The sequence below is a fragment of the Pseudomonadota bacterium genome (genome assembly GCA_036339585.1).
Taxonomy (GTDB): Bacteria; Pseudomonadota; Alphaproteobacteria; order UBA8366; family UBA8366; genus UBA8366.
This window is the reverse complement of sequence record JAYZAS010000012.1, coordinates 1-57671: the sequence shown is the minus strand read 5'-3', so window position 1 is coordinate 57671 and position 57671 is coordinate 1. Positions and strand designations below refer to the sequence as shown.

General features: G+C 45.4%; 45 protein-coding genes and 1 pseudogene (1 of these 46 running past the window's edge). 30 read left to right on the top strand and 16 right to left on the bottom strand.

Going from position 1 to position 57671, the window contains the following annotated elements; genetic code table 11:
- The 4 genes from VX941_08865 to VX941_08850 form a co-directional block, all read left to right on the top strand.
- Positions 1-446: the 3' portion of a thiamine pyrophosphate-dependent enzyme gene (locus VX941_08865; protein MEE2933519.1), read on the top strand. 139 nt of this gene lie to the left of the window's left edge; only the last 446 of its 585 coding nucleotides appear in the window; its start codon lies beyond the left edge, outside the window; it ends in the stop codon at positions 444-446.
- 64 nt (positions 447-510) lie between these two features.
- Complete coding sequence (locus VX941_08860; protein ID MEE2933518.1) at positions 511-1719, top strand: alpha-hydroxy acid oxidase; 1209 nt, start codon at positions 511-513, stop codon at positions 1717-1719.
- A gap of 155 nt (positions 1720-1874) precedes the next feature.
- The gene (locus VX941_08855) at positions 1875-3086 is read left to right on the top strand and encodes an alpha-hydroxy acid oxidase (protein ID MEE2933517.1); all 1212 of its coding nucleotides are present in this window, start codon (positions 1875-1877) and stop codon (positions 3084-3086) included.
- Between the two features lie 117 nt (positions 3087-3203).
- The gene (locus tag VX941_08850; GenBank protein ID MEE2933516.1) at positions 3204-4391 is read left to right on the top strand and encodes an alpha-hydroxy acid oxidase; all 1188 of its coding nucleotides are present in this window, start codon (positions 3204-3206) and stop codon (positions 4389-4391) included.
- A gap of 96 nt (positions 4392-4487) precedes the next feature.
- On the opposite strand, the gene VX941_08845 is transcribed toward VX941_08850, so the two are convergent.
- Positions 4488-5459, bottom strand: a complete 972-nt coding sequence (locus VX941_08845) for a D-2-hydroxyacid dehydrogenase (protein MEE2933515.1) — start codon at positions 5457-5459, stop codon at positions 4488-4490.
- Positions 5456-6715 (bottom strand): MFS transporter, encoded by a 1260-nt coding sequence (locus tag VX941_08840; protein MEE2933514.1) that lies wholly within the window; start codon positions 6713-6715, stop codon positions 5456-5458. Before VX941_08840 ends, VX941_08845 begins: the two co-directional genes overlap by 4 nt.
- Before the next feature lie 250 nt (positions 6716-6965).
- Here VX941_08840 and VX941_08835 point away from each other — a divergent pair, with 250 nt between their 5' ends.
- Positions 6966-7388 (top strand): hypothetical protein, encoded by a 423-nt coding sequence (locus VX941_08835; GenBank protein ID MEE2933513.1) that lies wholly within the window; start codon positions 6966-6968, stop codon positions 7386-7388.
- A gap of 17 nt (positions 7389-7405) precedes the next feature.
- Here VX941_08835 and VX941_08830 read toward each other — a convergent pair whose 3' ends face one another.
- Positions 7406-8743, bottom strand: a complete 1338-nt coding sequence (locus VX941_08830; protein MEE2933512.1) for an MmgE/PrpD family protein — start codon at positions 8741-8743, stop codon at positions 7406-7408.
- Positions 8744-9225: 482 nt separating this feature from the next.
- On the opposite strand from VX941_08830, the gene VX941_08825 reads away from it, so the two are divergent.
- Positions 9226-10746, top strand: a complete 1521-nt coding sequence (locus VX941_08825; protein MEE2933511.1) for a M81 family metallopeptidase — start codon at positions 9226-9228, stop codon at positions 10744-10746.
- Positions 10747-10784: 38 nt separating this feature from the next.
- Here VX941_08825 and VX941_08820 read toward each other — a convergent pair whose 3' ends face one another.
- On the bottom strand, positions 10785-11591 hold the full coding sequence (locus VX941_08820; GenBank protein ID MEE2933510.1) for an HpcH/HpaI aldolase/citrate lyase family protein: 807 nt from the start codon (positions 11589-11591) through the stop codon (positions 10785-10787).
- A gap of 19 nt (positions 11592-11610) precedes the next feature.
- Positions 11611-13344: an L-arabinonate dehydratase gene (araD, locus tag VX941_08815; GenBank protein ID MEE2933509.1), complete on the bottom strand. Its 1734-nt coding sequence runs from the start codon at positions 13342-13344 to the stop codon at positions 11611-11613.
- 137 nt (positions 13345-13481) lie between these two features.
- On the opposite strand from araD, the gene VX941_08810 reads away from it, so the two are divergent.
- The 3 genes from VX941_08810 (at position 13482) to VX941_08800 (ending at position 16071) form a co-directional block, all read left to right on the top strand.
- Positions 13482-14402 (top strand): SDR family oxidoreductase, encoded by a 921-nt coding sequence (locus VX941_08810; GenBank protein MEE2933508.1) that lies wholly within the window; start codon positions 13482-13484, stop codon positions 14400-14402.
- Positions 14403-14575: 173 nt separating this feature from the next.
- The gene (locus tag VX941_08805; protein ID MEE2933507.1) at positions 14576-14875 is read left to right on the top strand and encodes a UxaA family hydrolase; all 300 of its coding nucleotides are present in this window, start codon (positions 14576-14578) and stop codon (positions 14873-14875) included.
- Between the two features lie 23 nt (positions 14876-14898).
- Positions 14899-16071, top strand: coding sequence for a UxaA family hydrolase (locus VX941_08800; protein ID MEE2933506.1), 1173 nt, complete (start codon positions 14899-14901; stop codon positions 16069-16071).
- A gap of 199 nt (positions 16072-16270) precedes the next feature.
- Here the strand turns inward: VX941_08800 and VX941_08795 are convergent, their stop codons facing one another.
- Positions 16271-17161 (bottom strand): TauD/TfdA family dioxygenase, encoded by an 891-nt coding sequence (locus tag VX941_08795; protein MEE2933505.1) that lies wholly within the window; start codon positions 17159-17161, stop codon positions 16271-16273.
- A 138-nt stretch (positions 17162-17299) separates the two neighbouring features.
- On the opposite strand from VX941_08795, the gene VX941_08790 reads away from it, so the two are divergent.
- The 8 genes and pseudogenes from VX941_08790 to phoB all read left to right on the top strand — a co-directional run bounded on the left by VX941_08790 (position 17300) and on the right by phoB (position 26462).
- On the top strand, positions 17300-18889 hold the full coding sequence (locus VX941_08790; GenBank protein MEE2933504.1) for a rhodanese-like domain-containing protein: 1590 nt from the start codon (positions 17300-17302) through the stop codon (positions 18887-18889).
- Positions 18890-19034: 145 nt separating this feature from the next.
- The gene (locus VX941_08785) at positions 19035-20216 is read left to right on the top strand and encodes an enolase C-terminal domain-like protein (GenBank protein ID MEE2933503.1); all 1182 of its coding nucleotides are present in this window, start codon (positions 19035-19037) and stop codon (positions 20214-20216) included.
- A gap of 99 nt (positions 20217-20315) precedes the next feature.
- Positions 20316-21395, top strand: coding sequence for an ATP-binding protein (locus VX941_08780; GenBank protein MEE2933502.1), 1080 nt, complete (start codon positions 20316-20318; stop codon positions 21393-21395).
- A gap of 150 nt (positions 21396-21545) precedes the next feature.
- Positions 21546-22622: a PstS family phosphate ABC transporter substrate-binding protein gene (locus VX941_08775; GenBank protein MEE2933501.1), complete on the top strand. Its 1077-nt coding sequence runs from the start codon at positions 21546-21548 to the stop codon at positions 22620-22622.
- A gap of 70 nt (positions 22623-22692) precedes the next feature.
- Positions 22693-23583: pseudogene (pstC, locus tag VX941_08770) on the top strand (phosphate ABC transporter permease subunit PstC).
- The gene (gene pstA / locus VX941_08765) at positions 23576-24883 is read left to right on the top strand and encodes a phosphate ABC transporter permease PstA (protein ID MEE2933500.1); all 1308 of its coding nucleotides are present in this window, start codon (positions 23576-23578) and stop codon (positions 24881-24883) included. The pseudogene pstC and the gene pstA overlap by 8 nt, the downstream one beginning before the upstream one ends.
- Before the next feature lie 20 nt (positions 24884-24903).
- The gene (pstB, locus tag VX941_08760; protein ID MEE2933499.1) at positions 24904-25752 is read left to right on the top strand and encodes a phosphate ABC transporter ATP-binding protein PstB; all 849 of its coding nucleotides are present in this window, start codon (positions 24904-24906) and stop codon (positions 25750-25752) included.
- Between the two features lie 14 nt (positions 25753-25766).
- A complete protein-coding gene (phoB, locus tag VX941_08755) occupies positions 25767-26462 on the top strand; it encodes a phosphate regulon transcriptional regulator PhoB (protein MEE2933498.1) in 696 nt (231 codons plus the stop codon).
- A gap of 118 nt (positions 26463-26580) precedes the next feature.
- Here the strand turns inward: phoB and VX941_08750 are convergent, their stop codons facing one another.
- The 4 genes from VX941_08750 to VX941_08735 form a co-directional block, all read right to left on the bottom strand.
- Positions 26581-27219, bottom strand: coding sequence for an MSMEG_1061 family FMN-dependent PPOX-type flavoprotein (locus VX941_08750; protein MEE2933497.1), 639 nt, complete (start codon positions 27217-27219; stop codon positions 26581-26583).
- A gap of 95 nt (positions 27220-27314) precedes the next feature.
- Complete coding sequence (locus tag VX941_08745; GenBank protein ID MEE2933496.1) at positions 27315-27785, bottom strand: hypothetical protein; 471 nt, start codon at positions 27783-27785, stop codon at positions 27315-27317.
- A gap of 93 nt (positions 27786-27878) precedes the next feature.
- Positions 27879-29987, bottom strand: a complete 2109-nt coding sequence (locus VX941_08740; protein MEE2933495.1) for an acetate--CoA ligase family protein — start codon at positions 29985-29987, stop codon at positions 27879-27881.
- A complete protein-coding gene (locus VX941_08735) occupies positions 29984-30658 on the bottom strand; it encodes a flavin reductase family protein (GenBank protein MEE2933494.1) in 675 nt (224 codons plus the stop codon). Before VX941_08735 ends, VX941_08740 begins: the two co-directional genes overlap by 4 nt.
- 148 nt (positions 30659-30806) lie before the next feature.
- On the opposite strand from VX941_08735, the gene VX941_08730 reads away from it, so the two are divergent.
- From VX941_08730 to VX941_08715, 4 genes are all read left to right on the top strand, one after another.
- A complete protein-coding gene (locus tag VX941_08730) occupies positions 30807-31523 on the top strand; it encodes a CerR family C-terminal domain-containing protein (protein MEE2933493.1) in 717 nt (238 codons plus the stop codon).
- Positions 31517-32800 (top strand): efflux RND transporter periplasmic adaptor subunit, encoded by a 1284-nt coding sequence (locus VX941_08725; protein ID MEE2933492.1) that lies wholly within the window; start codon positions 31517-31519, stop codon positions 32798-32800. The genes VX941_08730 and VX941_08725 overlap by 7 nt, the downstream gene beginning before the upstream one ends.
- Positions 32800-35925, top strand: a complete 3126-nt coding sequence (locus tag VX941_08720; GenBank protein ID MEE2933491.1) for an efflux RND transporter permease subunit — start codon at positions 32800-32802, stop codon at positions 35923-35925. Before VX941_08725 ends, VX941_08720 begins: the two co-directional genes overlap by 1 nt.
- Before the next feature lie 161 nt (positions 35926-36086).
- On the top strand, positions 36087-37292 hold the full coding sequence (locus VX941_08715) for an MFS transporter (protein ID MEE2933490.1): 1206 nt from the start codon (positions 36087-36089) through the stop codon (positions 37290-37292).
- Positions 37293-37415: 123 nt separating this feature from the next.
- Here VX941_08715 and VX941_08710 read toward each other — a convergent pair whose 3' ends face one another.
- The 3 genes from VX941_08710 to VX941_08700 all read right to left on the bottom strand — a co-directional run bounded on the left by VX941_08710 (position 37416) and on the right by VX941_08700 (position 39578).
- Entirely contained in the window at positions 37416-38207 is a 792-nt protein-coding gene (locus VX941_08710) for an enoyl-CoA hydratase-related protein (protein ID MEE2933489.1), read from the bottom strand.
- A gap of 12 nt (positions 38208-38219) precedes the next feature.
- On the bottom strand, positions 38220-39065 hold the full coding sequence (locus tag VX941_08705; GenBank protein MEE2933488.1) for a C40 family peptidase: 846 nt from the start codon (positions 39063-39065) through the stop codon (positions 38220-38222).
- A gap of 294 nt (positions 39066-39359) precedes the next feature.
- Entirely contained in the window at positions 39360-39578 is a 219-nt protein-coding gene (locus tag VX941_08700) for a SlyX family protein (GenBank protein ID MEE2933487.1), read from the bottom strand.
- Between the two features lie 92 nt (positions 39579-39670).
- Here VX941_08700 and VX941_08695 point away from each other — a divergent pair, with 92 nt between their 5' ends.
- Together VX941_08695 and VX941_08690 are read left to right on the top strand one after the other, a co-directional pair.
- Positions 39671-41386, top strand: coding sequence for a thiamine pyrophosphate-binding protein (locus tag VX941_08695; GenBank protein MEE2933486.1), 1716 nt, complete (start codon positions 39671-39673; stop codon positions 41384-41386).
- Positions 41387-41500: 114 nt separating this feature from the next.
- Positions 41501-42886 (top strand): MATE family efflux transporter, encoded by a 1386-nt coding sequence (locus VX941_08690; protein ID MEE2933485.1) that lies wholly within the window; start codon positions 41501-41503, stop codon positions 42884-42886.
- A gap of 17 nt (positions 42887-42903) precedes the next feature.
- Here the strand turns inward: VX941_08690 and VX941_08685 are convergent, their stop codons facing one another.
- Entirely contained in the window at positions 42904-44484 is a 1581-nt protein-coding gene (locus tag VX941_08685) for a carboxylesterase family protein (GenBank protein MEE2933484.1), read from the bottom strand.
- Positions 44485-44705: 221 nt separating this feature from the next.
- Between VX941_08685 and VX941_08680 the strand changes: the two genes are divergently transcribed.
- Complete coding sequence (locus tag VX941_08680) at positions 44706-45173, top strand: flavodoxin family protein (protein MEE2933483.1); 468 nt, start codon at positions 44706-44708, stop codon at positions 45171-45173.
- A 21-nt stretch (positions 45174-45194) separates the two neighbouring features.
- Here VX941_08680 and VX941_08675 read toward each other — a convergent pair whose 3' ends face one another.
- Complete coding sequence (locus tag VX941_08675; GenBank protein MEE2933482.1) at positions 45195-45629, bottom strand: hypothetical protein; 435 nt, start codon at positions 45627-45629, stop codon at positions 45195-45197.
- Between the two features lie 105 nt (positions 45630-45734).
- Between VX941_08675 and VX941_08670 the strand changes: the two genes are divergently transcribed.
- From VX941_08670 to VX941_08660, 3 genes are read left to right on the top strand one after another with little or no spacing between them, the layout of a single operon-like run.
- Positions 45735-46565, top strand: coding sequence for a CoA synthetase (locus tag VX941_08670; GenBank protein MEE2933481.1), 831 nt, complete (start codon positions 45735-45737; stop codon positions 46563-46565).
- Between the two features lie 5 nt (positions 46566-46570).
- Entirely contained in the window at positions 46571-47290 is a 720-nt protein-coding gene (locus VX941_08665) for a CoA-transferase (protein ID MEE2933480.1), read from the top strand.
- A gap of 37 nt (positions 47291-47327) precedes the next feature.
- Positions 47328-48527, top strand: coding sequence for a CoA transferase (locus tag VX941_08660; protein ID MEE2933479.1), 1200 nt, complete (start codon positions 47328-47330; stop codon positions 48525-48527).
- A 7-nt stretch (positions 48528-48534) separates the two neighbouring features.
- On the opposite strand, the gene VX941_08655 is transcribed toward VX941_08660, so the two are convergent.
- On the bottom strand, positions 48535-49950 hold the full coding sequence (locus tag VX941_08655) for a DEAD/DEAH box helicase (GenBank protein MEE2933478.1): 1416 nt from the start codon (positions 49948-49950) through the stop codon (positions 48535-48537).
- Positions 49951-50188: 238 nt separating this feature from the next.
- Between VX941_08655 and VX941_08650 the strand changes: the two genes are divergently transcribed.
- From VX941_08650 to VX941_08640, 3 genes are all read left to right on the top strand, one after another.
- Positions 50189-50890 carry an alpha/beta fold hydrolase gene (locus VX941_08650; protein ID MEE2933477.1) on the top strand — a complete coding sequence of 234 codons (702 nt, stop codon included), beginning with the start codon at positions 50189-50191 and terminating at the stop codon, positions 50888-50890.
- A gap of 150 nt (positions 50891-51040) precedes the next feature.
- Positions 51041-51622 carry a toxin-activating lysine-acyltransferase gene (locus VX941_08645; protein MEE2933476.1) on the top strand — a complete coding sequence of 194 codons (582 nt, stop codon included), beginning with the start codon at positions 51041-51043 and terminating at the stop codon, positions 51620-51622.
- A gap of 3 nt (positions 51623-51625) precedes the next feature.
- On the top strand, positions 51626-57671 hold a 6046-nt coding region (locus tag VX941_08640), incomplete at its 3' end, for a tandem-95 repeat protein (GenBank protein MEE2933475.1).

Below are 57671 nucleotides of genomic sequence, written 5' to 3'. Positions count from 1 at the left end.
TGGGTGGACACGCGAGCTATGCTTTGGGTATTGCTCTCGCACAGCCGAAGAAAAAAGTTGTCTTATTTGACTCAGATGGAGACATTCATATGTCGATGGGCATGCTTGCTACAATTGCGGAACAAGCCCCTACAAATTTTTATCATTTCATGCTCGATAATGAGATTTATGCCACCACGGGGGGTCAACCTGTACCTAACGCTAAAGTGGTCGATTATTCTGCAATAGCGACAGCTTGCGGCTACCCAAAAGCCCATTCTTATTCCGAACTCTCGGATTTAGAGGTCGGAATGCCAGAAATACTTGCGAAGGAGGGGCCCGTATTCATTCATCTCAAGGTAGCACCAACAATTGAAAATACTCCAATCGGTCAGCGCAAACCATGGAACAACAGGGATAGGGTAAAAGTAGTTCAAGATGTTAGAGGAGAGTTAGTTGGTATCTAATTCGTTGATTTGGATTACAAATCCAATCTACTACAAATATTAAAAATAAATAGAGGAATATGCGATGTCTTCTGATCATATGGGTTTTTATAATATTGAAGATTTGCGCCAGGGTGCAAAACGGCGTCTACCACACGGCATATTTGAATTTATAGACGGTGGTGCGGAGGACGGCATCGGCGTGCAAAACAACCGTGATGCGTATACATCTCTTAAGGTCAAAAACCGAGTATTGATTGATGTCTCACAACGATCTGCTGAAACCGAAATTTTTGGTAAAAAAATCAAAATGCCGTACGGCATTTCGCCTACAGGTGCAGGGGGGCTTGTGTATTATGGTGGCGAGATAGGGCTTGCTAAGGCAGCCGCTAGAATGGGTGTTCCCTGTACTGTTGCAACGAATGCATTATTGCCAATGGAAGAAATTGCTGAGGGGGCCGGCGGAAACCTCTGGTTCCAGCTTTACATGTGGGCGGACAAAGAGATGAGTATGAAATTTCTCGAGCGCGTAAAAGCGACGGGGTTCGAAACGCTCATAGTTACGGTCGATGGGCCAGTTGGCCCCAACCGTGAGTATAATAAGAAGAATGGATTCCACACACCGCTGAAATACACTCCAAAGCTAATTTCTCAGATTCTTGCAAGGCCTGGATGGTGTTATCGAGTTCTTTTGAAACAGTATCTTAAACGTGGTGCATTTAGAAAGGAAAACTATCCGGAAGAAATTGAGAGGAGAGTGACTGTAGCATCCGAGGAGATGAGTGTAGTAAAAACCGACCGTCAGTCCTGGGAAGACATCAGAAAGATCCGAGATATGTGGAAGGGCAATCTTTTAATTAAGGGGCTGCAGAGTGCTGAAGATGCTGTTCTAGCGGCAGATGAAGGGCTCGAGGGTGTAATATTATCCAATCATGGTGGACGCTATGTAGATTGTGCGGCGGCACCATTGCAGGTTCTTCCAGAGACGAAAGCAGCAGTTGGTGATCGAATAAAAATAATCATTGATTCTGGAGCTCGCCGTGGATCAGACCTTGTAAAGGCTATAGCACTTGGGGCTGATATGGTGATGTCCGGTCGACCTACGTTATTCGGGGCTGCTGCAGCTAATGAGGCTGGTGCTTACCGTGCTCTCGAAATTTTTTATGATGAGATGGATCGGGTGATGGCCCAATTGGGTCTCAACACCATTGAAGAGATTGGTCCACAGATTTTCTGGAACCCACCTGAATGGGTACCTAGACCCCAGCTTGGCTTTAGAGCTGCCGCCGAATAAGTAAGTCACTCTCATTAAGAGGCACCCAGAATGCGCAAAGTTTTAGCTTATTGACTGGCTGGCTGAGTAATTGGCACGATTTAGTGCTATGATAGAATTGTTATTACTGAAACGGTGCTGTTACCAAATGGTGCTGATTACTAGGGGATGCTTTTATGACCAACGCTAATTTTGGTGCCTATAATATCGAAGACTTGCGGCAGAGGGCTAAGACGCGCGTTCCGAAAGGTGTGTTTGATTATGTCGATGGTGGAGCTGAAGACGGTATAGCGCTGAAAAATAATCGTGATGCATACAAACAGCTTAAGATTAAAAATCGTGTTTTAGTTGATGTTTCAAAACGCTCAATCGAAACAACAATTTTCGGGAAAAAGGCCGCTATGCCATACGGTATTTCCCCTACTGGCACCGCTGGTCTTATGTCCTTTGGTGGTGAAGCGGGTGTTGCCATTGCAGCTACAAAGATGGGAGTTCCATGTACTGTCGCCTTAAATGCTCAGACGGCGATGGAGGAAATATGGGATGTGGCTGGTGATGGAAATCTCTGGTTTCAGGTTTATATGTGGCCGGATAATGATCTGAGTATGAAGCAAATAAATCGTATAAAATCGGTAGGCTTTGAGACCTTAATAATTACTGTTGATGGGCCAGTGGGTTCTAACCGTGAATATAATAAGAGAAATGGTTTCTCGATGCCGCTTAAATATTCTCCAACATTATTTGCCCAACTTCTCGCCCGACCCGGATGGCTCATCCGGGTATTGGGCCAGCACTATCTTAAGCGGGGTGCTCCAACTATGGTTAATTACCCTGAAGAACTTATCAGTCGTATCACCGATCCGATGCTCAAGCATATGCATACAAAAACTGATAACCTCACTTGGGAGCATGTTAAGAGAATTCGTGACAACTGGCCGGGCAATCTTTTGATCAAGGGGCTTCACAGCGCTGAAGATGCATTAATAGCGAAAGAAAGGGGGCTCGATGGTGTAATTCTTTCTAATCATGGTGGTCGCTATGTGGACTGTGCGCCGGCACCTCTTCAACTTTTACCGGAGACGAGGGCTGCGGTGGGTAATGACTTTACTGTGATTATAGATAGCGGTGCTCGTCGTGGCTCAGATCTTGTTAAGGCGGTGGCTTTGGGAGCCGACCTTGTAATGTCTGGCCGACCAACGCTATGGGGCGCTGCAGTTGCCGGAGCAGAAGGCTCCTTTCGAGCGCTTGAAATATTCTACGACGAAATGGACCGTGTTATGGCGCAGTTAGGGCTTAATTCCATATCCGAGATTGGCCCTGAGATTTTCTGGAACCCGCCAGATTGGGTGCCGCAGCGGCGGCAGATGCTTCGGGCAGCAGCAGAATAGCGTTGAAGGAAAATATCAACGATCTGATTGGTTTCCGCAAACCATAATTTGGCATCTATCACAGGCTATATTTTGGCAATTATACGCCTATCTTTTTAAATAAGAGCGCAATTGTTAATGACTAATTTCGTTGCATATAATATCGAAGATCTGCGTCAAATAGCGAAACGGAAACTTCCTCGAGGTCTGTTCGAGTATATTGATTTAGGCGCAGAAGATTATATTGCATTGATGAATAATCGTACGGTTTACGAGGAACTTAAACTTAAAAACCGTGTTTTGATTGATGTATCAGAGCGTTCGTGTGGCACTAAAATTTTTGGTACTGACCTAAAACTGCCATTTGGCATTTCACCAACCGCTTCAGCTGGGATTACATGGTTTGGTGGCGAGATTCTACTTGCAAAAGCAGCACAACGAATGGGCGTTATATGTACTGCGGCCACCAGCGCCGTAACGCCGCTTGATGAGATTTATGAGGCTGCTGGGGGCGAGCACCTTTGGTTTCAACTCTACATGTGGAATGACAAAGAACTTCGATCAAGGTTTGTCGAGCGTATCAGGGACGTTGGCTATAAAACTTTGGTAGTTACTGTAGACGGGCCGGTTGGGGCTAATCGGGAGCATAATAACCGGAATGGATATTCGATGCCACTCCGATACAGCTCTCGTATGGCAGGTGACGTCTTAGCGAAGCCTGGATGGATCTTCAGAGTGTTGTTGAGGCAGTATTTGCGGAGGGGGGCATTTAAAAAGGAGAATTATCCGCCTGAATTAGGAAAAAAACTATCGGATATAAGTGTTAAGCAGGGTCAGAGCCATACCAAGCCTGATAGTCAGTGTTGGGACGATATAAAACGCATTCAAGATATATGGCCGGGAAATTTGCTGATTAAGGGTCTCTATAGTGCAGAGGATGCGGTGCGTGCAGCTGAACACGGGCTCCATGGCGTCATCCTCTCCAATCATGGTGGCCGTTACGTAGATAATGCGGCATCTCCTTTACAGATCACGGCTGCAACCCGAGCAGCGGTTGGGAAGAATTTCATGATTGCCATTGATTCTGGGCCGAGGCGCGGTTCTGACATAATAAAAGCTATTGCTTGTGGAGCAGATTTAGTGATGTCAGGACGTCCAACTCTCTATGGTTGCGCAGTAGCAGGCGAGGATGGTGCCTATAGAGCGCTAGAAATTTTTTATGAGGAAATGGACCGCACAATGGCGCAACTAGGCTTGAACGGTATTCCGGATATTGGTCCTCAAATATTTTGGAATCCCCCAAATTGGGCATTACCGCCAAATTAGGGAGCCTAAAGGCGGGGAGACTGCACTCATTTAAAGAAAGTTCTACACGACCTCAGTATCATGGCCTCTGGTTTATTGTTGGCAGGTCGTGATAGGTCAGTAACCACGAGATGGATCAACAATGTTCTGGAGTTTCTCATTATTGGTCCACCGCCGCAGATTATCACAGAATAATTCGGTTATCGCGTCTTCCCAATTTACGGCGTCACCAGCGGTGTGAGGAGTGATTATTACATTTTTGGTAGTCCAAAGGGGATTGTTAGACGGCAACGGTTCATCAGCGAAGACATCAAGAGTTGCCCCAGACAGCTTCCCACTTTTAAGCGCCTCTAATAGTGCACATTCGTCTATAACATGACCTCTACCCGTATTAATAAGATAGGCGCCATTTTTTATGGAACAAAAAATATTGTTGTTAAAAAACCCCCGTGTTTCTTCAGTTAGTGGCAGCACATTCAAAATAAAATCTGCCTGACCCAAGGCGTTTTGCAGCTTGCAGTTGCTAATTACCTCCTCAGCATAGGGGCATGGAGACGGACGTTTGCGTACCCCAATAACCTTCAGCCCAATAGCTTGTGCTACACGGCCCACCTCTCTTCCAATTCGTCCATATCCTACGATGACCAGAGTTTGTCCGACGACCGACTGGAGTAATTTTTTATCCCATTTTTTTTGTGACTGACGCTCTGCCATTCGGGGAAAACCTAGTTTCTGATTTAGAATTGACCAGATCGTATATTGGGCCATTATTTCAGCATGGATACCAGATGCATTGGTGACTGTTACGATGGTTGGATCCCATGGCGTCCAATGGTCAACGCCTGCTCCAGATGCCTGTATCCATTTTACGCTCTCACAATTGAGCACTGCTGAACGGGGAAATTGACCTTCCTCTCCTGTTTTAAACGCGAAGAAGACTTCTGGTTTTTCCGTCTTAAGTGATTGGGGAACATCAAAATAATTATCAATTAATGTGAGAGGCAAGTTTGGAAAGTGTGTTTTGATATTTTGAGCAAGTGATTCAGGATTTTTATGCAAAAGTAGGGTTTTAGGTAGTTCCTTTTTCATATGGAGGGTGCCTTCTTTATTTTTAAATTACGAAGCTTGTGGCGTAAGGCGAGAGTGCTCGCAAGTCCTGCTACCGCCATGACAGAAAGCAAGCCAAAGAAATAACGAAACCCATCGATTCCTTTAAAATAATCCAGAAAAAGGCCTGCGATAATATGGGAAAAAATGTCTGGGGTGTAGGCTAGCGTTGACACAATACCCACAGTAATACCGGTAAGAATCACCGGTATTTTACATTCCTCCATTAACGCGAAATAGATCGCTCTGAGAGCAAAAACCATTATCGAGATGACTGCCACTTGTGAAAAAAGAAATTGATATGTGCTAGTGTTTGAAGGTGCGAACAACAACGTGCCGTAAAGCACAATTAACACAAGAAATCCGATTGCTATTCCACGACTTATTCCGATCCGATCGGCTACTATCCCGGCTGCTATTGCTGCCGCCGGGCGCAACCAGTCGCGAAATACTCCTAGTTGAGCTCCAAATAGTTTCGTTTCCCCTAAGCCTCTTTCGACGTATGCCGGAAAATAATATGAACCCGTATAGATGAAGTAGGCAAAAAAAATAATAACGGCTAGCAACCATACTTCTGGAATTCTAGCAGTTTTTTTAATTAAATTTGCTGTATCTCTGGTTCTGTCGTTAGTTCTTGTTGTATTTGTTTCATCTCTTGCGAATATGAGCCAGACTGCAAGCCCTGCCAAGATTGGTGTAATCGAATAAACCCATACGACGGAGTTTAGTCCTGCATGTGGGTCCGCATTGCCATCTGAAAATGCGAATGCTGCAGTGGCTGCCGTTACTATCAAAGCGGCGACAATGCCACGACCACCCTCAAGCAGTCCAAAACTTGTGCCTTGTGTCTCCGGTGTTCCCCATATGCGTGTTGCCTTCAGTAAAGCGGCCCAAAATGTCAGGATAGAGGTTATACCCCAAAAAGCATGTAATATGAGCAATTGTGTGAAACTAGGAATGGTAAGGATAAAAAAACCACCTAACCCAGTAGCGATAAGAGATGTGCTCAATAGAGTTCGAATTGAAAAACGGTCAGCGAGCCAGCCACCTGGGAAATAGCAGGCGAGCGCCAGTATGCCGAACATAGAGCTGAGGAATCCGAGCTCAGTACTCGATATTGTGAAAACTTCTTCAATTGAAGTTTGAAATGTTTTTCGCATGTAGGGCAATAAGAATATGGACTCACCTGCAAGCATCAAGCAGCCCATCGTCAGCCATCTGCGGATTGAGTTAGTCATGTAGGGAGTTTATTCTTCGATGTTTCTACTTGGTCGTCGGTCAAGAAACGTGTGTTAAGAGTCTTTAGCATTAGGATCCGGAGACAATAGTAACTGGCATGAAAAATCGACAACAATATACGCAGAAATCGAAAAGTTTTTTACCATGAAGATTAAATAGAGGATATTATGAAACGGTAATTTAATCAATTCGTCATGGAACCTACTAAGTAAGTTGTCTAACGGAATGTAAGGAGGTTGGATGCATCCTATGGCTAGTGACTCAGTTGTGCGTATGCTTTTATTTGTAACTCTTATGCTTTTGCCCGTCTCTGTGGGCGCTGAGACTTGGAGAAGCGATTGGGGACCTGTTACCGTCAAAGCTGACGGTTCGACTTTCGTAGGTAGGTACAATAATCCTGTGGGAGGTATCGTAGTTATGCAACATAGGGGTAGTGGAAATTACTCTGGATATTGGGCAAGAGCTTGCACCAGCAAAAAACGTTATCAGATTCCTGCGCCGCTTTTTTCAGCTGAAGGCAGCTGCCGTGAACGGCGGAAAAATGCCTATGGAAAAATGACGAACTGTTGGGGGTTAATATCCGGAGCAGTAAATAGTAGTAACACGAGATTTCAGGGGACTTTTATGACCTGTAATGGTAAGCGGCTCGGGCAATGGCGAGGTTGGCGATAAATCCAATATTTTAATTGTTATAGCGTTGCCGTTCTGACAACTTTTGAGGAATCCTGCAAAAAAGCCATATTTCGGCAGATTTCTATTAAGGCTTCTGTTTTTTCTTTACCCAAAATTGGCTGGCAGAGATCCCTAGTTTTGTTATCTAGTGCACTATCTCCAAGTGGATTTTCCAGACTGCCCAATACTTTTTTTATCTCTTTAGATAGTGAGCGCCCATCTTTGGTTGTAATGTGAATTACCATTGCGCTTGCAGCGATGGATGTATCAACCTTAGCATGCACCTTGTCTCTTAGTGCCCGCGTCAATGGATCGTTAACAGCGCTGTTGGAAAATTCTTTCTCGCCACCCTTGCCGTGTTGGAGCGCAACTGCACAAGCATGATGGATGCTGAATTTGCCCTCTAAGCCTGTTTTTGGACTCTTCTTTCCAGTAAGTTCAAGAACTAATGGATTTACTCTTAGATCAACCCGTTCGATCTCATTTGGTAAGAGATTGTGCTCATTCCTTAATTGTACACAACCGTCTATACCGGGATGCACAACAACACCGCATGCATATGGCTTATAGCTATTATCCATAATCAAGAATTTTTTTCCAAGTTCATTGGTTGCAAGGCTAAGGTTGTGTTTGCTCGAAGTTACATTTGCCCAACCTCGTTTTGCTTCTATCCCTTGTTCCGAGCTTGTAAAACCATTCTTGGCAAGCATTGCCGACATTAATCCATTTTTTGCCGCATTACCGATATGAAAGCTTTTGCACATTGAGCCAAACATTTCACGCATTCCGGAGCTTTGTGTCGCTGCCAGTCCGAACGCCCAACGTGTCTGTTTTTCAGAATTTTGAAGCAAGCGACTAGCTGCGGCCGCGGCGCCAAAAATACCGGCAGTGCTAGAAATGTGCCAACCAATATCGTAATGATCTGGCGATACTGCCAAGCCGAGCCGGCATGTAATATCAACTCCAAGAATCAAGGAGTGTATCAATTCCCTCCCATCTATCCTTTTATTTTCAATAAGTGGCATTACTGCCGATAGGACAGGGCCAGCAGGATGAATGGCAGTCGCCAGGTGTGTATCATCAAAATCAAAAACATGACTAGAAATACCATTTGCTAATGCAGCATTCAGTGCATCCGTCCTTTCAGCTCGGCCGAAAATAGACGCATTTCTGTTCGCTGCCGGCATAGTCTGAAGTATTATGTCTACTGATTGGTGCCTGCACCCACCGACAGCTACGGCTACCCAATTTAAAAGTGTGCGGTGTGCTTCGTTGATAACTTCATCGGGTATATCTTCCAGACGTGCTTCGATTACGTGTTCGGCAAGAGCCGCTGTGGTTAGTTTATTATTCATAGTGGTGAATATTTGTTATTTCCGTACTACCGTTGTTTACCAGTGTTGGTTTTTTATTAAAGCTGTATCTTTTATAATCCGAAAAAACATTCGTCGTTTTTCATCCGATTTCTTATGCGGGAATATGCGCAAAGATTTAAGATTGAAAAGTCAGATTAATCATCCAGTTGAACCCGGTTTACTTTTCTATATGCTTTGAGAATGTATTTTTAAGCGTAGGAAAGAAAGTCGTCTTTCGTCACGTTTAAATTAATTACTATCTTTATTGGCTATTCTCAATCCCTGACGTTGTATTGGTTTCAAAGGGAAAATACATTGAAAGTCCCAAATTTAATTACACAATTGTGCATTTTTTGTCTTGATCCCCATTCATCATTTACAAACAATATAAAAAAATTAGGCGACCGTATTTCTCGAGATGGTAAGCTATTTTTAAAAGAACTCGAGCTTCTGAAAAAGTACACAATAGGGGGAGAATTGAGATGCCGAGGATTGCAATAATTTCAATAATGTTGGAGGTAAATTCTTTTTCGCCCGTAACGAAAGAGGAAGATTTTCGAAATTCTTGCTATTTGGTTGGCGAAGAAATACTTGAGGAAGCAGCAAAGGCTGCACCAATCCTCGCTCGGGAAATCAAGCCCTTCATTCAGGCAATGGATGAAAGTGGTGATTGGACCCCAGTGCCGACTGTTTGCACTTACTACGAACCATGGGGGCCGATTGAAGAGGGCTTCTTTAAACGGTATCTTGCGGAGGTCCGATCAATACTAGAAGATGAAAAGCCGTTAGACGGTATTTATATTTGTAATCATGGTGCCATGGCGGCCACCCATGACGAGGACCCAGATGGTGAACTATATGAAATGGTACGCCAAGTGGTCGGGCCTGATATCCCTATAGTCGTAACGGTGGATCTTCATGCAAATATTTCCGAACGCATGATGGATAATGCTGATATTATTATCTCCTATAAGACTAATCCGCATGTCGATCAGCCAGAAAGAGCATTCGAAGCAGCGCATATTTTACGTCGGATGTTAACTGGTGAGCGGTTCTCGAAGAGTCTGCTGCGTTTGCCAATTACGCCACCTTCAGTAAGGCTCTTAACGGGCTCAGAGGGTACTTATGCTGATGCTATCAGAGAAGCGCGAGAAGCAGAGCAGGAAAATGATGGACTAGTAAGCGTATCAGTTGTGGGTTCATTCTCATTTGCAGATTTGTCAAAATGCGGGCTGACCATAATCGCTTATGGTCAAGAGGAAGCAGCGAATGATATCACAAATAAGCTCGCCAGAGATATTTGGGCAAAACGGGACGACTTTCGAGTTGAGTTGACATCTATCGATGAAGCTATTGAAGGAGCTGTAGCCGCCGGTCATTCGGGAGGTACAAAAAAGATTTGTTTAGCTGATGTTGCTGATAACCCCGGTGGCGGAGGCTGTGGCAATACAACAGGTTTACTTTTACCTCTAATAGAATCTGGTGCTGAAAACGTCTGTTTTGGTTTATTTTCAGATCCGGATGTTGCCGCAGAAGCGCATGAGAGGGGGGTGGGTGCTGTATTCGAAGCGGTTTTCAACCGAAAGCCAGCCTATGAATTTACACAAACTTTCGCTAAAGAAGTCGAGGTCTTGCATTTATCGAATGGTTTTGTTGCGGGTCGTCGAGGCTGCCGAGCTGGACGAACAATGAAATTGGGTTTGAGTGCAGCACTGAAGATAGGAGGAATTACTTTGCTCGTAATAAGCAGGCGTATGCAAATGTATGATCCGGCTTTGATCGAAGAGTTTGACCTTGATATCGCCTCATTTTCAACGGTTGCACTTAAATCACGGGGGCATTTTCGTGCAGGATTTGATATATTTTTTGACGAGGATGAAATCTTTGAGGTTGATGCCCCGGGTCTCACGACACCTGTGCTTACACGTTTCGATTGGAAAGGCTTGCCTCGGCCGTGTTATCCCATTGACGAAGACACAACATGGGATCCATTAATTAAATAATGGACTGAATACCCATGTATATGACAGTTTTGAGCTTGTTATTTTTTCTTTTTACGCTTTGACTTACGAGCGCAATATTCTTGGAAACGGTCGGCTAATGCACGCGAAGCATTAGTCAATACGGCCATGTCGGAACCGACTGCAACAAAATTAAAACCCCAATCGATCATTTGTTTTGCTTGAGTTTCATCTCCAGTAAGATACCCGGCCGGTTTGCCTGCTTTTTTACAAGCATTGACGGCCTTTCGTATCATTTTTTGCACGTCTTTTTGGTATGGGTTACCAATATGGCCCATTGAGGCAGAAAGGTCTGATGGGCCCACGAAAATTCCATCCACACCCTTAACTTTACAAATTTCTGGTATGTTTTGCACAGCTTCAACTGTCTCGCATTGAACTATCACGCAAATTTCTTGGTGCGCCTTTAGATAATAATCAGGCGTTGCGCCATAATTATTCATTCGCGCTAAACTCATAACACCTCGAATGCCATCGTTTTGTGGATACCTTGTCGCTGCAACTGCTTGCGCTGCCTCATCCGCATTCTGGATCATTGGAAAAAGAATAGTCTGTGCGCCTATGTCGAGTACTCGTTTAACTATAACCGGTTCATTCCACGGTACGCGCACCATTGGCTCAGCGTGTCCCTGCTGGGCAACTTGCAACTGTGTAAGAACATCCCCAAGTTCGTTTGGAGAATGTTCCATATCGATCACGGTCCAGTCAAATGCCGCAACTTGTGTGAGCATTTCAGCTACCAGTGTGGAACGCAGGCCCGACCATAGCCCGATTTGAAAATCACCGCGGCGGATGGCAGCCTTAAATCTATTTTTCCGAAGCTTCATTTGTTTTCCTTCCTTGTTCTTAGTGATGTAATTCGGGTTCAGGTATTGGATCGGTAGATTGCAAGAAGTCGAAGTCACAGCCTTTATCTGCTTGTTGAATGTGTTGTGAATACATCCAACCATAACCACGGAGATAATGAGGTTTTGGAGGCTTCCACTTAGCGCGACGTTCCGCTAATTCCTTTTCGCTCACCTCCATGTTTAGAGATCGCCCAAAAATATCCAATGTGATCAAATCTCCACTTTCCACTAATGCGAGATTTCCTCCGATGAAAGACTCTGGCGCTACGTGTAAAACACAAGTGCCGTATGAAGTGCCACTCATCCGCGCGTCAGATATGCGGACTATATCGCGCACACCTGCTTGCAATAACTTTTTTGGAATTGGCAGCATGCCCCACTCAGGCATGCCCGGACCACCGACTGGCCCTGCATTTTTCATGACTATAACGCTTTCAGGAGTTACTTTGAGGTTTGGGTCATCAATTCGTTTTAACAGGTCTGGATGGCTTTCAAAGACTACAGCGGGCCCCGTGTGTTGATGAAATTTGGGATCGGCAGCGGTATGTTTGATTACAGCTCCATCCGGGCATAAGTTACCTTTAAGCACGACTAATCCGCCCTCTTTTGACATAGGATTTTCACGACAACGTATAACTTCATCATTATAAACTTTGGCACCTTTTATATTTTCTCCCAAAGTTTTGCCATTTACCGTTAAGGCATCAGTGTGCAAGAGTTCTTTAATTCGATTTAGTAAACCGAGAAGCCCTCCAGAATAATAAAAGTCTTCCATTAGGAATTTACCTGAAGGCTGAATATCAGCGAGTACAGGTGTTATTCGAGAAAGTTCATCAAATTTTTCGAGACCTACACCGAGCCCCAATCTATGCCCGATTGCAAGTAAATGTATGGCGGCATTGGTTGATCCGCCAAGCGCCATAACCGTGGTTATGGCATTTTCCAAGCTTTCCACAGTAATTAATTTTTTTGGACACATATCCTCCCACACCATGTCAACAATACGTTTGCCGCAAGAAGCCGACATTCTGGCGTGATTAGAGTCTGCTGCTGGTATTGAGGCCGCGCCAGGTAGCGTCATGCCAAGAGCCTCTGCGGCTGAGGTCATAGTTGAAGCTGTTCCCATTGTCATACAATGCCCCGGGGATCGGGCTATTCCGTCTTCAGCTTCATACCACTCCTCTTCTGTAATGGTTCCAGCTCGAAGTTCATCCCAAAACCGCCAACTATCGGTGCCACTTCCTAGGAATTGACTTCGATAATTTCCTCTCAGCATTGGCCCTGCCGGTAAATAGATAGCTGGTATATTCATACTTGCTGCTGCCATGAGAAGAGCTGGCGTAGTTTTATCACATCCACCCATTAGAACGGCACCATCAATTGGGTGCGAACGCAGAAGTTCCTCTGCTTCCATAGCTAACATATTGCGATATAGCATGGTGGATGGTTTAACAAATGGTTCAGACAAACTCATCGCTGGCAGCTCAACCGGGAAGCCTCCTGCTTGCCATATGCCGCGTTTAACATCATCAATACGGTACTTAAAGTGTTGGTGGCATTGGTTGATATCAGACCAGGTGTTTATTATTGCAATCGCTGGCTTATCATTGAATTCGTCTGCGCTGTAACCCATCTGCTTTGATCGCGAACGGTGAGTAAATGAACTCAAGGTAATTCCTTTGTACCATCGTTGTGAGCGCAACTGTTCAGGCGTTATTCGTTTTTTTGCCATTATTTTTCTCCCCGGTTTGAACCTACGGTAAGCGGCAAGGACTTGTATTGCAATGGCTTATGGTTGAGATTGCATTGTATTTTTCTGCTTAACAATGGTGGAACTCAAACGGAAACATTGAAAAGGGATTGAGTTTAATGACTGGCATGGTTCAAGACAAGGTAGTCGTCGTAACAGGAGCGGGGCGGGGAATAGGGCGCGGTTTTGCATTGTTGATGGCGGCCGAAGGCGCGCGTGTTGTGGTGAATGATATTGGGGCGGGAGTTGATGGTGAGGGTGTCGATAGTAGTCCTGCAGATGAAGTGGCAAATCTAATTATAGAAAAGGGGGGCGAGGCAGTTGTTTGTTGCGATAGCGTAGACAGCGCCAAGGGAGGTGAACGTATTATCGAGGCGGCACTGGATAATTTTGGTCAAATAGATGCAGTTGTGAATAACGCGGGTATATTACGCGATACTATTTTTCACAAGATGACGGAAGAAGAGTGGTCCTCAGTTATCGGCGTTCACTTAAATGGCACCTTTTTTGTGAGCCGCGCCGCTGCCCCACACTTCAGAAAGCAAAGTTCCGGCTGTTTTGTTCATATGACCTCTACTTCCGGTCTCATAGGCAATGTTGGGCAGGCGAATTATTCTGCAGCCAAAATGGGTATATTAGGGCTTTCGAAGTCCATAGCTCTGGATATGGCCAGATATCAAGTACGGTCGAATTGTATCTCCCCGTTTGCATGGAGCCGGATGATTGGTTCAATCCCTACTAATACCCCAGAGCAATCGGAAAGGGTCGAAAAGCTAAAGCAAATGACGCCGGAAAAAATTGCACCAATGGCAGTTTATTTATGCAGTAAAAAAGCTGATGAGGCCAAGGTGACCGGTCAAATTTTTGGCGTACGTAACAATGAAATTTTCTTGTTTAGCCAGAATAGACCACTCCGCTCCGTTCAGCGCAGTGAGGGGTGGACCCCTGAGCTTATTTCCCAACATGCTATTCCTACTTTTAGCTCGCACTTTTACGAGCTTTCAGTTTCTGCCGAGGTATTCAGCTGGGATCCTGCATAAAAAATAAATTGGAATATTAATGGGTGGGCTGGTCGAATTTTTCGTAAGACCCAGTTTGTCTCGGCCAAGTGGTCGATCTTCTTTGATTTGATTATTTGCACTTTTGTGTGGGTATGGACATATTGAGGAGAATAGGCACTGGTTCTTGCTCATAAAAAGAAAAGGGGGATTTTGTGGCAGATCAAATGGCAGAAAAAGATTTCGGTGGTAACCTTGACGCCTTAATGGTCGATAAGAAAGACAACGTAGCAGTTTGTTTGCATGATGTTGGGAATGGCACACAGGCGTCGGTTCGACTTGGCAAAGACAATATAAGCATTACCTCCAAAGACGATATCCCAAGAGGCCATAAGATCGCTATGCGGGATATCATAAAAGGCGAAAAGATAATTAAATACGGGGAAGTTATTGGACAAGCCACGCTAGATATTTCAAAAGGTCAACATGTCCACGTTCACAACGTCACCGACTGAATAGACGGCAAGGGAGCATATACATGGGTAAAAATGAGTCATTTTTTGGTTTTGAGCGGGATAATGGCAGTGCAGGTGTGCGTAATCGTGTTGGCATAATTTCATTGATGGATAATTCCAACGGGCTGGCATTAAAAATTCACAATAATGTCCGTGAAACCGACTTGGTCACCGATCTTTTCGGAAGAAAAATGATTGGCAGAAATCATGAAATGCGTATGAAAGCCATTCATGGTATGGCAATGAACCCTAATATTTGTGCTGTGGTATTAGTAAGTCTACACAAGCCCTCCACCGATGCTTTTGCTGGCCCAATTGCTGATGCGGGTAAGGATGTGGAATGCATCGCTTTTCAAGAGTATGGAAGCACATTTCGCACAATAGAGGCGGGGACTGTAGCGGCGGCAAAGCTTGTTCGAAAACATTCAACACAGCATCGAGTTGAATTACCTCTTTCTAAGCTAATTTTTGGTTCGGAATGTGGCGGGTCAGATTTTTCAAGCGGACTTTCCGGCAATCCAGCGCTTGGCCACGCCGCGGATATGTTGATGGATGCTGGCGGTACGGTGGTGCTTTCCGAAACAGCAGAAATTATGGGTGCTGAGCATCTACTTGCTGAACGCTCGGTGAACCAAAGCGTTGCAGCTGCAATCGTCCAATCAATTGCTGACATGGAAGAGATGTCAAGAATGGGGGGCGTTGAGGATATACGCAAGACTAATCCCTCGGCTGATAACATCAATGGAGGACTGACTACTCTTGCTGAAAAAGCCCTAGGCGCGGTCAAGAAAGCGGGCACAAAAACTCTACAAGGTGTTGTCGATTACTGTGATCCGGTAGTCCCCAATCCCCCAGGCTTCTACTTCATGAGCACGCCAGCACCTGCCTGTGAGTCGATGACCGGCTTCGCCGCAGGAGGGTGTCAAATCATAGGTTTCAACACCGGGCTTGGCCAGCCATCATCGCATCCCTTCACCCCGACGATAAAAGTTAGCGGTAACCCTTTGACTGCAGAACGTGGATTTGATGATCTTGACGTAGATGTTAGCGATATAATGCGAGGGCAGATGTCAATTGAGGAGGGCGGAGAGAAAATCTTCAACGAACTGATGTCAGTGGCCAATGGTAGGCGCACATTTACTGAATTATTCGATACTGGCCAGTCGACTATTGGCGTTGCAGGTGCGAGTTTCTGATTGGATAGGTCTAAAAAGTTCCAGTCGGGAAAAATGGAAAATCTAAGTTTTGTCCATGATAAAGCGTAACGTCCAAATAACTTTCATCGAGGTTTGTTGCTCGTGTTACAAAAACCTTGGTGCTTGAAAATCGACGATCTCCGGGCAATTTGTCGTTATATCTGGACTGATTGAAAGTGAATATCTAGTCGAAAGTTGGCTAAAAGGGACGGCTGCCAGCAATTTGTGTCCGGTGCATGACACGTCTTTGGTTTTTATCAAATGGATCACGGCGATGCATTACGCATCTGTTATCCCACAGCAGAAGATCGCCTACAGCCCATTGATGACACCAAGCATATTTCTTTTGTGAGGCATGTGCCCAGAGACGGTCGAGAAGATACTCACTTTTTTCATAAGATAGACCCGGTATGTAACTGTAGGGTCGGCGACCTAGGAATAGAGTTTTGCGCTTGGTCTCAGGGTGGGTACGAATTATCGGGTGATGTGGCCCAGGCGTCTTTGTAGGATCTTTTTGATCCAGAAAGCCTGGACGTAAAATGCCAGCACTGTTGCGGCTTTCATCATGCACAGCGCACTTATCATCGATTTCCTTTAACATCTCATCAGAAAGATCATCATAGGCCAGATACATGTTGCTGACGCAAGTATCGCCGCCATCAGGTGGTATTTCTCGAGAATAAAGCGCGCTTCCTGATGGTGGGATCGGCTTGTAGGACATGTCAGTGTGCCACATGGCTTCTGAGTTTCCGAGACTGTGATCAAGCCGTTTGTCATCCATATCGACATTCATCACCTCTATAATCTCAGGATATTTCTCGGTAAGGGGGGTAAACGATGTCCGATTGGGGCTTTGTGGTGTGCCAAAATATGAGGTGAACGCGATATGCTGTTCCGGCGTCAGGTCTTGTTGCCGGAATAGCAGAACCAGATGGGTATGCCAAGCCTGAATGAGGCTTACGATTATCTCAGCTGAGAGTTCTTTGGAAATATCAATATTCCGTATTTCAGCGCCTATAACGGTTGAGCATGGCACGACCTTAAGGTCACCTAATTTATAAGGGCGGGTAGAAACATCACTGTCGGGCATAGCAAATCCATCAAGTTATCAAGACTATTGTATTATTGCTCGATCATCATTACTCCACAAGCTGTTGTGGAGAGCAATATACAATGACCCTCAGACGAGGCAGGCTTTGGCCTAAATATCCGAAAGTAGGTGAATTACATGGAAAAACAATCAAACCATATCGATGCCCAAACTCTGAAGTCATATTTTCATGATGGAGGCGAAGTCGCGTTGTTAGATGCACGTGAGGAAGTACCGTTTGATAGCCGGCACATATTCATGGCCTCCTGTGTGCCAATTGGCAGACTTGAGTGTCTAGTGGATACTTTGGTGCCACGACGAAGTGTGCGTGTGGTTTGGTGTGATGATGGAGAGGGGTATGCACAATTAGCCGCTGAACGAATGTTAGCTCTAGGTTGGTCAGATATTCAAGTTCTGAACGAAGGATTATCGGGGTGGGAAAAAGCGGGCTATCGGATTTACAGCGGAATGCATGTTCCCAGCAAAGCGTTTGCAGAACTAATAGAATGCGATGTTGGGACACCGCATATCTCTGCTGATGAATTGAAGACGATGCTCGACAATAAGTCAGATGTGGTTCTTCTTGATACACGTACCTTTGAGGAATATCACGGAAATAGCATCCCAAATGCAATAAGTGCTCCAGGTGCTGAGCTTGTTTATCGGTTTAAGGACATGGTTCCTTCATCAGAAACCAAGGTTGTCATCAACTGCGGCGGGCGTACGAGAAGTATTATAGGTGCCGAAGCTTTGCGTGTCGCAGGTTACCCGAATGATGTCGTCTCACTTGCTAATGGAACGCAGGGGTGGCACCTCGCTGGCTATGACATAATCGATGGTGCGACTAGAGCTGCTCCGGAAGTATCGGCTAACGGTCTGGCAGGTGCGAAAGATGCAGCTAAACGGGTCGCAAAACAAGCAGGTATAAGGGAAATAGATCTGGCAACTCTTTCGAATTGGCGGAAAGAAAATGAAATAAGAACACTCTACTTATTTGATGTAAGGACCGCGAAAGAATTTGAAGCAGGGCATCTGAAAGGGGCTAAGCATATAGCGGGCGGGCAACTTGTTCAGGAAACAGACCGACATTGTGCAACTTGGGGCGCAAGAGTGGTGCTCATTGATGATACATCTGTGCGAGCTACGTTTACGGCTTATTGGATGAAACAAATGGGCTGGGATGTGGCAACGTTTTCAACAGATGGAAAAGACATCGAAATAGAGACAGGCATATGGTCTTCAAATATACTTGGGTTAGAAGACGCTGAAGTTGATATGATTTCAGTTGCTGAACTGAGGAGCTCAATGGACGCAGGGGCTGTTCAAGTAGTGGACCTTGCTATGAGCAAAGAGTATCTCAATGGGCATATTCCGGGCGCCGCGTTTGCCCTAAGGAGTCAGTTTCCACGTGTAATTGGCGACTTGAGCAATTCTGGCACTCTGGTTCTCACGTCCCCTGACGGTAAGCTAGCGCGGTTAGCCACCGCGCAACTTACACCACCTGCGAAGGCGCTTGCGGGTGGAACCAATGCATGGGTATCTGCTGGCTTTAAAGTGGAAGCTGGGCCTGAAAGAATGTTGAGTGAAGCTCTTGATATTCGTTTGAAGGCCCGGGAGGAGGAGGTGAATAAAGAAGAGGCCATGAAGGCATATTTGAATTGGGAAATTGATTTGGCAGAACAAATGAGAACAGAAGACGATCAACGCTATGACATCATACGTAGATAGTGCGCACAGGGGTTTTTGGTATCATTGTCTGTGGGTTACAGTCTCCAACGTTTTCAGAAACACTGAGCAAATTGTGCGTCTTTGGTTGGGATGGTAGTGTGTTTTAAGAGGCACCGTCTCAAAATGACCCGTATAGGAAAATAATATGACTGATGGCCCTATCATTGAACGAATTGAATTTATTGCCTTCGAAATAAATATCGAGAATATGTCTTCTGATCCAGCTGGGTTTGGGGTGTCATACACGCCTGGGAAAACCGGCACGCACCTTCGGTTTGGGGTTCGTATATATACTGATACAGGTGTAATGGGGGAATATGTTCCAGGCCGAAGCCGTGTCAGGCCCATAATGGCTGCTGCGGAAGCTCTCGCTTCGCGCTTGGTGGGGAAGCCAGCCCTAGCCCGCACCCAGCATTACAACACCATGCGGCGACTTACCAAACATATAGGCGAAGTGGGCATTGGTGCTATCGATATCGCGCTTTGGGATCTTGCAGGAAAGCAATACGGTGCATCCGTCAGCCAGATTTTAGGTGGTTATCGGGAACGACTGCCGGCATATGCTAGCACATTAGGCGGTGATGAAGAAGCGAATGGGCTGTCTAGTCCAGAGGCTTACGCGGACTTTGCCGAACAATGTTATGAAATGGGTTATCGCGCTTACAAAATGCATGGTTGGCATGAGGGTAACGTCGCTCGGGAAACCGCATTACTTGAAACAGTGGCAAAACGCGTCGGTGACAAGATGAAGATTATGTATGATGCTTCTAATCATTTGGCAACATTAGCGGATGCTATCGAAATTGGCCGGGTATGTGATGCATGCGGCTTGTATTGGTATGAGGACCCCTACGGTGATGGTGGAATTTCAATTCGAGGCCATCAATCTTTAAAAAGTTTCGTAAAAACTCCGGTCTTAATTACGGAGCACATTCGAAACCTGGAAACGACTGTTGACATGCTTGTTGCTGGAGCCACAGATTTCGCGAGGGCAGACCCAGATTATGACGGTGGCATAACCGCTTGTTATAAGCTCGCGAATGCGGCAGAGGGGCTGGGCATAGACACTGAAGTGCATAGCTGTGGACCCGCTATGAGACAACTGATGGCCGCCTGCCGCAATTCAAATTTCTACGAAGTAAACTTGGTTCATCCAAAAATGTCCAATGCATGGTCTTTGCCATACTATGAAAACGGTTATCACGACCAATTAGACTGTATAGAGCCAGATGGAACAGTGGGTGTGCCGAGCCTTCCTGGAATGGGTGTAGAGTACGATTGGGATGCAATAGAGGCATCTTCAATTGAGACACGTGTAGTAAAATAGGTCCCCGTAAAAAATAATCCGCGTGGGTTTTTCTCAAAAATAAATTAGTCAATTTGATTTAATGTAAATGCATAACGGGTCTGTTAGATTAATTAAATTATGAGCCTAAAATCTCAAAATGAACAGATGGGGCCGCCATTGGATGCTAGTATTCTAGATGGCCTTCCAGACCCAGTATTTTTGGTCGATGTCAAACATGTGGTCGTTAATTTCAATCGAGCTGCGAAAGAGTTGTTGGGTGCTGATTTGTCGAGTTCTAGTCTCGACGACTTGCTGAATAGTGAACATATCGCCGGTGCAATTGATGAGACATTGAAAGGGAATCCCGGAATTCGTAGGGAAGTTTTTCTGCCGCATCCGATAGGGCGATATTACGAGTTGAACATTTGGAGGCTTCCTGACTTGAAATCAGCTGGCTCATGTTGGGCAATGCTGGTCCTTCACGACATAACGGAGACAAAGAAGGCATCCCAAATGCGCGCAGACTTCGTAGCAAATGTTAGTCATGAATTGCGTTCACCGCTATCTGCTTTACTGGGTTTTATCGAAACCCTTCGAGGGCCGGCTGCAGATGATCCTGAAGCATCAGCCCGTTTTCTATCTATTATGGAAAACGAAGCTAAGCGAATGGCTCGTCTTATCGACGATTTGTTAGCTCTGTCCAAAGTGGAAACAGATGAGCATATCCGACCTGAACAGATAGTCGATTTGTCATCAATTTTGGGGCAGGTGGGTGATATTTTATTGGTAAATGCCAAAGAGCGTGGCATGGAGATTCGCGTAAGTCTGTGCGATGACTTGCCGAAGGTTCTTGGTGATGCGGATGAATTAACGCAAGTTTTTCAGAATTTAGTTGGCAACGCGATTTACTACGGTCGTCCGAACACTCAAATTTTAGTTGGAGCAAGTAAATGTATTATGCCCGATGCCGGTGAATCTGATGCTCTTGGTGTTGCTGTATCGATAACAAACGAAGGTGAAGGTATACCACCTGAACATATTCCGAGATTAACGGAGCGTTTTTACAGAGTAGACAAAGGGAGGTCCCGTGATATGGGGGGGACTGGTTTGGGTTTAGCTATCGTAAAACACATTCTCGTGCGTCATAGGGGCCATTTGGGAATAGAATCAGAGTTAGGCGCTGAAACACGTTTTACTGTTTCGCTACTGAGTATTTAAAATATAAAATACACAAAAAACAACGCGTTATATTACGAACGCCTGCTGTAACAAAACCTTAACATAATTGTAATAAGACCATCTTAATGAACCGATAGAAGGAGGTTGACCGGGTATTTTTGCCCGCAACATTAAGAGGGTTATATATAGATGTTAGGTAAGTTTTGGTTGCCCCTTGTGGCCATAGTTTTTGGTTTAAACTGTGTCTCTACAGCGGCGGAACAAATTAAAATTGTTGGTTCATCCACCGTGTATCCGTTTTCAACCACTGTGGCCGAACAATTCGGTAAATCCACTAAGTTTAAGACGCCGATCGTTGAAAGTACTGGGTCTGGCGGAGGTCTGAAGCTCTTTTGCAAAGGTATCGGAAAGAAGCATCCTGACATTACCAACGCATCGAGACGTATCAAGAAATCTGAGGTTAAGCGATGTGCCGAAAATGGCATTAAAGAAATAGTTGAAGTCAAAGTGGGTTATGATGGGATCGCTATGGCCAATTCAAAAAAGGCGCAAAAGCTAGCCTTAACCCGCAAAGATATTTTCCTGGCGCTGGCGAAAGATGTTCCGGATGGAAAGGGTAAGCTAAAGGCTAATCCATACGAGACTTGGAAAGATGTAAATTCATCTTTACCAGCTGTAAAAATTGAAGTTATCGGACCACCGCCAACTTCAGGTACCCGCGATGCTTTTGTAGAATTAGCAATGGAAGGTGGTTGCAAGTCCTTTGAGTGGATTAAGGGTATTAAAAAGGCTTCAAAGAAGGCCAAAAAAGCCGGTAATAAGACCGAAGCAAAGGCCTTAAAAAAGAAATATAAGGCTATTTGCCATTCAGTGCGTGAAGATGGCCATTATATTGAGGCAGGTGAGAATGATAATCTGATCGTCCAAAAACTCGACGCCAATCCTAAAGCGCTTGGAATTTTTGGATATAGTTTCCTTGATCAAAATTCTGACAAAGTACAAGGAAGCACCATCGACGGCAAAGATCCTACCTTCGAAAACATTGCAACTGGAAAATATAAAGTATCCCGCCCATTATACTTCTATGTAAAAAAAGCGCATGTCGGCAAAGTTGCTGGAATAGAGGAGTTTATTGCTGAATTCACAAGTGAGAAGGCTTGGGGGCCAGATGGTTATTTGATCGACAAGGGGATGATACCGATGTCGTCAAAAGAAAGAAAAACTTTCAAATCAGCGGTTAAGAACCTTGTTCCTCTCAGCATGTAAGCAAAGATTAAATGTGGCTCGGATATTTAAGGTATCCGAGCTCATCCCCCGTGCTCTTTTTGAGCGCGGGGTTGTTTTTGTTCTGATCTGTGCATCAACAGTAGCTGTTTTGATCACGGTCGGGATATTTCTATCATTGATCTTTGAAACGATCTTATTTTTTCAAAAAGTACCAATTGTTGATTTTCTGTTCGGTCTACATTGGTCCCCGCAGACAGCAATTAGGGAGGACCAAGTTGGTGCGGCTGGGGCATTTGGTGCCTTGCCATTGTTGGCGGGAACATTTTTGATAAGTGCGGTTGCGTTAACGGTGTCTGGCCCCATCGGATTGATGGCTGCAATTTATCTTTCTGAGTATGCAGGCAAGGGTTTTCGCGATTTTATAAAACCTTCCCTAGAGGTCCTGGCAGGTATTCCAACTGTAGTGTATGGATTTTTTGCTGCCTTGGTTGTTGCCCCATTGTTGAGGGACTCTGGTGCGGCATTTGGAGTAAGCATATCCTCCGAAAGCGCGCTTGCTGCCGGTTTGGTTATGGGGATCATGACTATCCCATTCGTCTCCTCCATTTCTGATGACGCAATAACAGCAGTGCCGAATTCTCTTCGAGAGGGTGCGCTTGCACTTGGGTCTACTAAATCTGAGGCTGTACGCAAAGTAATACTTCGGGCTGCATTACCTGGTATTACTGGGGGGATGTTACTAGCTGCTTCAAGGGTTATCGGTGAAACAATGATTGTTGTAATGGCTGCAGGGTTAACCGCTAATTTGACAATCAACCCTTTTGAAGCCGTTACGACTGTCACAGTTCAGATTGTTACACTTCTGACTGGAGACCAAGAATTTGATAGTGCCAAAACCTTAGCCGCTTTTGCGCTAGGATTACTATTATTTTTGATCACTCTGCTCATCAACGTTACAGCACTCGCAATTGTAAAACGTTATCGCGAACGCTATGAGTAAGGGGACCGGACTTTTGATAGACCATTCAATTTTGCAAGAGCGTGTGCAAGTTCAGTTGAGGCAGCGGCATCGTGCTGAGCAACGCTTTAAGGTCTACGGCATTTTGTCGATCAGTCTCGCTGTAGTCTTCATTGCGGTGCTTTTTGCAACAATAGTAAATACCGGTAGCAGTGCTTTTAAACAAACAAAAATCCTTCTGCAGGTCGATCTAGGGGGCGATCAATTTGGTGACAACATCCCACCAAAAGAAAAGGATATTGAGGCAGCGAATTTTCATTTATTGACCAAGCGGGCTATTTACAAAGCTTTCCCAACTGTTACGTCACGGGGAGGCAAGCGACAACTCTACAGGCTCCTGAGCTCAGGAGCTCCATTTCAGCTAAAAGACATCGTAAAAGAAAGCCCGGATGTCGTCGGCAAGACCATTAAGGTTTGGGTCACCGCATCAGATGATGTTGACATGGTTATTAAAGGCAAAGTTCCCCGTGACGCTGGCCCAGATCTTCGGCGGCTAACTAATCAGCAAATGGGTTGGTTGAGAGAACTAGAAAAAGCTGGCGCGCTCACAACAAAATTCAACACCACCCTATTTTTGTCTGGCGATTCTCGTGAACCAGAACTGGCAGGAATCGGGGGCGCGTTAGTAGGTTCTTTTCTAAGTATCTTGGTCTGCATTGCCTTGGCGTTACCAATTGGTGTTATGAGTGCGGTTTACCTTGAAGAGTTCGCGCCGAAGAATCGTTATACAGATCTCATTGAAGTAAATATAAATAATTTGGCCGCTGTGCCCTCAATCGTTTTCGGTCTTTTGGGTCTTGCTATCTTTCTTAATATGTTCGATTTGCCGAGATCTGCGCCACTAGTAGGGGGCATGGTTTTGTCCCTCATGACGCTGCCTACTATAATTATTGCATCGCGTGCATCTATTAAGGCTGTGCCGCCTTCAATACGAGAAGCAGCAACGGCACTGGGTGCAAGTCGGGTCCAGGTTGCATTCCACCATGTGGTCCCTCTTGCCAGGCCAGGTATCATGTCGGGTACTGTGATTGGCGTAGCCCAAGCCTTGGGCGAAACTGCCCCGCTTCTGATGATCGGCATGGTGGCGTTCGTTGTGGATATACCTGGCAGCATTTTGGATGCTGCGACAGCACTGCCTGTGCAGGTTTTTCTTTGGTCAGACATTCCTGAACGAGCTTTTTCTGAGCGTACCGCAGCCGCAATACTCATCCTGCTCGCATTTACAATACTAATGAACCTAACCGCAGTCATTCTCCGTCGAAAATTTGAAACAAGTTGGTAGAAGAAGGGATATTATAAAATATGGCAGATATAGCATCGCCCAGTATAGAAACGAATACCGATGTTGCTTTCATCGGCCTTTACAAACCTTTCGCGGAGTGTGAAGCTGCTAGCCGGATAAAGTTAGCAGCAAAAAATCTAAATCTTTTTTATTCGGGGAAACAGGCTCTCCACGATGTAAATATCGATATCGCGGCCAAGCAAGTGACTGCCTTGATTGGACCATCTGGTTGCGGGAAATCGTCTTTCATTCGTTGTTTTAATCGGATGAATGATTTGATCGACGGCTGTAAAGTGGATGGCGAAGTGGTACTTGACGGCACCGATATATATAGCCCTGACCAAGACGTAGTGGCCCTACGTTCCCGGGTCGGTATGGTATTCCAAAAGCCAAACCCATTCCCTAAATCTATTTTTGATAATGTTGCATATGGTCCTCGCATTCTTGGGATGGCGGACAGTAAGTCGGAGATGGATGATATAGTCAAAACGAGCCTAACAAGTGCGGGTCTTTATGATGAGGTGAAAAGTCGATTAGATGCACCTGGTTTGAGCCTTTCCGGTGGCCAGCAACAACGTCTTTGTATAGCACGAGCGATTGCAGTTAGACCTGAAGTTTTGCTTATGGACGAGCCCTGTTCCGCGCTGGATCCAATTGCAACCTCCAAAATAGAGGCACTTATTCAGGAGTTGAGAGAAGATTACACAATAGTCATAGTTACTCACTCTATGCAGCAGGCGCGTCGGGTATCAGACCAAACCGCATATTTTCATCTTGGCAGGCTTGTTGAGCATGGAGAAACAGGGCGTGTTTTTGACCATCCCGAAGATGAGCGTCTTCGCGATTATGTAATGGGGCGTATTGGTTAGAGATAGGCAGAAAAATGACTAAACCTCTCATTCTGATCGTTGAGGACGAGCCGCCACTCGCGGAGATGTTGCGTTATAATTTAGAGAAATCCGATTTTTCTACTCGCATAGCAATAACTGGGGAAGAAGCATTTCATTGGATTGAGGTAGAAATACCCGATCTTGCCATTGTTGATTGGATGCTGCCAGATTCATCAGGCATTGATTTCTGCAGAGCTGTGCGCAAGAGATCTGATACCCGACATCTGCCTATAATAATGTTAACTGCACGCGGTGAGGAGTCTGATCGTGTAATGGGACTAGAGGCAGGTGCTGATGATTATGTAATCAAGCCATATTCGCCACGAGAAATGATAGCCCGTGTTCAGGCACAGTTACGTCGAAATTCCTATCATGGGTCATCAAGTCATATGATGTTTGCAGATGTGGATCTTGACTTGGATCAGCGCCGTGTAACTCGAGGCGGAAATGCGGTGCATTTAAGTCCAACATGTTTTAAATTGTTGGAAACACTTATGCAGCGCCCGGGCTACGTTTACAGTCGGGAACGACTACTCAGTCGGGTTTGGGGCAGCGACGTTTATGTAGAACTCCGAACTGTGGACGTTCACATTCGTCGGTTGCGTGAAGCGCTCCAGTCTGGGGGAGGTCCCGACTTGATCCGCACTGTTCGTGGAACTGGGTATGCGCTCGATGAAATAAAATCCTAGGGCATGAGGTCTATGCTTATTTGTTCGATCGAGGGCCTCTTGGTTTACAAGGTGCTTTTGTCTGATGTTAAATAAAAACGGCACCAAAATCTGATTGCTGACTAATTGGCGGCAAAAATCAGTACAGTTCTTTCGGAAGACGCTCCTTGTAATCTTCAACGTATTGTTTAGCGTAAGCTTCATCCCCTCCATCGCGGAAAGCGGCGAAAGTACCGTGGTTTGGGACATTCTCTGGGTGGCCTTGGCCAGCTTCCGACCAGAGGTCGGCGCGGATAAAAGCTTTAGGGCAATGGCTAAACGCTTCCTCCACTTTTACGACAAGGACAGTCTTTGGCGGCCTATCATTGACCAGAAAACGTTGAAGTAACTCAGGTGCATTACTAATATGAGCCGTGCCGTTAACCCGGTAAGTTGAATTGTTGCCTGGGACTAAAAAGATGATACCGATCTTTGGATTTTCAATAAGATTGGTAATCCCATCAATGCGATTATTGCCAGGCCTGTCGGGTATTAATAAGGTCTTTTCATCTAAGATATGAACAAATCCTGGTTGGTCACCTTTTGGCGAAACATCAACGCCATTAGAATTAGCTGTCGCTATCATAATCATTGGTGAAGCCTTTATCATGGCTTGCCCTGGTTCCGTTACGTGGTCGGTTTGCTTGCGGATAGCAGTATCTTTTGGAGTTTTATAAATCGTGCGTAATTTTTCTACGGTGTCGAGTTTATAGGTGTTGTTAACTTCGGAAACGTTCATTGTTCAGCTGCCATATAATTTAAATATGCCACATGTTAGAGCGATTGGAGATTTTATAATATGGAAATATGCTCTTCTATTGTTGTCAAAAAACATCATTTGAATGCCTTTAGGTAAGAAATAATATCCTCGAGGTCCCTTGTGCTTACGCGTCTTCCCCTATTATGTGTTGTGTAGGGGGCACATTCTGGGTGTCGCGTGCTTGTCTGATAAGAAACGCATTCATTTTTTAAAAACTTTTTCCGATAGTAATCAAACCATGAGCCGTCGCGTTTATTTATAAATTGTCTCAGTAAATCTGGTGTCCATCGTACTCCATGCTTCTTCAGAAGCAATAAATGAGACGAATATTGTGTATCAGAGCGTGCCGCAACTTCGCGACCCATGACGTGGCGAATATGTGGGCCGATTTCTTCAGACTCCTGCCTCAGGCTTACGGAATGACAGAAAGAGCACTTTTTACTAAAATACCATTTGCCCTTCCATCGATTCCCGGCGTCCGCGCTGCCGTGGGTTATCGTCATTATAAAAGCGATTATGACGATAATATTTTGATATTGTTTCATTGGGTTTTTAAGGTGTATCACATTAGGATGAGATAATTTTTAGGCTCATTTACAGCAACTAAAGGTTCAAAGTTCTCGCTGTGTTGACGGGTTTTAATTTGCATATCGAGTTATTATTACAGCGTCCAATGCCAATAAGCCCTTTTTTAAAACACGAAGCGGATTTATTTCTATTGTTTGTAAGATATCCCTATGGGCGTATGCATAGTTGGAAAGTTGTGCAATAACTTTAGCTAGTGATTGTAAGTCTACTGGCGCTGTCCCGCGCGCTCCAGATAAAACTTGAAAACCCCTAATTTTTATTACCATCTCCATTGCCGTTGCCTCGTCGAGAGGCGCTAGCTTAAATGCTATATCTTCAATAGCTTCTGCAAACAAACCACCCAGTCCAAACATAACCACTGGACCAAAAAGAGGGTCATTCTGAATACCCAAAATTGTTTCAACACCTTCATCGACCATTTCACTTATTAACACTCCGTCAATTGTGGCTTTAGGCACTGCAGCTTTGGAATTATTCATTATTTTTTCAAAAGCATCACCAACCATTTCAGCACCAGAAATACCAAGTTTTACGCCACCAATATCTGTTTTGTGCACAATATCGGTTGATACTATCTTGAGTGCGACAGATTTGTTGATGTCTCTGGCGGCGGAAATCGCTTCAGCCTTCGTATTTACCAAGATCTCTTTTGGTGATCTAATTCCCAGTTGCGCGAGAATTAATTTTGCAGCAACCTCGTTTACTCTGCCTTTAGGTAGCGTAGCGGCTTTTACCTTAATCGCAGATTTTGTTTTTTTACTGGCAAAACCGGTCCCAATAGCGCTTACAGCAGCAATAGCATTTACAGCACTTGTAGGGTCTTCAAGTACCGGGATGTTACACTCTTCAATTTTTCTTCTGTTCTTTGCTGGGCCCATAGCACAAAACATAAAAAGACGATCAGGAAATTCTCTCCTGACAGGCAGAAGTGCTTCGATAATCTTAGCAGTCAAGGAGTTGGAATAAAGTAAGGAGGAGAAGAATACTATCACGCTGTCGTATCCACCTTCTTCAAAAATCGCCCGGACATATTCTGTTATTGTTGGAAATTCATTGTATACCTGAGCTGTGAAATCGACAGGGTTCTGGGGTCCGGCAAAAGGAATAATTTTTTTAAGTCTTTCTTGTGTGGCCTTCGGCATTTTCGGCATGTTAAGACCTGCATCTGCAGCAGCATCCGCCATTAAAACGCCTGCTCCACCCGAGATTGTTGCGACTGCAAGTTTATTTCCCGCCGGCAATATGCCAAAACTCAGCAGATAGGCAACGTCAATTAATTCCGCCGCTGTGTTAACGCGATGAACATTGAATTCTGCGAAGACAGCATCATAAACTTCGTCAACGCCGGCTAGCGAGGCGGTGTGAGAAAGGGCGGCTTTGGCACCCAAGTGGGTTCTGCCCACTTTTTGAACAACTACTGGCTTAGATGCTTCAAATGCCATACCTAAAGCTGCCTTAAGTCTCTCTCCATCCTGACAGCCCTCCATATAAACGGCAATAACTTTAGTCTCTTGGTGCTGGGCAAGGTAAGCAATGCAGTCGGCTACGTCGACGTCGACCTCATTGCCTGTAGTTATCATGTAGGTAAAGCCTAGCCCGCGTTCGCGACCCAGAACAAAACAATGGCTTCCAAATGCACCAGACTGGCTCACCAAGCCAATATTTCCGACCTGTGGTTCGCCATGCAGAATGGATGTTGAGAAGGTCGCGTAATAACGAAATTTTGTATTGAAATACCCTAAGCAATTGGGCCCTAAAATTCGTATCCCATAATTTTCAGCAATTGCTCTTAGACGGTTTTGTTTATCTTTTCCATCTTTGTCCATTTCCGCAAATCCAGATGTGAATGCGCATATTGATTTGACTCCTGCAGCAGCACATTCTTCCGCTATTTCAACCGCAATTTTCGCAGGCACTGCCATGATTGCGACGTCTATTTCTTTTCCGATATCACCAATCCTCGCATGTGCATCAAGGCCTTGTATTTTCCTATGTTTTGGATTGATAGGGAAAATGTCGCCGGAGTAACCGTAACGCTGCATATACCTAATTGGCATGCCGCCTATTCTGCTCTCATCTTGAGAGGCCCCTATAATTGCGACTGTGCGGGGATTTAACAAAGGCTCCAGACTTGCTACTGGGGCTCTAGGTTTATTCATGTGGATGTTTTGATCTTGTAAGGTTTGTCACCCAGGACTTTCCGTCCCAACGCAAGATCATCAGGTCGTTTCATGGAAAAGGTCTTTTCGACAGATGTATAATCCATGTAACCCAAACGAGCGAGCGGGTTATACCGCGTAACGTCAACTTGACCATCTACGATAATGTCGTCGTTAATATGAATACCTACGACATGACCAAAGACAACACCATGCTTAAACTTAGGATTGTTGGTTGGTAAATCGATTGTTTTCCAATACTCACATTCTAAATGAGCCGGGGCTTCTTTTACCCGAGGTGGTTTAACTTTTTCTGAGGGCTCCGGCGTTAGTCCGGCCATTTCGAGTTCGTTTACATCTTTTGGTACATGTTTGGCTGTTAAATTCATAGCATCGGCCAACTCTGTTGAGACGATATTACAGACAAATTCGCCAGTTTCTTCGGCGTTTCGCCAGCTATGCTTCATAGGATCATCTTTCAAGCCACTTGATGAAAACATTACATAACAGGGGAAATACGAGACAGCATTAAAGAAGCTGTAGGGCGCAAGGTTGACGACGCCATCTGCACCTAGAGTGGTGATCCATCCAATAGGTCGTGGAGAAACGAGTGCTTTAAAAGGGTCATGGGGCAGGCCGTGATCTCCTTTAACGTCCGGATCGTAGTACATATTATATGTCCTAGTTGGTAGTTTCTAATTGCAAGCATAAACTAGCCGTATGGTGCTGAAAACAAAAGGTTAGAAAAACTTACTTGCAATAAGTCACAACTAAGATTAATCAATCGATTGAACTAATCAGATGCAATGGAAGCAAAATATGCAAAATGACCTAAAGGGTGGGGAAGCATCAAATGGGCTTCATAATCGGTCAAGCGGCGAGAAAAGCCGCGCAAGAATACTAGAGGCCGCTGGCCAACTTTTTGCTGCACGTGGTTTTGACGGTGTGTCAACTCGGGAACTTGCTGCCGCCGCCAGAGTAAATATTTCTGCCATTACCTATTATTTTCAGGGTAAGAATGGTCTTTACCAATCTGTGCTCGAACAATTAGTTGACGATACGGCACCTCTCTTCGATCCAATGATATCAAAGATGGAACACGATATTGCCGATGCTGGTGCCCGACGGGAAGTGTTAGCGGAAACGGCAGTATGGTTTGTTGGCGCATTGTTGTCGGGCATTTTGACGGATCCGAGGATCCGTTGGCAGATGCCATTAGTCATGCGGGAATTTCAACAACCTTCATCAGGATTTCAATTTCTTTATACTAAACGTATTGAGCCAATGCATAATGTCATAGCAAAGCTAGTTAGTGCTGCGCTCCAAATAAACCCAAAAGAGATTGAAACTAAAATAGTTACCGCCACCATAATTGGACAGTGCATGGCATTTGGCTTTGCGAGAGCGGTTATTTTCGCGCGGACCGGCTGGCAAGACTACGACGAACATAACCGTCAGCAAGTAATCGATATCGTATCATCCGGCATATTGCGTACACTTAACCTGCCTACTACCCGCGGAACTGCCAAATGTTAAATCCAATTTCCTTTTTCACCAAGCTTACATCGGCACGTTTGCCGAGATTACGGTTTGTTAAGATTGGTTTGCCTTTGTTTATACTGTTCGCTGCATTTGGTGTTGTTGGCCTCCTGAAAGCAACCAAGCCTGAGGTCAAGGCTCGGCCCGTCGTAGAAAAGCAGTGGTCTGTTTCAGTTATAGAGGCACAACCGGCCGATATTAGACCACGACGACGTTTTTATGGTGAGATTACCGCAGGTCGTGAAGCAGAACTCCGAGCAGAGGTTCGTGGACGTGTGATCGCGGTTAATGAAAAATTCATCGATGGGGGAGTGGTATCAAAGGGTGACTTGCTAGTTTCTTTTGATCCTTTCGACTATGCAGCGGAAGTAAGTGAGCGTGAGGCGGAGTGGGTTGAAGCTAAAGCACGTTTATCCGAACTCAAGGCAGATTTTGAAGGCGCGGTAGTTTTGCTGAAGCGTGATGAAGAGCAGTCACGCTTGAGGGCTCGCGACGTTGCGCGTCGTGCGAAACTAATGAAAAGGAAAAACGTATCCGAGAAAAATTTCGATGATTCTAAGTTAGCTCTTAGTGAAGCACGGCAGCGAGTTACGGAGCGCACCAAAACAATAGCCAAGCTTAAGGCGAATATTGAAAGCCAAGAGGCAACAATCAAAAGGCGTAATGTTGCTTTACAACGCGCGCGACGAGATTTTGCAAATACAAAGCTTTTTTCACCCTTCGATGGTTTTCTCACTGGAGTGGGTACGGCAGTTGGTCGATATGTATCAATAGGGGATAGAGTTGCGAGACTAATCGAAGCAGGCAGGTTAGAAGTCAAGTTTCAGGTTGGTAACAGGCAGTTTGGCAGACTTTCGAAGTCCAGTGATATTGTGGGAAAGTCAGTGAGGGTTTTCTGGCGCGGGGGGGCATCTGAAACCTTCGATGCAACAATAGCTCGTGTTGAGAGTGTGGTAGATGCAGCGACAGGTGGCGTTAACCTTTTTGCGCGATTGAATGGACTTGATCAGCGCACGAAACTCCGACCCGGGATATTCGTGGAGGTTTCTTTGGAAGATCGCCCATATCTGAATGTAGTGCAGTTACCAGAGACTGCACTGTACGATGATACGATATATGTAATCAAAAATAATCGATTACAGGCTCGCAAAGTTACACTTGCAAGCCGTCTTGGCGATGAAGTTTTAGTTTCCGGAGAAATTGAGCGGGGTGACCTTATTGTAACCACTAGTTTCAATGAGATCGGACCCGGTTTGCGAGTAACGGTGCCCTAATGCAATCAAGTGCTGGGCCAATAGGTATATTTGTGCGTCATCCCACCGCAGCCAATTTATTAATGGTTGTGATGATTGTGGCTGGCTTGTTTGCCCTTCGGCAGACTAACACCCAATTTTTTCCTGATTTTGGGATAGATTGGGTCTCCGTTTCAGTGGATTGGCCGGGAGCAAGCGCCGAAGATATTGATGATAATATTGTGCAAGCAATAGAGCCTGAGGTGCGTTTTCTTGATGGAGTAAAACGGGTTCGTTCAACCTCAGTTGAGGGAGTTGCAAAGATATCAGTAGAATTTTTGCCAGGGACGGATATGCAGGCTGCTCTCGCAGATGTAGAAACGGCGGTTGGTCAAGTTTCTACACTTCCGAGAGATAGTGAAAAACCCGAGATCAAGCGCATAGTACGTTATGACACGATAAATCGCATCGTTATTTCTGGCCCTTATCCAGAATCATCCCTGAAGGCTATAGCTAAGGGTATACGCGATGATTTGCTCGATCGTGGTGTAGATAAGGTTGATATTACTGGCGCACGTGACGAGGAAATATGGGTGGAAGTGGCGCCAGAGCGGCTTCTGGAATTAAACCTAACGCTGGCCGATATTTCCGAGCGCATTCGTGGGGCTTCGCAGGACCTTCCATCAGGAAATATCTCAGGTGCCTTAAAAAAAACAATACGTTCAATAGGTTTAGAGAAGAGTGCAGCTGGAATCGGGCGCATAGAAGTGCGTTCCCTAAAAAATGGTGAAAAAGTAATCCTAAAAGATATTGCAGTTGTGCGCGAACGTTTCTCGGAAACTCAGCCAACCTTGGAGCGGAAGGGTGTTCGTGCCATAGAACTTCACGTTCAAAGGGCAGTAGCCGCTGATGCTCTTGAAGTGGCTGATCGAGTAGAGAATTACCTGAAGGATTTGCATCCTACATTACCACCGAACCTTCTGGTCGAAACCTTTGATGTTCAGTCAGAATTAATACGGAGTCGTATTGCACTTTTACTCGAAAATGGGTTTACCGGCTTAATTCTGGTAGTGTTAATTCTGTTCTTATTTCTCAGTGTCTCAGTGGCTTTCTGGATATCTATTGGCATTCCGGTGGCGATATTAGCTGCGATTGCGGTTATGCTTGCGTCTGGCCAATCGATAAATATGGTTAGTCTTTTCGGCATGATAATGGGGCTGGGTATTGTCGTTGATGATGCAATCGTTGTTGGAGAACATGCTGATAAACAGTCGCGCTCTGGCCTCGGCCCAATAGAAGCTGCCGAGCTTGGAGCAACCAACATGATGGCTCCGGTATTTTCCTCATCGCTTACTACGATCGCCGCCTTTATGCCACTATTCATAATTTCTGATGTGATAGGTGATATTATCAGAGGCATTCCGCTGGTTGTGGTCGCGATGATCATCGCAAGCTTAATCGAATGCTTTCTTGTTCTCCCTGGACACCTGCGTGGAGCATTTGCAATAGCAAATGGTGAGATAAAGGGCCTAAGGGCAACGTTTAACTCAGCTTTTAATCGGTTCCGTGATAATCGTTTCGAGCAGATAGTTATGCATGCCGTTAGGTGGCGTTATACCACCATTTCCATTGCTATAGCCGCTTTTGTAATCTGTGTTGGGCTTTTAATAGGCGGCAGAATAAATTTTACATTTTTCCCGGCACCTGAGGCTAATCGCATGTTTGCCTCGGTGCAGATGAACGCTGGCACGCCGCGAGATCAGACAATTAAAATGGTTCGTGAGATGGAAAGAAGCATGCGTGAAACGGAGTACGCCCTTACCGAAGGCAAGGGAGGGGTGGTTCGTTTCAGTATTCTAAAATTTGGAATGTCGGTAGCTCGAGGAGATGTTCCGGTTAGGAATGCCGATAACTTTGGCGGGATGGTGGTTGAGCTAGTGGAATCTGACGAGCGTGATATCAGAACTACTGCTTTTATTGAGGCATGGCGCGCTCGGATAAAGCCTATTCCGGGCATGGACATCTTTACTATAACGCCCGCGCAGGGTGGTCCTCCGGGACGCGACGTTGACGTCCGTCTAAAAGGCCGAATCTTGAATGACCTAAAACAAGCAGCCACTGAGGTGCGGGCTCTGCTAGAGCGTTACAATGGTGTGAGTGATGTCAATGACGATTTGCAGTTCGGGAAGCGCGAAGCAATTATCGCTGTGAATCCACAAGGGCGTAGTCTGGGTTTTACTACTGAAAATGTTGGACGACAGGTGCGGAATGCTTTTGAGGGGGCGATTGCAAAACGGTTCCCACGTGGAGATGAGGAAGTCACTGTACGTGTGCGTCAGCTCCGGAATAGTGACGGTGTTCGGAGCCTTGATGGTTTCCGATTGAGAGGGACAGCCGGAGCTGAGGTCCTGCTTAATGAAGTGGTAGATATTCGCGAAAAAAAGGGGTTTTCAAGTATCACACGTGAAGATGGAAAGCGTGTCGTTGCAGTAACGGCAGAGACTGATAAAGCAATAACGAATAACAACAAGGTTTTAGAAGCCCTCGAGCGAGATGGGCTTAACGCAATCGCTGCAAAATTTGGATTGAAGGCAGATTTTGCTGGTAGGGCTGAAGAGCAAAAAACCACCCTTGATGATATGAAGACTGGAACCTTAATAGGTTTTTCGGCAATATATGTAATTCTTGCTTGGGTTTTTGCAAGCTACACCAGACCTTTCGTGGTAATGGCGATCATACCGCTTGGTTTTGTTGGAGCAGTGATTGGGCATATTCTGCTAGGCTATGACCTTACGGTTTTAAGTTTGATTGCCTTAGTTGGACTATCAGGCATTGTCGTTAATGACTCTATTATTCTTGTGCGCACTATCGATGAACGTATTTCAAATGGTGAACCAACAATTGAAGCGATAAAAAATGGCGCGTGCGACAGACTTCGTGCAGTAATCCTGACTTCCGCAACAACAATAGGAGGCCTCACACCCCTGTTGTTTGAAACAAGCCTTCAAGCCCGATTTATTATTCCAATGGCGGTTACAATTATTTTCGGCTTGGTGGTCACGACCATGCTAGTACTTCTTGTGGCGCCTGCAATAATTGCCATACAAGCGGATTTAAGCCGAACGATTTCATTGATGCGGAAGAGCGGAAATGCCAACGGCACTTAATCTCGATTTGTCATTTCTCTCAATAGTTAAAATGCGCTTATCCCATGGGACAGCTATTTGTGAAGATCTCACTCAGTCCTTAGTGCATTGATTTTGTCTGGTTCGAGCTCAGAAGATCAAAATTGAGCTTGTAAAATTTCGATAGTGGCATGTAATTCTTTATGCAAAAAAAACTACCCTCACAAAATATTCCTGACAATAAATCTAGGCGGGCAATCTCGGTGCGTCTTGCAGCATATTATACGGCTAACTTTGCAAAAGGTGGTGTGCAATTCCCTTGGTGGCAAGTTTTTCTAGAGGGTCGTGGGTTTAGCACTCCAGAAATCGGATGGCTAATGGGACTTCGTTTCTGGGTTGGGTTTTTATCGGGCCCATTGATTGCGCGCTTTGCTGACCGATTTGGTGAGCGCCGCAGAATTATGATTGCTCTTGCTGTCGGGATGTTTCTCTCTTATTGGCTTTATTTGTACTTAGACAGCTTTTGGGCGTTTGCTTTTATCGGGGTCGTAGTTGCAGCATTCCAGGCACCTATCGGGCCACTTGGGGACTCGTTAACTATAATTAATGCCCAGCGATCCGGAGTTGATTATGGTCGAGTTCGGCTTTGGGGCTCAGCGAGTTTTATTATTACTGTTTTACTCGCGGGCCTAATGCTGGAAAAAACCTCCTCCGAAGCAATACTCTGGGCTATAATTACGTTATCCATTTTTATTGTGGTTGGGTGTTGGTTTTTACCTGATACCCGAGTTGAACCTAAGGTGCTGCACTGGACTGCTACCTTCCGCCTTCTTTTTCAGCCAACTTTCGCGCTATTCATCGTAACAATCGCATTTCTGCAGACTAGTCACGCGATCCTTTATGGTTTTGGTACCATCTATTGGATTGAGAACGGTATCTCAAAGACTACTATCGCTCTTCTTTGGGTCGAAGGAGTTATAGCTGAGATAATCTTGTTTTGGTTCGGGACAAAATTGAATGGCCGTCACGGGCCGGTAGGGCTAATGATTTTTGCTGCTGTTGCGGGCGTGCTGCGTTGGACATTGACTGGGCTATCGTTAAACATTTGGATTATTGGGTTTGCGCAGTTACTGCATGCATTTACGTTTGGTGCGGCATACCTAGGCGCTATGGAGTTCCTAAAGCAAGCTGCACCTGAGGAATTAGCTGCCTCGGCGCAAGCATTGTTTAATGCTATCGCAATGGGGTTAGCTTTTGCAATCGCGCTGCCTTTAGCAGGCTACATTTTCGCTGAATTCGGCGGAGCAAGCTATTGGCTAATGGCTGTCTTATCTGCAATCGGTGGGGGTGGAGCTCTTCTGCTTGGGCGCCTGTGGATGGGGCAAAGGTTGGTGATTGGACCGAAATAAAGAAAAGCATTTGAGTGCCCCGAAAAAAAACAACACACGACGGGTATGACCTATTCATTGTCGGTGAGATGCTCTTTGAGTAGCGGGTTAACGAAACCAAACGGTTTGCAAGCAAACCATCGATCATTGACCTTTAAAACTGGCGGGCCGCTTCTCAATGAAAGCGCTGACACCCTCCGCGTGGTCTTCGGTATATCCGGCAGCCCTTTGGCATTGCATTTCAAAGTCTAATTGCTCATCAAATGAGTTAGTATCTGCTGCGTCAATTGCCTGGCGGATGAGTGCGTAGGATTTTGTTGGACCTGAAGCGAGTTTTTTAGCGATTAAAAGAGCGTCCGCCATTAAGTCTTCGTCTTCGCTAACCTTCCATATAAGGCCCCATTCGGCAGCTGTTTTTGCATCAATCGTGTCTCCCAGTAATGCCATGCCAAGGGCACGAGCTCTACCCACCAGTCTCGGGAGCGCATAGGTGCCTCCACAATCGGGCACCAAACCAATGCGGACGAAAGCTTGAATAAAGCTTGCGGATTTTGCGGCGATAACGATATCTCCTAATAATGCAATGCTGGAGCCAGCACCGGCTGCAATTCCATTCACTGCAACAACAATCGGTATCCGGACTGAACGGACTTTACGAGCAAATCTATTGTAGCCTTCGTCTAGCGTGACGCCCAGATCGCGTTTCTTACCGGTTTTTTGTTTAATTCGGTCATTTAAGTCCTGTCCAGAACAAAAACCACGACCTGTACCGGTTAAGATTATGCAACGTATGTCTTCATTTTCAGAGGTTTTTTCCATTGCATGTAAGGTTTCTGCCATCATTTGCGCATTCATGGCGCCTAATTTATCGGGCCTATTAAACGTAATTATTGAAACTCCATCTTCTATTTGGTTTCGGATACAACTGTATTTCATGGCATCTATCCCCTAGTTATTTTCAGGTGAATGTGTTGAACGACGGATGCTAGTTATTGTGCCTCCATTTTCGTTTTGTATGCGGGACACAACTTCTTCGAAGATGTCTGCTGTTACCGCCATATGCTTAGCGTTAGCATGGATTAAGCGCCCCTGTCCGAGTGAAAGAGCGACGTGTCCCGACCAATAAATAAGGTCACCTGGCATAAGATCTTCTTCATTACCGGACCAATCCTCGACTTCTGGCAAGGCATTTTCTTGTAAGTCTGTATCTCTTGGTAATTTCAAGCCACAGCTAGCCAGTGCTAGTTGAACCAGTGCGGAACAATCCAATCCGATGCTAGTTCGCCCGCCCCATAAATATGGTGTGCCCAGAAATGCACAGGCGACTGCAGTAAGGTTGGTTTCATATTGATCAATGGGCGACAAATGGGCACTCCAAATCCAACCATGGGGAGTTTTGCCAAAACCATTTTTCTCTTCGTTAATATGGACTGTGCTTGTCAGGCTAATCAGGTCTAATGGCTGAGTTTTAAGATCGGGCTTTGGATATAAGAAGGTCCTAAGAGCGCTTACACGATGCTTGGGTGGCGCAATTATTTTATCAAGAGCATTTGAGGCCACATACCCGATATATCCGTCAGTTCTATTCCTTACCCACGTAAATTTTTCAGATTTTTCAAAAATGTCCACCCGTTCACCGTAGAGTAATTGACTTTCGATGGGCGCATTTTTTTTTGGCAAACCTCGCAATACGGTATGGCCAGTTACCACTTGGGCTGTATCGATTGGTTCAGCGTAAGAGCCGTCCTCGCGTATTGGATGTAGCCGTTTGTCATAATTTTCAGTGATGCTCATAATGTCAGCGCTGCAGCATTTGGGTCATTAAAAATTTTCTTGCTATATTTTTAATCATGTGAGTTGAATGAATACAATTAGTATGAGCTGAAGGGTCAATGATCTTTTCCAACATGAATAGTATAATTAATGCTTACATGGATACTCTGGGAGAAAAATTTTGATGGCGTATTTATCAAAATCTTTCGCTACCTGTTCTCTGGCAAGTAGCATCACCCGTGCTAAAAATTTATCTACAAAGTCATTTTGGAGATAAAGAAGAGATCTTCAAACAACTCTTTCTTTGGGTTAGAATTAATAATGGGGTGGCAACTCATCTTTGAATTCTTTCAAAGATTGCCCAGCCTCTATGCTGAGCAGTCGATCCTGGAGGTGTAGTAATTTGTCCTCCAGACTTTTTATCAATTGCCATTGTTCAATAACGCTGCCATTCAATTCCTCGATAGTATTTTCCTGATGTGCCAATTGCTGTTCAAGTTCAGAGATGCGGCAGGTAGTAGTATTTTTCTTCATTATATTCTCCGGTTATCTTCAGCGGTAAAATGCGATAAATAGGGTTCCGTAAACAAGACAAGAAAATACGATAGCATTAAAAATGATGCGTAATGACACAAAAGATTGGAGTTTACGGCATGGCTGTAGATAACGAAAAGCTGCGAACCGGTGGTCAGATATTAATAGATCAACTACGGGTTCATGGAGTGGACACTATATTTTGCCTGCCTGGGGAGAGTTATTTAGCTGCCCTCGATGCGATGCATGATGCTCAAAACACCATGAAAATTATGACCTGCCGTCAGGAGGGAGGTGTAACTAACATGGCTGATGCATATGCGAAGCTAACGGGTAAGCCAGGAATAGCAATGGTTACTCGGGCGCCAGGTGCCTGTAATGCTTCTATAGGCGTTCATACCGCCATGCAAGACTCAAGTCCCATGTTGATTTTTATAGGGCAGGTCGCTCGTAGCCAAGAATATAGAGAGGCCTTCCAGGAAGTAGACTATCACCAATTTTACGGGGCGCTTTGTAAATGGGTAGTTCAAATTGACAATGCCGATAGAATTCCAGAATTAGTTGCTCAAGCTTTCCACCGGGCTATGTCAGGGCGTCCTGGTCCAGTGGCTGTTGCTTTGCCTGAGGATATGCTGCGTGATCTCACCTCAGCCGCTGATGCAAAACCTTATAAAATTGCCCGCCCGAATGCAGCTTTGAGCGATATAGAGGCTCTTAAAGGCATGCTTGAAGCGGCGAGCAGGCCATTGGCGGTGCTTGGAGGCGGCGGATGGTCACCAGAGGCTTGCGCTAATTTTGAAACATTCGCAATCGCTAATCAAATTCCAGTAACAACATCTTTTCGCTGTCAGGATTTTATTGATAATGAGCACTGTTGTTATGCAGGCGAACTGGGAACCACGGTAAATCCCAAGCTTGCCAGCCGGATAAAAGAGGCCGACCTGTTACTTGTTGTTGGCGCAAGAATGGGTGAAATGACAACCTCTATTTACGAATTATTGGACATACCTACACCAAAACAGAAGTTGGTGCACGTTTACATGGAGCCGGGCGAATTAGGACGAGTTTACACTCCAGAACTACCAATTGTCGCATCTATGGAAAGTTTTGCTCGTGCAGTAATGGAAATGCCAGCGATTAAAAATCCGTCTTGGGCTGAATGGACTAGAACTCTTCGTTCTGAACAGCTTGCAAATTGGGAGCCTTCAATTCCAATGGTGGGTAAGCTCGACATGCATTCGGTCATAAGATATTTGAATGAGGTTCTCCCAGAAGATGCAATACTTACGAACGATGCTGGGAATTTCTCAGGTTGGCCGCAGCGCTTCTATCGTTACAGACGTTATAGGACGCAGCTTGCGCCGACATCTGGCGCTATGGGCTACGGGATACCAGCCGCTATCGCTGCGCGAGCAACTTATCCAAATCGAATTGTAGTTGGCTTTGCGGGCGATGGTGGTGCAATGATGTCGGGGCAAGAATTTGCAGCAGCGGTTCAACACGGTGTCGATCCCGTAATTATAATAATTAATAATAATATGTATGGCACCATACGTATGCATCAGGACAGAGATTACCCGGGACGTGATGTTGCGACAGAGTTATCTAATCCAGATTTTGCGAAATGGTCGGAGAGTTTTGGAGGGTTTGGTGAGGTTGTTGAGCGAACCGAGGATTTTGCTCCAGCTTTTGAGCGTGCTATCGGCGCGGGCAAAATAGCCCTCTTAGAACTCCGTATAGATCCGGATATGATATCGACGCGTACCACGCTAAAAGCTTTAAGGGAGTTATCCAATAAAAATAAATAACGTTCACCCACGATACATTTTTAGAAAATAAAATAATCTCAATATCGTAGTCGCTGAAGATCAATATCTACAGCATTCGTCTTTGAATAGTAATTGCTATGGTTTGAGTCTGTCATGTTTTTGCCTCAACATTTATTTTCAGAACTATCGGAGATGTTTCGACTTGCATGTCCGTTAGTGCTGACCCAGCTAGCTTGGGTAGCAATGCTTGCTACCGATACAGCAATGATAGGGCACTTAGGTTCCAAAGAGCTCGCTGGAGCAACGCTAAGTCTAATGGTGTATTTTATCATTTATGTCAGTTGTGTAGGTTTGACTGCCTCAACGGCTTCCCTCGCAGCCCAGCATTATGGGGCCGGTGAAAAAAACATGGTTCGTCGAGTGATCCGCCAAGGTTTATGGGTTGCTTTTTTTCTTACGTTCCCATGCGTCGCTGCTTTATCATTCTTAGAATGGTTTCTTGTTTTAATTGGCCAGCCAGCCGCCGCTTTGCCGCATGCAAATTCTTACATGAGCACTCTTAAATGGAGCCTCCCCTTTGCCGTTGCGTTCACGGTACTTCGTAATTTTGTATCAGCACTAAACAGGCCAATGGTTGCTTTTTGGATAATGTTGACCGGTGTGTTTCTCAATGCGTTCTTAGATTATGCCCTGATATTTGGCAAGTTCGGATTGCCAAGACTTGAATTAATCGGTGCCGGCATATCAACAACTTCGGTGAACGTATTTATGTTTGGATTTTTATTTGTATTAACAGTTCGGCTAAAACCTTACCGAAATTATAGAATTCTGTCCCAATTTTTCCGTCCAGATTGGTTAATTTTTAAAAGAATATTTCGTATTGGTCTCCCCATTGCCGCAATGAGTTTAATGGAAGCGGGTTTTTTTATTGCCGTTGCATTTGTAATGGGACTATTTGGCGTTACTGCATTGGCTGCGCATATGATTGCCATTCAGCTGCCGCATATATCATATATGGTCCCAATGGGGCTTGGTCAGGCGGCTACGGTTTTGGTCGGGCAGGCAGTAGGAAGACAAGACATTGTTACAACTTACCGTATAGGTTGGATGGTTAGTGCAGTAGCATTAATTTTTATGAGCGCCGCCACAGTGTTGATATTGATTATCCCGGAGACTTTTGCATCAATTTTCATTGACAAAAGTCTTACTTTTAACGTTCCAGTTATGGAACTTGCTGTCTCATTTTTATTATTTGCAGCATTTTTTCAATTAGCTGATGGTATCCAAGCTGTTATTGCCGGTGCGCTACGAGGGCTCAATGATACATTCCGGCCCATGCTAATTGCAGCTCTTAGCTATTGGGTTTTTGGACTTGGTCTTGGGGTGACACTTGCGTTCAAAACAGAACTAGGAGCAACAGGGTTATGGATTGGTTTCGTTGCAGGACTTTCTGCGGCAGCCATATTGCTTACAGTGCGCTTGCTGTATCTTCAGAAAAAATGTTACATGCCAACAGTATTAAGTTCTAATTATGAATAAAGTTCTTCGTTATCCAGTTACGGCACGCGGTTCATTCGATCTGTAATAAATGGTGGGCACGCCATTATAGTGGTTCGGTCATCTGCCTTGGGGTTTTCAACTACGGTGCATGGATTATCAAATAGCATTGTTGGCCGTGTGTTGACTTGATAGGGAGGCCAAGATGGCATTCCGGAATGGTTAGGATCACCAGTGTGTGCAAAGGACGACCAGGCCCCTTGCACGATTTTGGTTAATTGGTTTTGCCCAGCTCCGGCTCCGACAAAATTTTTGGCTATATCCGTTGTTCCGAATACAAACGGCAAACACATCGTGTGCGGTGATTTAAGGATTCCACCCAACGCCGGAATACGAAAGGTAAATTCATAGAGCCAGACTTTTTTTCCGTTACTGGCCGACTTCCTCTCGGCTGCTTCTATACAATTGCGGCGGTACATTTGGTCAGATGTGATACGATTGAATATGTCGCGCAGAGTTTCTTCTTTTCGCCCCTGACGGTACTTGCTTATTAATCCACGTGCATCTGTTACTCCCACAAAAGCTGCGACTTTGTCATGAAGCTGTTGTTCAGTCAGAGAAAGTTGATCTGGAGGTAGTATGATATCATAAAAACTCTTTTCAGTCTCAGCAGTGCCGATCATTAGTGGAATGTCTCGAGAAAGATCGAGTGACTCACTCTCGAAGGGATTGTGTGCAATAACGATTCCATCAACAGAAGGACGAAAACAATCATTATCAAAGTTTTCCGCAACCGCTTTCAAATACCCATCGAATACTGTTTTCCAAGGTAGCTCTTGAAGCATTTTCATGTCGGTGACCTTAAGCTGTCGAATAACGTTGTGGGTTACTCGATCGGTGTCTTCCAACGTCGCCAACCTCATATGCGCGGAAGAGCTTTGCATTATTGCCTTGTGGAATAGTCCTTTGGCGCTTGACATGGCCATTAATGCAGCAACTTTGCAGCCGCCTCCGGATTGGCCGAATATTGTCACATTATTAGGATCGCCTCCAAAGGCTCTGATATTATCTCTAATCCATGTGAGGGCATCGACTATGTCTAACATGCCAAGATTCGTTGTATCGGAGAATTCTTGCCCCCCAAAATCAGAAAAGTTGGCAAACCCAAAGATATTAAGCCGATGGTTTAGCGTGACAACAACCACTTTCCCGTTTTTTGAAAGCCTTGTTCCATCAAGCCCAGCGGCAGCACCCGACCCATATCGAAAGCCTCCACCGTGAAGGTAAACCATTACCGGTTGTGTGCCTTTGACGGCAGCAGTGTAAATGTTGAGGCATAAACAATTTTCGCTCTTTGGCCCCGGGTCGCGGATCCACGCGTTGGCGCTGCGTCTGACACGATCAATCTGGGGGGCGCGGTCGCAGAATGTCAAAGCTGTTCTTGTTCCAGTCCAACTGTCGGGGGGAGTGGCTCTACGCCAGCGTCGAATCCCTATTGGCGCCCGGCCGTAGGGAATGCCCTTAAATGTATGAACACCCTCTGTAATATGGCCCTCGAGTTTCCCCTTGGCTGTCTCTATGATGGAGGTGGGTATTACTGAACTTTTTACCATCATTTGATCCTTCATATTTTCTTTCAATGGTAGATCCTGAGACCCAATGGTTCCAGTTAAACGCATATACTAAAATATTATTGCACAATAATGTCAGTTTTTATAAAGCAGGCGTTTAATAGCGCTGTTGGTTGCAAGAAGAGTACAAAACGTAAATCTTTGTTATTTTTTGTTTGTCAATAAGCTGGATCAGTTGTTGATAAATTCGTAATCTTGCACGTAACTTTTTAAGTTAATGATGATAGGGCATGGGCAAGAAAAAACTGCTAGTTGTAGCGCACGCACCCTCAGAAAATACTCAGCGGTTGTTTGCGGCTGTTGGAAAAGGCGCAAAAAGCGATACCCAACTCTCCGTAACCGTCGATATGTTGAGCCCATTCAATACCCAGCCCGAAGACGTTTTAGCATGCGACGCTATAATACTAGGAACAACGGAAAATCTGGGTTATATGTCTGGAGCACTTAAAGACTTTTTTGATCGCTGTTATTACCCAGTGCTTGAAAGAAAACAGGGTCTTCCCTACGGTTTATTTATCCGTGCGGTTCATGATGGTACAGGTACTCGCCGCGCAGTAGAGAGCATTACTAAAGGACTTCGATGGAGGCCAGTTCAACAGCCACTTATCTGTCATGGAGATTGGGACGATTCCTTCGTCGAGAAATGTCATGACTTAGGTGTTGCAGTTGCAATAGGACTCGATATGGGTGTCTTTTAAAAAGTTAGAAGTTTTGTCTGACTATGGCTTGCAGGGGCAAAGTTCATCTGCATTAGTAGGAATACCATTCTTCCATTCAAGCCGCTCGTTATCAGGCCCAATTGATATCACATTCCAGAAACTTCCCTCTTGCCATTTGCCGGTCATAATAGTTCCGTTAGGCTTGGAATAGGTCCCCTGGCCATGCCACAAATTATTTTGCCATTGGCCACGGTATACCTCGCCGCCGGGCCAGTGGTAGGTGCCATAACCATGGCGTTTGCCATTTCTCCATTCACCAGAATACTTGCGCCCGTCGTGCCACGTCATGGTTCCCTTTCCATGAGGAACGTTATTTTTTTCTGAACCTATATATTTTTTATGAGAATTATTTTCAGTGGCATCTACTTTTGTCGTATCCAAGACAAGAAATGTCGCGATTAGAAGGATAGATAAAATTGAACGTGAAAGTTTCATAACTGTATAGTTATAAAAACTTAGCACTTGTGGCAATAGTGCTTCTCCGAAATAACGAGGTAGACAGGCCTATCCCGCTGTTCCTAAAGTTGCTAGGGTTTTATTATGACATCGGTATTCAAATCATTAAATGAAATAGCGGAATCAATTCCTGACGGTTCTAAATTAGCTTTGGCTCCTGAATACAATGGATGTGGCTGTGCGTTGGCAGCGGTTCGGGCGCTTGTAAACCACTCCCCCAGAGATCTTCATTTAATCGGTGTTCCGGCTCTCGGTTTACAAGCAGATCTATTAATAGGGATAAACGCAGTTTCTAAAGTTGAGTGTGCAGCTGTGACACTTGGTGAGGAGGGGCTTGCTCCGCGCTTCTCTGAAGCGATAAGAACGGGGAGTATAAAAATTTTAGATGCTACCTGTCCAGCGATCCATGGTGCACTGCAGGCGTCAGAAAAAGGAGTGCCCTTCATGCCGATGCGAGGAGTATTGGGCACTGACCTCTTGAAAAATCGATCCGACTGGACTGTGATAGATAATCCTTTTCATCAATCCAATGACCCTATTGTTTTGTTGCCTGCCTTAAAGCCCGATGTGGCATTATTTCATTCGCCGTTGGCAGATAAGGAAGGTAATGTTTGGATTGGTGTACATAAGGAATTGATGACGTTAGCTCATGCTTCCACTGAAACATTTGTATCGTATGAGCGCTTTTTTAATGGAAATTTATTGGACGATGAAAAGTATGCAGCTGGTACAATCCCAGCGATTTACATTACAGGAATCGCGGAAGCAGAAAGAGGGGCGTGGCCAATTGCGCTCCCTAATCATTATGTTCGTGACGTCCGCCATATCCGTAAATATTTTGAGATGGCATCGAGTACAACAGGATTTCAAAAATACTTGGTAGAGCATGTATACACGCGGATAGCTGGGGCGTGACAGACATGCTTAAAGTCGAAGAAATCGTCATTTTTTCTATATTGCCGCTCCTGCAAGGCATAAAACACGTTGCGGTTGGCGCTTCATCGCCGATACCTGCCGCTGCCGCTATGTTGATGCGCAGGAGATCGAAAGGTCAAGTTCGAGTTAGCATTCTTGGTAATACCCAACGATATACCTTTACAGATGGAGGGAGAGAATTATTTGACCTTGCCGGGCAGGGGCGTATTGATGCTTTTTTTCTAAGCGGTGGGCAAATAGATGGAGAGGCGAATGTAAATCTTGTCGGTATTGGCGACTACCCTCAAATGAGCGTTCGATTTCCAGGGTCATTCGGTTCGGCCTATCTGTATTACGTAGTTCCTCGCGTAATCTTATTTAGGGAGGAACATACATCTCGTGTCTTTGTTGATAAAGTCGACTTTATAAGCGCTGCTGGAGGTTCGGAGCCTCTCGTCCACAGGCCGGGGGGGCCGTACGCGCTAGTTACGGGGCGTTGTGTAATGAAATTTAATAGTGCAGAAAGAAGTTTTGTTCTGGCGAGCTTACACCCTGGCGAAACCATCCAAAGTGTGAAAGAAAATACTGGGTTCGAGTTTATTTGTCCCGACAATATTCCAGAAACCCCGCTCCCAGGCATTGATTTGCTGAATTGTTTGCGTGGTTCAGTTGCGGATCAATTAGCTGCGACCTACCCCACTTTCGTAGAGCGAGTTTTTGGTTAGATATTGAGGTTATGTGCTTGAAAAAGGAGATGTGAGTTTGACCGAAGAGACTGCCGGTGCTCTGGCCGGCTTGAAAGTTATTGATTTAACCCGCGTATTAGGGGGGCCTTATGCGACTCAAATCTTGGCCGATCATGGTGCTTGCGTTATTAAAATTGAGCCACCTCAGGGCGATGAGGTGCGCGATTGGGGGCCGCCATTTTTCGAGGGTAATGCCTCATATTTTTTAGGACTAAATCGTAACAAACGTTCTCTGGCTCTCGATTTGTCAAAAAATAATGGGCGCGATGTTTTGTTTCGGTTGCTTGAGGATGCAGATGTATTAATCGAAAACCTTAAGACTGGTACGCTTGAAAAATGGCATTTAGGTTACGAAGAGGTGTTGCAAGCGAAGTTTCCCAAGTTGATTCATTGCAGGATTTCTGGGTACGGCGCTGATGGTCCTCTTGGGGGACTCCCTGGCTATGACGCTATTGTTCAAGCGTACGCGGGTTGGTTTAGTGTAAACGGTGACTCTGAAAGTGGTCCAACACGAATAGGTATCCCAATGGTAGATATGGGGACAGGCCTCTACTCGGTAATCGGAATTTTAATGGCTCTGCGAGAGCGTGAGCAATCAGGGATTGGTCAGTTTATTGATATGACCCTTTATGATTGCGCAGTGTCCCTGATGCATCCACATATCCCAAACTACATGTTGTCAAATGAGACCCCTGTGCCAACCGGCAATGCTCATCCTAATATATCGCCATATGATCGTTTTCATACCAAGACGGTAGATATTTTTATAGGAGCAGGTAATGATAGGGCGTTCAAGCGACTATGTTCTGCAATCGAGGCTCACGAAATTGCCCTAGATCATAGGTTTGCTACGAGTAAATCTCGAAACGAGCATCGTGAAGTACTTACCAAACTTTTGTCGGACATAATCATCAAAGAGGATGGCGAAGCGCTCTGTGGCCGACTCATGCGTGCGGGTGTTCCAGCAGGCCCCATATTAAATACGGCTCAGGTAATGGATGCAGAACATACCAAGCATCGCAAAATGAATGTGCATTGTGATTGGTGGCGCGGAGCAGGCATTCCGATCAAGTTCGGTCGAACTCCTGGAGCTATTACCACTCCACCTCCAAAATTTGGTGTTCATGGACGAGGAATCCTGAAAGAGTATGGGTTGTCTGATGAGGAAATCGATAAATTGATCAGGGAAAATGTTTTGATTGAAAAGCGTAGTTAACAGACAATCAAGTTTCTACAGTAGTGCGAAGAAAAGCAGGAGTTTCATCGCCAAACCCTTTTATGGTTTCAGGTGGAGGATCCTTTTCTTTTAAAGTTGGTTCAGATTGTTTTCTTGACGAGTGGTTTTTACTTGCACTCTTTTTTGTTTCTGACCTGTCATTAGCGGGACGGTGTTTGTTTTGATTACGGGTACGGTGGTTGCTAGAGGGTTTATCTTGGAATTTTTCTAGTTTGGGGTTTCGGATGCCCTCCAGCGTAATTTCCTTTATTGCACCCTTGGCAATTATTTGGACTGCATCAAGATATTTGCCTTCTTCTTCTGTTACAAATGTAATTGCATGACCTTTGCGCCCTGCGCGACCTGTGCGGCCGATACGATGAACATAATCTTCATCATGCATGGGCACATCAAAATTAACCACATGTGTCATAGCAGGAATATCTAGGCCCCTTGCAGCCACATCAGAACACACAAGGTATTCGATTTTGTCCTCTTTGAATTTATCTAATGTTTCTGTGCGTGAAAATTGATCCATATCACCGTGCAGAGCTCCAGCTTTGAAGCCATGGCGTATCAATGACCGGTGAACCAAACCAACATCTTTTTTGCGGTTACAAAATATAAGTGCATTTTTTACTTCAGCGCCACTGAGAATATCACGTAGAGCTTCTCGTTTCTGTTTTGGATCAAGCATAACCATTTGCTGCACAATTGTATCAGCAGTTGCCGATGGCGGACTAACTGCAACTTCTTTAGGATTGGATAAAAACTGCTCAGCGAGTTTCTTAATCTCCTTCGGCATTGTTGCGGAAAACATAAGTGTTTGCCTAAGAGGTGGAATTTTACTGACGATTTTGTCTACGTCCGGTATGAACCCCATGTCGAGCATTCTATCGGCTTCATCAATAACAAGAATTTTTACATCGTTGAGCAAGACGTTGCCACGCTCAAAATGGTCGAGAAGGCGACCAGGGGTTGCAATCAATACGTCGACGCCACGGTCAAGCAATTTGTCTTGTTCGCCAAAGGTTACCCCGCCGATCAAAAGTGCCTTGGTAAGTTTATGATATTTTCCATAAAGATCAAAATTTTCTGCGACCTGAGCGGCTAATTCGCGAGTAGGCTCAAGGATAAGAGAACGAGGCATGCGCATGCGGGCACGGCCTTGATCGAGGATATCTATCATCGGCAATACAAAAGACGCCGTTTTGCCGGTACCAGTCTGAGCACAACCTAATAAATCTCGAGCCATCAACACGTATGGAATAGCCTGCTCCTGAATAGGGGTTGGATTTTGGTACCCACGTTCATCCAGTGCTCGAAGAAGTTCTTCGCTTAAGCTTAAATCTTTAAAGGTCATACGAACCGTATTTTTTCGGATGGCTGACCTTGTGGCATATTTTTTTAAAACCCAACTCATTAATCCTGTTTTGTTAAGAGAGGTACTGGCGACGACTGGTGCCACTTACTTCTGGTGTAACGGCAAAATCTAATCTAAACGCCTGTCGAGGCATAGAAATCATCATTACAGCTCGGCAGAAACGTTGTAATCCTATTTCACCGAACTTTCTAAAATCATAATGATATGATTAACAACTGCTTAACGGGCTGTCTAGATCTGGTTTCTTGGGGGGCAGCTTAGGATAGGAAGTAAAACTGTGAACCACGTATCATCATTAGTTTTAGTGCCGGGTCTTCTTTGTGATGAAGATTTGTGGTTTGACCAGATTAGAAGTCTTTCCAATGTTACAAAAATCTCGGTGGCTGATACTTTGTCTGACGATAGCATTATAGGGATGGCTTCTCGGTTATTGGCAAACGCCCCCGCAGAATTTGCGCTGGCTGGATTGTCTATGGGTGGCTACGTTGCGCTTGAAGTAATGCGTCAGGCACCCGAGCGTGTCACGAAGTTGGCACTCTTAAGCACAAACGCTCAGCAAGATGACGCTGAAAAAAGCAGAATACGCAGAGGATTAATCGCGCTGGCTGAAAAAGGAAAATTTAAAGGTGTTTCTCCGCGCCTTTTACCCATGCTCCTGCATGAAAGCCAGCTAAATGATTCTGTGCTGTGCAATAGAGTTGTAAAAATGGCGGCCAGAGTTGGCAAAGATTGCTTTGTCAGGCAACAAAAAGCAATTATGTCGCGCTCTGATAGTCGAAAAAATCTTCATTTAATAAAAGTTCCCACAATAGTTATTTGTGGGCGTGAGGATTTGCTGACGAACCTCAGTCAGCATGAAGAGCTTGCGAAACTAATTCCAGGTGCTGAGTTGAAGGTGATAGGCCACTGCGGGCATCTTCCTACAATGGAGCATCCGCACGAAGTTACATCATTATTACGTAGTTGGATGTTACGCTAAAGGGCATGTGTGGACAGCAAGTGATGCCTTCTGTTGTGGCACTTTTTCTTCCGCGCCAGCATATTGTTATTTCTCTGTATTTGCGCTATATTAGAGGTGTATCGGGGGCAGGGCCAGACACTGGAGAAACAGTATGATGGCTTCCGACGAATGACACAAAATAATAAAAACGTCGTAAATAAAATCGGCATAGAAAAAACGGTTGTAAGCGGTTTAGCTAAAGATAGCACAGATGGTGCCTATGACAGCCGCATTTCAGAAGAGGTGTCGTCTGTAGTAACATCAGGTGCGTCTAGCTCCGATGAAATGCGCAGTAGTGGTTCTGGCCAAGATAATTCTAGCGACCCATCTGCCTTGTTGGGCGCCGCTGTCTGGTTAATGCTATCTTCAAGCGCACATAAACACCTGTTTGTAACCGATTTCGAATGGCTTGTAGTGCCACCTATTTTGGCAAAACAATTTCGTCTATTTCGCAGAAATAATGTGCCTGTTGGATTTATAAGTTGGGCTTCGCTTAATGATGAGGTGGAAGCCCGGATTATTAACGGTTCGGTCAAATTAGCGCCCAACGAGTGGACTAGAGGAAAAAATTTCTGGATAATTGATGTTATCGCTCCCTTCGGTGGGGGAGATGATATGCTCAAAGATCTCAAAGAAAACGTGTTTAAGGATCAGGTTGTTAAATATATCCAAGCTGATGATGATGGTCGACGCGTGGAAATATTGAAGTAAGGTATGGCAAACACACACAATCATAAACCTTTAGTGCTGGATCAATTGCGATTGGATGAATGGGATGCTCTGTCACGCACTCCATTTGATGTCATTCAGGACCTGCGTTCCGATGGCCCAACTGGCTCTTTGATGGGACAGGGGGTGACGGCGTTTAAACCGTTGGAAGGGACAGAAAATCTCATTGTAGACAAACAAAATCTTTCTCCCAAAAGTATTTATGAAAATTCGCAACAAAATAATCAAAGGCTTCATGGGAGAAATTTCAAATCAGAGGAGTTATTTGATGCGGCTGTGCCAAATCGTTTGCAATTTAGTCGTGCTGATTTAATCGGCACTGATGCGCCTTTCGATGGTGAGATTGTTTCTGTCACAGAGGTAAGAGGGGGCGAGGCAAAGCTTGTTGGCAGGGCTGGCGCAGAGCAGGTGTTATTCGACTTGGCAACTCAAAATGATCCTATTAGCTCACCCTCAATGTTTGAATTTCATGTTATCGAGCCTGATGGAACGGAAGGCACCGGCCGTGTGGAAGTTAATGCACTTCCTAATGATCCATTATTCGGCCAGCAATGGCATCACTCGGCACTGAACGTTGTCGATGTTTGGAATGATTACACTGGTCGCGGCGTGAGTGTTGGTATCAACGATACCGGTGTGGAGCATACCCATCCCGACCTAAATGATAATTATGACACATCGATAGATTATGATTTTTCTAACCGGGATAATGATGCTTATCCTGAAACATATGACAATCACGGTACTGCTGTCGCCGGTATGGTTGCTGCTGAGGCAAACAACGGGATCGGGGTGGTTGGCGTCGCGCATGGTGCCACTATCGCTGGTTACCGTTGGCTAGGGTTTTATGACACACCAACGGATATCTCTAATAATAGCTGGGGCCCTTCACCCTCTTGGGCTTTCTTTTCTCTCTCTCAGGGCGGGTATTGGAGAAACTATGAGAATCAAATTGTAGATGCTGTCACCAATCACCGCGATGGTCTTGGGCAAGTTATTACATTTTCTGCTGGCAACTCACGCAGTATAGATGCGCGTCCAGAATATAATGCAGTAAGTGGGAATCGAAGGGTAATTACGGTTGGCGCAACTGATAGCGGCGGCCGGGATGCTTATTTTACAAGCAGGGGGTCGAGTGTTTTGGTGACGGCTCCGGGGCGTAACGTGCTGACAACAGATCGGGTTGGCAGTATGGGCTATACTTCTTCGGATTATGTTACTATTAACGGCACCTCTTTTTCGGCGCCAGCAACCGCGGGCGTCGTGGCCCTTATGCTTGAAGCCAATCCTGATTTGGGCTATCGCGACGTTCAGGAGATATTGGCCTACTCAGCAGTAAAAAATGATCCCTACGACAATACATGGGATTGGAATAATGCCAAAGATTGGAATGGGGGTGGGCTCCACATCAGTCTCGAAAATGGCATGGGGCTGGTTGATGCAAGGGCGGCGGTCCGACTTGCTGAGACGTGGCAAGAGCAATCTGTGAGCTCTAATGAAATTCATCGATTCAATTATTCTGGCGGCTTGAGTTTTGCGGATGCAAGCGCAATCAGTGACACAGTCAACTTTACGAATAGCGTTGATATTGAAAACGTAGAAATATTCGTGAATTTATCGAGTACGCGACTAAGTGACTTACGTATCACAGTGACGTCTCCAGATGGAACCTCAAGCGAAATTATGGGGCGACCGGATACATCAAAGTCAGGGTTACAACATCGTTTTACAAGCCGCCAATTTTGGGGTGAGACGGGCATCGGTGATTGGACTATCTCCATCAGTGACGAGGTCAGGAATGGGATTGGGGGAAATCTTAATAGTTGGGGGATAAATTTATACGGCGATGTTTTAGATAACGACGATTTGTATGTATACACAAACGAATACCGAGATTTTTCAGGCCTAGGAGATGCCTCCAGGCGACTATTGTCAGATAGTGAAGGCACTGACACTATAAATCTCGCAGCGACCACGGCCGATGCTGTAGTTGATCTTACTGGTGGCCCGGGATCGATTGCTGACGCCAATTTTAAAATTGGTGCAGGTTCCACAATTGAAAATGTGTATAGCGGCGACGGTAACGACATTATCACAGGTAATTCTTCAGACAATGTCATTTTGGGTGGGCGAGGCGATGATACACTTGTCGGGGGAGCAGGAACCGATACCGCAATATATAGCGGCAACAGAGCGAACTACACGATTGGTAACGGCAGCATAATCGATAATAGGGGACGCGATGGCACTGATACCCTCAGCGGTTTTGAGTTCTTGCGTTTCGCGGATCAAACCATTGAAGCGCCTGGGAAGAGCGATCCACCACAGCCCATAACAACATTGATTTCAGGCGATGAGGATAATCCCTCAAACGGGTTTCTTCGGGCAACAGACCCGGATGGCGATACTTTAACCTTTAGTCTGGTAAGTGCTCCCGCTAAAGGAACTTTAACGATTAATGAAGATGGTTCCTATAACTTCGACCCTGGCAAGGAATTTGATGACCTGTCCGAAGGAGCCAGTCGCGACCTAAGTTTTATTTATTCAGTTGATGATGGGACAACGGTTGTTCAGCAAACTGCGGCACTTCGTGTTACTGGCATCAATGATGCTCCTGTGGCAGAGGTTGCCAAAATTAGTTTAGAAGAAGATTCCGTGTTCGAAGGTACGCTGAAGGCTACTGACCTAGATAACTCATTTGAGGAATTAGTTTTTTCGCTATCCAGTCTTCCTGCAAATGGCAAGGCGGTAATAAATGCTAACGGGACTTATACATATACGCCCGACGAAAATTACTATGGCTCAGATAGCTTTCGCTTCACAGTTACCGATGCAAATGGGGCTATTGATACAGGTGACGTCGCAATTGAGGTCACCCCTGTAAATGATGCAGCCCCAGAGGCAAATCCTGACAGCATAACAGTCACAGAGGATACACCGCTCTCTTTCCAGGCTAGTGAGCTGATAGCTAATGACACTGATTTAGATGGTGATACGTTAACTGTTACAGCCGTTTCAGGAGGCGAGAACGGTTCTGTTTCCCTCGTTGATGGTGTGGTCACATATTCTCCGAGGGCAAATTACAACGGGCGTGATAGTTTTTCGTATTCGGTCTCTGACGGGCAGGGAGGTGTGAGCGAGGGGAGCGTTTCTGTGACGGTATCCGCCGTTAATGATACTCCCATAGCACCAGCAACCGCCGTTACTCTTGATGAGGATACATCCTGGTCGGGTATTTTGGCCGCTACGGACGTAGATGGTGACCAGCTGAATTATAGCCTTCACACTCAACCTAAATATGGGTCGATAAGTGTCGCGAATAATGGGGCCTATGTTTACACGCCTAATGCAAATTATTATGGCTCTGACGAGTTCACTTACAGAGTTTCTGATGGGAATGGTGGGTCTACGCTCGGTAAAGTATCACTCACCATTGTTAACATAAACGATGCTCCCGTTGCATTGGATAGCGTTGCGAATGGGCTTGAGGATGCAGCACTTTCGGGCTCATTAAGAGCAACGGATATTGACGGAGACGTTCTTAAGTATTCTTTGAAGCAGGGACCTAGTAACGGGGTTGTTACCATTAATCCGGATGGAACGTATTTCTATCTGCCGAATAGTAATTTCAGTGGTTTGGATAACTTTTCCTATACCGTATCTGATGGTAGAGGCGGGCTCGACACCGCTTCATTAAGTATTAATGTTAACGCAATTGCTGACGCGCCAGAAATCACGACTGCGCCCGCGAGTGGTGAAATTGGGGATACGGTTAAACTCAATATAGCCGCTGCCCTGAGTGACACGGACGGTTCTGAAATTTTGGGGCCGATTGAGATTGGTGGCGTGCCCGAGGGTGTGGCGCTATCCAGCGGGACTGATCTTGGTGGTGGAAGATGGTCTTTGGCGCTATCGGAAATTAGTAACCTTACGCTCACTATTCCCGATAATGCTGGAGCGGGTTTTGAACTCACAGTAACAGCTAATTCCAGAGAAAGTTCAAATGATGATACTGCGACAGCAGTTCGTTCTTTGCCAGTCGTCGTGTTGCCATCTGGTGTAACGCTTCCGTCCTCGGGTGACGGCGATACCATTTTTGGTGGAGATAACAATGATATATTCGTCGGCGGTGGCGGTGATGACCTAATCATCGGTGGTGGCGGGTCCGATATCCTTTCTGGAGGTGCGGGAGACGATGTCTTAATAGGAGATAGCTACGACAAACTTTCAGGCGGGGCTGGAACAGATACGGCAATATTGACCGATGACAGCGATATTGATCTGGATATTGGAAGGCTCAGCATTGAAAGATTTTACGCCGGTGGCGGGGACGACAAAATTAAGGGTGGGCAAAAAAACGAGTTTATATCCGGGGGCCGTGGCAATGATAGAGTTGAAGGTGGCGCTGGAGATGATACGTACCGTTTTAATCGCGGTGATGGACAGGATATAATTGCCGATTATTTTGGAACAACGAAAATTATTTCGCAGTGGCGATGGGTAACCTATTCAGTATCAGATGGAGAGGGCGGGATTGAAACCGAGCGCATACGTGAGCGGTTCAGTCAATTAATCGATACAAGCGCAAATGGGGGTAAGGACGAATTATCTTTTGGCGATGGCATTAGACCTGATGATCTGAGCCTTCAGTTCGTTGACGGTGCCTTGCAAATTACAGTTCAGGGCATTGGAGGCGAAGCTGGCGAAAACAGTTCAAATTCAGCAGATATAATAAAAATCATCAATTGGGGAGACGCCCTAGATCGTATTGAACTGTTTTCTTTCGAGGATGGGACAGCACTAGACGTTGCTAATTTAACCGGCAAAGTACTTGAGGCAAGTGAGGATGGGACGACCCTGGTTGCCTCGAACGGCAATGACTGGCTTGCGGGAGGTGGCGGCAATGATACACTTAACGGCGGTGCCGGTGATGATATCATCGTGGCGGCTGACGGAGACGACCGGCTCATCGGAGGAGCGGGTAATGATTTTCTCATTGGTGGTGAGGGAACAGACACGGCAAGCTACGAAGGTAAATTCTCAGACTATTCTGTGTCCTCTTCAAGTAATGCCATTACTGTAGCTCATAAAAAGGTAGGGGATGGGATTGATCAATTAGATAGTATTGAGAGTATATCCTTTTCCGACATTACGGCCGTGTATGAAAATGGCACATTCTTACCAATTTTATTTGGTGAGCAGACTAGTGTTTTAGAAGATGGGTCTATCTCTCTTTCTGCTTCCGACCTTCTGACAAATGATTTTGATATAGACGGTGGTAGTTTATCGCTCGATGGGGTGGGGGTAGCGAGCAATGGAACCGTTTCTCTCGTGGGTGATAGAATTACTTACCGGCCAGACGCGGATTTTAATGGCCGTGATACCTTTACGTACACAGTGTCCGACGGGCAGGGGGGAACTGCCAGTGCGACGGTAGGTATTACTGTAACATCAGTTAACGACACCCCGATAGGGCAAGATCATTCTGCTGCTGGCGCTGAAGACACAGTTATTAACGGGTTAATTACTGCGACTGATATCGACGGTGACAGTCTTACTTTTAGCTTGGCCAATGAGCCCACTAATGGATTTGTGGATGTTAATAAGGATGGCTCATATAGTTATAGACCCAACGCCAATTATAATGGCTCCGATAGTTTCACATACCTGGTCAGTGATGGTAATGGCGGTACAGCGACTGGGGCTGTTACATTAGATGTGACGGCAATCAATGATGCTCCCATTTCTGCCGGGGTAGAGTTGTCAGTTTCAGAGGACTCTTCTGTCAGTGGAGTTCTATCAGCAACGGATATAGAAAAAGATACTCTAAGTTTCTCCCTCGCTTCGGACGGCAAAGGGGGGACAGCAATTGTGAAGCCAGATGGCTCATTTATTTACACACCGAACCCAAATTATAGCGGGTCTGATAGTTTTACATACACTGTCTCTGATGGCCAGGGTGGAAGGACGACGGGCACGGTTTCGGTAACGGTTAATGCTATTAATGATGCGCCGACATCTCCCGGCGCAA

Coding starts and splice junctions, on each gene's coding strand:
- VX941_08725 (MEE2933492.1), top strand. CDS start 31,517: ATGTTAAATCCAATTTCCTTTTTCACCAAGCTTACATCGGCACGTTTG.
- VX941_08695 (MEE2933486.1), top strand. CDS start 39,671: ATGACACAAAAGATTGGAGTTTACGGCATGGCTGTAGATAACGAAAAG.
- VX941_08675 (MEE2933482.1), bottom strand. CDS start 45,629: ATGAAACTTTCACGTTCAATTTTATCTATCCTTCTAATCGCGACATTT.
- VX941_08690 (MEE2933485.1), top strand. CDS start 41,501: ATGTTTTTGCCTCAACATTTATTTTCAGAACTATCGGAGATGTTTCGA.
- VX941_08810 (MEE2933508.1), top strand. CDS start 13,482: ATGACTGGCATGGTTCAAGACAAGGTAGTCGTCGTAACAGGAGCGGGG.
- VX941_08705 (MEE2933488.1), bottom strand. CDS start 39,065: ATGAGCATCACTGAAAATTATGACAAACGGCTACATCCAATACGCGAG.
- VX941_08860 (MEE2933518.1), top strand. CDS start 511: ATGTCTTCTGATCATATGGGTTTTTATAATATTGAAGATTTGCGCCAG.
- VX941_08700 (MEE2933487.1), bottom strand. CDS start 39,578: ATGAAGAAAAATACTACTACCTGCCGCATCTCTGAACTTGAACAGCAA.
- pstA (MEE2933500.1), top strand. CDS start 23,576: ATGAGTAAGGGGACCGGACTTTTGATAGACCATTCAATTTTGCAAGAG.
- VX941_08750 (MEE2933497.1), bottom strand. CDS start 27,219: ATGAACGTTTCCGAAGTTAACAACACCTATAAACTCGACACCGTAGAA.
- VX941_08720 (MEE2933491.1), top strand. CDS start 32,800: ATGCAATCAAGTGCTGGGCCAATAGGTATATTTGTGCGTCATCCCACC.
- VX941_08715 (MEE2933490.1), top strand. CDS start 36,087: ATGCAAAAAAAACTACCCTCACAAAATATTCCTGACAATAAATCTAGG.
- VX941_08790 (MEE2933504.1), top strand. CDS start 17,300: ATGGAAAAACAATCAAACCATATCGATGCCCAAACTCTGAAGTCATAT.
- VX941_08785 (MEE2933503.1), top strand. CDS start 19,035: ATGACTGATGGCCCTATCATTGAACGAATTGAATTTATTGCCTTCGAA.
- VX941_08680 (MEE2933483.1), top strand. CDS start 44,706: ATGGGCAAGAAAAAACTGCTAGTTGTAGCGCACGCACCCTCAGAAAAT.
- VX941_08665 (MEE2933480.1), top strand. CDS start 46,571: ATGCTTAAAGTCGAAGAAATCGTCATTTTTTCTATATTGCCGCTCCTG.
- VX941_08735 (MEE2933494.1), bottom strand. CDS start 30,658: ATGTACTACGATCCGGACGTTAAAGGAGATCACGGCCTGCCCCATGAC.
- VX941_08800 (MEE2933506.1), top strand. CDS start 14,899: ATGGGTAAAAATGAGTCATTTTTTGGTTTTGAGCGGGATAATGGCAGT.
- VX941_08825 (MEE2933511.1), top strand. CDS start 9,226: ATGCCGAGGATTGCAATAATTTCAATAATGTTGGAGGTAAATTCTTTT.
- VX941_08730 (MEE2933493.1), top strand. CDS start 30,807: ATGCAAAATGACCTAAAGGGTGGGGAAGCATCAAATGGGCTTCATAAT.
- phoB (MEE2933498.1), top strand. CDS start 25,767: ATGACTAAACCTCTCATTCTGATCGTTGAGGACGAGCCGCCACTCGCG.
- VX941_08710 (MEE2933489.1), bottom strand. CDS start 38,207: ATGAAATACAGTTGTATCCGAAACCAAATAGAAGATGGAGTTTCAATA.
- VX941_08655 (MEE2933478.1), bottom strand. CDS start 49,950: ATGAGTTGGGTTTTAAAAAAATATGCCACAAGGTCAGCCATCCGAAAA.
- VX941_08670 (MEE2933481.1), top strand. CDS start 45,735: ATGACATCGGTATTCAAATCATTAAATGAAATAGCGGAATCAATTCCT.
- VX941_08835 (MEE2933513.1), top strand. CDS start 6,966: ATGGCTAGTGACTCAGTTGTGCGTATGCTTTTATTTGTAACTCTTATG.
- VX941_08845 (MEE2933515.1), bottom strand. CDS start 5,459: ATGAAAAAGGAACTACCTAAAACCCTACTTTTGCATAAAAATCCTGAA.
- VX941_08830 (MEE2933512.1), bottom strand. CDS start 8,743: ATGAATAATAAACTAACCACAGCGGCTCTTGCCGAACACGTAATCGAA.
- VX941_08820 (MEE2933510.1), bottom strand. CDS start 11,591: ATGAAGCTTCGGAAAAATAGATTTAAGGCTGCCATCCGCCGCGGTGAT.
- VX941_08740 (MEE2933495.1), bottom strand. CDS start 29,987: ATGAATAAACCTAGAGCCCCAGTAGCAAGTCTGGAGCCTTTGTTAAAT.
- pstB (MEE2933499.1), top strand. CDS start 24,904: ATGGCAGATATAGCATCGCCCAGTATAGAAACGAATACCGATGTTGCT.
- araD (MEE2933509.1), bottom strand. CDS start 13,344: ATGGCAAAAAAACGAATAACGCCTGAACAGTTGCGCTCACAACGATGG.
- VX941_08850 (MEE2933516.1), top strand. CDS start 3,204: ATGACTAATTTCGTTGCATATAATATCGAAGATCTGCGTCAAATAGCG.
- VX941_08780 (MEE2933502.1), top strand. CDS start 20,316: ATGAGCCTAAAATCTCAAAATGAACAGATGGGGCCGCCATTGGATGCT.
- VX941_08855 (MEE2933517.1), top strand. CDS start 1,875: ATGACCAACGCTAATTTTGGTGCCTATAATATCGAAGACTTGCGGCAG.
- VX941_08745 (MEE2933496.1), bottom strand. CDS start 27,785: ATGAAACAATATCAAAATATTATCGTCATAATCGCTTTTATAATGACG.
- VX941_08795 (MEE2933505.1), bottom strand. CDS start 17,161: ATGCCCGACAGTGATGTTTCTACCCGCCCTTATAAATTAGGTGACCTT.
- VX941_08840 (MEE2933514.1), bottom strand. CDS start 6,715: ATGACTAACTCAATCCGCAGATGGCTGACGATGGGCTGCTTGATGCTT.
- VX941_08775 (MEE2933501.1), top strand. CDS start 21,546: ATGTTAGGTAAGTTTTGGTTGCCCCTTGTGGCCATAGTTTTTGGTTTA.
- VX941_08645 (MEE2933476.1), top strand. CDS start 51,041: ATGACACAAAATAATAAAAACGTCGTAAATAAAATCGGCATAGAAAAA.